Raw genomic sequence first — 57,091 nt, 5'->3', positions numbered from 1 at the left:
TCATCGCGACTCCCCCGCCGCACGTACTCCCCCGTATACCCCGCGCCATGCCCCGTCCCCTCCCGCGGCGCCGCTTCCCCCGGGCGCCGCCCGCCCGGCGTCAGCAGCGTAGAGGGCCGCGGTGAAGCATGCGAGGCAGGACATTTCAGGGCCCAGTCTGAGCCCCCGGTTAGCCCTTCCTTAAAGCGACCATAAGGATCTCCATCACCCGCCCTCAGCAGGCGATTTCGCGGATTTCAGGGGCTAGTTTTCTGGTCGCCCTGAACCGCCGTTTGAGGAGAACCACCCATGACTGCTCGTCGCAAGGTCGCCGCGCTCGCCGCCGCAGGTGTCGCCCCGCTGGCCCTGACCGCCCTCTCGGCCGCGCCCGCCGCCGCGCACGGGTCGATGACGGATCCGGTCAGCCGGGTCTCCGCCTGCTTCCAGGAGGGTCCTGAGGCGCCGAAGTCGGCCGCCTGCAAGGCCGCCGTCGCCGCCAGCGGTGCCCAGGCGTTCTACGACTGGAACGCCGTGAACATCGCCAACGCCGCGGGCAAGTCGAAGGAGATCATCCCCGACGGCAAGCTGTGCAGCGCGGGCAACGACAAGTACCGGGGCCTCGACCTGCCGCGCGCCGACTGGCCCTCGACCAAGCTCTCGGCGGGCGGCCACACCTTCCGCTACAAGGGCACCGCCCCGCACAAGGGCTCCTTCGAGCTGTACATCACGAAGGACTCGTACGACCCCTCGAAGCCCCTGAAGTGGTCGGACCTGGAGGCGAAGCCCTTCGTGGACGTCACCGACCCGAAGATGGAGAACGGCGACTACGTCTTCGACGGGAAGATCCCGGCCAGGTCGGGCCGCCACCTGATCTACTCGATCTGGCAGCGCTCGGATTCCCCCGAGGCCTTCTACACCTGCTCCGACGTCGTCTTCGGCAAGGACAGCGGCGGCTCGGGCGCCCCCGCGCCGACCGCGTCGGCGCCCTCCGAGAAGGACATCGCGGCGGGCGCCGAGAAGTCCACGGTCGAGCACCACGGCCACGGCGACGCGGACGCGAAGACCGGCGCCGATGCCGCCGCCCCCGCGGACGCGCCGTCCGGCAACGAACCCGAGGTGAACGGCGGCGCCGAGAAGCCGGTCAGCACCGCGGGTGACAACCTCGCCGAGACCGGTGGCGACAGCACCACGCCGTACATCGCGATGGGCGGTGCCGCCGCCCTCGCCGTCGGCGCCGCGGCGATGTTCGCCACGGCCCGCCGTCGCGCGGCGGGCCGTCACGGCCGCTGAGTCGGATGCGATGCCGGGCACGTGCTACGACAGGCACGTGCTCGGCGTCGCGTGCGCCGGGTCGAGCGCGTTGGCCACCTCGTGGTGGGCGACGCGGTCGAGGATGCCGATCGCGACGTGCTCCGACAGGTCGACGGGGCACAGGTCCTGAAGGGTCACGTTGTGGACGTTCGGACCGGACAGGAACTGGCTGCGGTACGGGGTGACCACCTCGTCGTACTTCGTGGCGATGACGGTGTAGCGCACGCCGGGCACCGTGTCGCCGCCCTCGTTGAGCTTGGTCAGGAACGCCGATCCCGCCACCTGGTCGGCGAGTCCCGGGGTCTTCATGGTGAGCAGGTCCTCGATGCCGGGGAAGTACGGGAGCAGCTTGGTGAGGCCGAGCAGGGTGGTGCCGTGGTTGTCGGGGGCGAGCCCGATCAGCGCGTTCACCTTGTCGGCGCCGCCGAGGAACTTGAGGTACTGGCGGGGCATCATGCCGCCCTGCGAGTGGCCGACGAGGTCCGCCTTCTTCGCGCCCGTGGCGGCGAGCACCTTGTCGACGAAGGCGTCGAGCTGCTCGGCCGACTTGTCGATCGGGCCGAGCCCGTTGAAGAAGGGCACGCCGGGCAACTGGCCGTAGTCCAGGGAGTAGACGCAGTAGCCGCGCTTGACCAGGTAGGGCGCGAGGACCAGCCAGTTGTCGATGGAGTTCCCGAAGGTTCCGTGGACGAGGACGACCGGGCGCGGGTGGGCGGCGGACGGCTTGCAGCCGTAGTCGTTCCAGCCGCTCGACGAGGCGGCCTTCTCGGGTGAGGCGGCCGCCGTGGCGGCAGGAGTGAGGGTGACCGCGCCCATGACGAGCAGGGTCGCGGCGAGCGCGCGCAGCGCTCGTCTCCAGGGCAGCATCGTGTGATCTCCTTGCGGCTCAAGGGAGTTGCGGGGGTGGCGTGAGCCCTGTGATCCGGATCACCAGGATGTGCCGTGCGCATGCCAAGCTAGGGGCCGGTAGGCGAAGAGTGAAGTTACGCGTCAGTAAAAAGTTCCAGTGACCACTGGCGCGATCCCCCGTGACCTTCACCGGGACGGCGCCACCAGGCCCATCTCGTAGGCGATGATGACCAGTTGGACCCGGTCGCGGGCGTCGAGCTTGGTGAAGAGGCGCGCGACGTGCGCCTTGACGGTGGCCACGGTGATGACGAGTTCGGCGGCGATCTCCGCGTTGGCCAGGCCACGGCCGACGAGCGTGAGCACCTCGCGCTCCCGTCCTGTGATGCCCTCCACCGCGCGGGGCGCCGAAGGGCGTGCGGGTTCGGGACGGGCCGCGAACTCCTCGATCAGCCGCCGCGTGACGCTCGGCGCGATCAGCCCGTCCCCCGCCGCGACCACGTGGACCGCGGCGAGGATGTCCTCGAGGGCCATGTCCTTGACGAGGAACCCGCCGGCGCCCGCCCGCAGCGCGCCGTAGACGTACTCGTCGTCGTCGAAGGTGGTCAGGACGAGCACGCGCGCCCCCGCCGGATCCTCCTTGATCAGGCGGGTGGCCTCGATGCCGTCCATGCCGGGCATGCGGATGTCCATGACGACGACGTCGGGACGCACCTCGCGGGCCAGGCGCACCGCTTCGGCGCCCGTGCCCGCCTCCCCGACGACCTCGATGTCCGGGGTGTCGGCCATCAGCACGCGCAGGCCCGCGCGGACCAGCGGCTGGTCGTCGGCGAGGACGACGCGGACCGCGGTCATCCGGTCTCCCCCAGGGGCACGGGCAGCCGCGCCGCCACCCGGAAGCCGCCCTCGGGGCGCGGCCCCGCGGTGAAGCGTCCGTGCAGCAGGCCCACGCGTTCCCGCATGCCGACGATGCCGTAGCCATGGCCGCCGGAGAGCCCGCCGCCACCGTCGTCCTCGACCTCGACACGCACCTCGTCCGCCGCGTACGCGATGGCCACCCGGCACTCGTCCGTTCCCGCGTGCCGTACGACGTTGGTGAGCGCCTCCTGGAGGATCCGGAACGCGGCCAGGTCGATGTCGGCGGGCAACGACCGCCGTTCGCCGCTCAGCCGTACGTCGGCGCGGACGCCCGCGTCCAGGGCCGACGCGACGAGGCGGTCCAGGCCCGCGAGGCCGGGGGCCGGGTCGAGCGGCGCGTCCCGCTCGGCCGAGGTGCGCAGCGCGACGAGCGTGCGGCGCAGCCCCGCGAGGGTCTCCCTGCTGGTCACCTCGATGGTGCTGAGCGCGTTGCGCGCCTCGGCGGGCTGGGTGTCGATGACACGGCTGCCGACGCCCGCCTGGATGGCGATGACGCCGATGCTGTGCGCGATCATGTCGTGCAACTCCCGCGCGATGCGCAGCCGTTCGGCGGTGACGGCCTGAGTGGCGGCGCGGGCGCTCAGCTCCTCGGCGTGCCTCCTGCGCTCTCGCGCGGAGTCGCCCGCCAGCCAGGCGGCGCCCGCCGCGAGGGCGAGGAACGCGGTCAGCTGGACGGCCCGCTCCGGATTGCCGATCATGGACGGCAGGATGGTGCCGAACTCCGCGCCGAACGCGAGGACGGCGGCGGGGATCGAGGTGCGGCGCGGCCGGGTTCCCGCGATCCAGCCGACGGCCAGATCGCCGAGGACCACCTGGAGGTACAGGATCTCCTGGTTCTGCATCTGCGTCCGTGCGACGGCCCAGCCGATGAGCAGCATCGCGAGCGCGGGCAGCGGACGGCTGCGCAGCAGCAGCCCGGTCAGGGCGGTGAGGGCGATCAGCGAGGCGACCATCAAGAAGGTGAAGCCGCCGCGCCCCGCGATCATCGCGAAGTAGAGGGCCACGGGGTAGCCGAGCGCCCCGCACCAAGCCACCGCCGTCCACACGCGCGACAGTCGGCGCAGGGGATGCGGGGTCTTCGCACTGGTGTCGGCATGCATGCCCCAGATCGTAGGCGCCCGCCTCTGACCTGGGTATTGGCCCGGAGACCTACTCCCGTGGGCTACCTCGACGCCCTCGGTTGTGGTCGGCGGGCCGATGCCCGCGCCGCCCGGTGCGGGGCACCGTGGGCCGGGTGATCGAAATCGACGAACTGACCAAGCGCTACGGCGACACCACCGCCGTGGACGGCCTGAGCTTCACCGTGCGCCCGGGCCGGGTGACCGGATTCCTCGGGCCGAACGGCGCGGGCAAGACGACCACGTTGCGGATACTGCTCGGCCTGGTCGCTCCCACCGGCGGGAGCGCCACCGTCGACGGGGCGCCGTTCGGGGAGCACCCGCGCGGCCTGCGCCACGTCGGCGCGCTGCTCGACGCGGGCGACGTGCACGGCGGGCGCACCGCCCGGGCGCATCTGTCGGCGCTGGCCCGCACGAACGGCATCCCGCGCCGCCGGGCGGACGAGGTCCTCGCGGAGGTGGGGCTCGCCGAGGCCGCGGGCAAGCGGGTCGGCGGCTACTCGCTCGGCATGCGGCAGCGGCTCGGCATCGCCACCGCGCTGCTCGGCGAGCCGCCGGTGCTGCTCTTCGACGAGCCGCTCAACGGGCTCGACCCGGAAGGGGTGTTGTGGGTGCGCGGACTCTTCCGGCGCCTCGCCGACGAGGGACGCACCGTCTTCGTCTCCAGCCACCTGATGTCCGAGATGGAGAACACCGCCGATGACCTCGTCGTCATCGGCCGGGGCCGTCTCATCGCCGCGGAGGGCGTCGTGGCGTTCGCCGCGCGCGGCGCGCGGCTGAGCGTGACCGTGCGCACGCCGGACGCGGCGGGTCTCACCGCGGCGCTGACCGCCGAGGGCGCCGCGGTGCGGCCGGTCCAGGACGGGGCGCTCTCGGTGACCGGGCTGCCCGCCGCCCGCATCGGCGAACTCGCCTGCCGCGGCGGGGTGCCGCTGCACGAACTGAGCCCGCGAACGGCCTCGTTGGAGGAGGCGTTCATGGAACTCACCGCCGACAGCGTGGAGTACACCGCGAAGGAGACCCCATGACGACGACCGCGCACCGCGCCCGCTTCACCGATCTCCTGGCCGCCGAGTGGATCAAACTGTGGTCGCTGCGGTCGACGTTCTGGGTGCTCGGGGGCGGCGCGCTGGCCGTCATCGGCATCAACGCGAACTCCGCCTGGAGCAACGCCCGCAGGCTCGCGGACCTGCCACCGCCCCCTGCCGACGCCGACGAGGCCTTCCTGTTCGACCCGCTGGGCACCGCCTTCGTCGCCCCGGCCTGGCAACTGCTCATGATCGTCGCGGCCACGGTGGGCGCCCTTTCGGTCTTCGGCGAGTACACCAGCGGCCTGATCCGTACGACGTTCACGGCCGTGCCCGACCGCCGCGCGGTGATCGCGGCGAAGACGGCCGTGGTCGCGGCGGTGCTGTGCGCGCTCGGCGCGGCCGTCGCGGGAGTGTCGTTCGGTGTGACGCAGGCGCTGCTGCGCGACGAGGGCGGCCTGTCGCTCGGCGATCCCGGGGCGCTGCGGGCCGTCGTGGCGTCCGCGCTGCTCGCGCCGGTGTGCGCGCTGGTCGGCATGGCGCTCGGCGCGCTCGTGCGGCACGCCGCGGGCAGTGTCGTCGCGGTGGTCGGCACGCTCCTGCTGCTCCCCGCGCTCTTCCGGGGCGAGACCTACCGCTGGGTCAAGGAGATCGGCAACGCGATGCCGTACACCGCGTGGGAGCGGCTCGTGACGAACCCCGCGCGTCCAGGACCGCCGGAGAAGTACCCGTTGTCGGTCGCCGAGGCGTGGCCGGTCCTCGCGGCGTGGCCGCTGGTCGCGGTGGTGGTGACGGTGGTCGTGGTGCGCCGCCGCGACACGTGAAGGACCGTGGCGACGTCACGCGGCCAGCGTCCCCGGCACGATCGCGCCGGGGCCGAACCTCTCCCTGGCCCGGTCGGCCACCTCCTCGATCCTGCGGGTCCTCTCGTCCACCGGGTCGAACGTCAGCTGGTGGGCGGCGTGTTCGGCGGGGCCGAGGTCCTCGGCGCGCAGGGCGACGGCGCGCACCCGGGCCCGTTGCAGGCCGAGCGCCTCGTACATGCGGTACGCGGCGGTGGTCAGCGCGACCGAGTGCGCGGTCGGCTCGGGCAGCGTCCGTGTCCTGGTCGTGGTGGTGCGGTCCGCGTACCGCACGGTGAGGGTCAGCGCGCGGCACACCTGGCCGTCGCCGCGCATCCCCGCGCCCAGCTCCTCGGCGATCGAGAGCAGCGCGCGGCGGTGCCGGAAGGGGTCCAGTTCGTCGCGCGGGAAGGGGCGTTCGGCGGACAGGGAGCGCGCGGCGGCGTTCGGCGCGACCCGGGTGCGGTCGATGCCCCGCGCCTTCTCGCGCAGCTCGCGTCCCGCCCTGGCGCCGACGAGCCGTTGCAGGGTGGACAGGGGCGCGGCGGCGACCTTGCCGAGGGAGTCGAGGCCGTACTCGCACAGGGTGCGGGCGGTGGCGCGGCCGATGCCCGGCAGCTCGCCGACGGGCCGCTCGGCGAGGAACTCCCGTACGCCGTCCGCCCCTTCGGGCACCGCGCGGGTCACCCCGGGGGCGGCCCCGCGCGCGGCCATCCGGGCCAGCATCGGGCCGGGACCCGCGCCGATCGCGCACTCCACTCCGTACAGCGCGAGCGCTCGCACCCTGATCAGCGCGGCGAGCTCGACGGCACCGCGTCCGAAGTAGCGCCGCGCGCCGCGCACGTCGACGAGCGCGGCGTCGGGCGGCAGCGCCTCGACCTCGGGGGTGAACTCGCCGAGCAGGGAGAGGAGTCGGGGCAGGGCGGCTTCGTACATGGGGGGAAGCAGGAAGCGTACGTAGAGGGTGCTCGCGCCGCCGTGGCAGGTGTTCATCCCGCGCTCCCCGGACTTTGGTGCCACAGCTTCCGCGTCCCCGCCGCGCCTTCGCCCGCCGGGCGCAGATCCGCCCAGGGGTGCATCTCGTACCCCGTGGCCATGCGGATGCGGCGCCCCTCCCCCGCCTCGGGGGCGGGTTCCGGCTCCGGGCCCGGTTCCGCCAGGCGCCGCGCCACCGCGTCCAGGCCGCCGCTGCCGCGCACCTCCACCAGTTCGGCCAGGTTCCACGCGGCCGAGCCGACCACGCTGAGGCTGCGCGGGCCCCTGCGCTGCACCACGCCGCGTACGAGCAGCAGCCAGGAGTGGAAGACGGTGTGCGCGCACCGTTCGTGCGCGTCGTCGAAGAAGGCCAGGTCGACCAGGCCCGTGCCGTCGTCGAGGGTGGTGAAGATGACCCGCTTGCCGGAGCGGATCGGCGGGGTCTGGGTGGCGGCCTTGGCGCCCGCGACCAGGACGGTCGCGCCGTGCTCGGCCTCGCGAAGGCGCCGCGCGGAGAGGGCGCCGAGCTCCCGCAGGAACTCCTCGTGGTCGCCCATGAGGTGGCGGGAGGAGTCCATGCCGAGGACGCCGAGTTCGGCGCTGAGCCGTTCGGCGTCGTCCAGGTCGGGCAGCCCGGCGGGCGCGGTCGCCCGCCCGCCCGCCAGCGGCAGCTGGCCGCCCGCCGCGCCGCGCGAGCCCCGCCGCAGTTCGGCCAGGTGCAGTTGCAGATCACGGCGGTTGGCGCCGAACGCGTCGAGCGCGCCGACCCGCGCGAGCCGCTGCGCGACCGGCTTCGACGGCCTGGCCCGCTCCCAGAAGTCGACGAGCGAGGCGTAGGGCTGCCCTTCGGCGATCCGCGCGGACTCGGCCTCGCTGATGCCGTGCACGTCGCAGAGCCCGAGGCGCAGCCCCCAGCTCTCCCGGGAACCAGCCTTATCAGACACCAGTTCGATACGGTGGGCGACCGCGGACCGGTTCACGTCCAGCGGAAGGATCGGCACCCCGCGCCGCCGCGCGTCCGCGAGCAGCAGCCGCTTCGGGTACATCCCGGGGTCGTGCGTGAGCAACCCGGCGTAGAACGCGGCCGGATGATGGGCCTTCAGCCACGCCGACTGGTACGTCGGCACGGCGAAGGCCACCGCGTGCGCCTTGCAGAAGCCGTACGAACCGAAGGCCTCGACGATCTCCCAGGTGCGGCCGATCGTCTCCGCGTCGTAGCCCCTGGCCGCCGCGTGCTGCGCGAACCAGAAGCGGATCCGGCCCTGCGACTCGGGGTCGGAGAGCCCGCGCCGCACCCGGTCCGCCTCGTCGCGCCCGCAGCCGGTCATGATGTCCACGATCTCGATGATCTGCTCGTGGAAGACGACGACTCCGTAGGTGTCCTTCAGCGGCTCGGCGAGGTCCGGGTGCGGATAGCGGACGGGCGCGCGGCCGTGCCTGGCCTCGATGAAGGGCCGCACCATGTCGGCGGCGACGGGCCCGGGACGGAACAGCGAGATGTCGACCACCAGGTCGTGGAAGGTCGCGGGCTGTAGGCGTCCGACCAGGTCGCGCTGGCCCGGCGACTCGATCTGGAAGCAGCCCAGCGTCTCGGCGGACTGGATGAGCCGGTACGTCGCCGGGTCACCCGGCGGCACCGAGTCGATGTCCACCCGGTCGCCCGTGGCCCGCTCGACCTCACCCACCGCGTGCGCCATCGCCGACTGCATCCGCACACCGAGCACGTCCAGCTTGAGCAGGCCTAGCTCCTCCACGTCCTCCTTGTCGAACTGCGCCATGGGCAGGCCCTCGCCGCTGGTCGGCACGACGGGCGTGCGCGCGAGCAGCGAGGCGTCGGAGAGCAGCACCCCGCACGGGTGCATGGCGACACCGCGCGGCAGCGCGTCGAGCGCCTCGACGAGATCCCACAGCCGGTCCCTGTCCCCCAACTCCTCGGCGATCCCGCGCAGTTCGGGCAGCTCTTCCATCGCCGCGCGGGCGTCGCGGGCGCGGATGTGCGGGAACGCCTTGGCGATCCGGTCGATGTCGGCCGGGTCCATGGACAGGGCGGCTCCGACGTCGCGCACGGCGTGGCGCACCCGGTAGGTCTCGGGCATCGCGACCGTCGCGACCCGCTCGGTGCCGAAGCGGCCGATGATCGCGCGGTAGACCTCGATCCTGCGGGCCGACTCGACGTCGATGTCGATGTCGGGGAGCACGGACCGCCGCTTGGAGAGGAACCGCTCCATGAGCAGGCCGTGCTCGACGGGGTCGGCGTGCGCGATGCCGATGAGGTGGTTGACGAGGGACCCCGCGCCGGATCCGCGCGCCGCGACCCGGATGCCCAAGTCGCGTACGTCGTCGACCACTTGGGCCACGGTCAGGAAGTAGGACGCGAAGCCGTGGTGCGCGATGATGTCCAGCTCGCGGTGCATCCGCTCCCAGTACCCGCGGGCCCCCGTGGCACGGTCGTAGCCGCGCAACACCATGCCCGCCGCCGCCCGTGAGGCGAGGACGCGCTGCGCGGTGCGGTGCCCGGCGCCGACCAGGCGCGGCTCGGGGAAGTGCACGGTCCCGACACCGATGTCGTCCTCCGCGTCGACGAGGCACTCGGCGGCGGCCGCCCGGGTCTGTTCGATCAGCCGGTGGGCGGTGTCGCGGCGGAATCCGGCCGCCTCGACGATCCGTTCGGCGATGCCGAGCATGGCGTCCGCGTCCTTCAACCACCGCTCGCCGCCGTCGAGTTCCTTGGTCGGGTCGACGGGGACGAGGCGGCGCGCGGCGTCGAGCACGTCGGCGACGGGGCCCTGCCCCGGGTCGGCGTAGCGCACGGCGTTGCTCAGGACGGGGCGTACGCCCTGCTCGGCGGCGAAGCCCACGGTGCGCGCGGCGAGCCTGAGCGATCCGGGCCCGGTGCCCTCGCGGCCGTGCCAGACGGACTCCAGGCGCAGTGCGTCGCCGTAGCGCTCGCGCCACGGGAGAAGGAGGCGGGCGGCCCGGTCGGGGCGTCCGGCGGCGAGCGCGCGTCCCACGTCGGACGCGGGGCCGAGCAGCACGGTAAGGCCTTCGCCGTGGTTGTCCCGCCAGGGCAGCACGGGCTGCCCCTCCGGGGCGCGGTGCGCGGCGGTGACGAGGCGGCAGAGCGCGGCCCAGCCGGTGGCGCCGTCGCGGGCGAGGAAGGTCGCGCGCGGGGTCGATTCGTCGATGAAGGCACCGCCGCGCACGGGGGCCCTTCGTCGCCCGCCCCCGGCGGGGGCGGGCCCGCCCACCGCGAGCTCGGCGCCGAACAGCGGCCGCACGCCCGCTTTCGCGCAGGCCTTGGCGAACCGGACGGCGCCCGCGAGGGTGTCCCTGTCGGTGAGCGCGAGGGCGTCCATGCCCCGCTCGGCGGCGCGCTCGGCCAGCCGCTCCGGGTGCGATGCGCCGTACCGCAGGGAGAACCCGGAGACGGTGTGCAGATGCGTGAACCCCGGCACACGCACCTCCTGTAACCCTGAACCGATCCGACCTCGCATCCCCCTCCCTCCACCATAGACCAGTTTCGAACTTACGTACGACACGAATGTTCGATTAACTGAGCGGGGGCACTCCTGCCCCGCTCCTGTCGTCCGTTCGGCCCATCCCACCTGCGGAAACGCTCGAAGCCCCGGAGCGTGGAGGCATGAGGTTCGCCGACGAATTGAAGAGCGCCGTCACTCCGCGAGCAGCCTTGCTCGTCATCGGCGTACTCGCCCTGCAGCTGCTGTTCATCGCCTCCTACGTAGGGGCCCTGCACAACCCGAAACCCAAGGACGTGGCCTTCGGAGTGGTCGCCCCGGGCCCCGCGGCCCAGCAGACCGCCGACCGGCTGAAGAAGCTCCCCGGCGAACCGCTCGACCCCCGGGTGGTCGAGAACGAGGGCCTCGCCCGCCACAAGATCATGAACAGGGACATCGACGGCGCGCTGATCGTCGACCCGCGCGGCACCACCGACACCCTCCTGGTCGCCTCCGGCGGCGGCACCGCCCTCTCCAGGACCCTGACCGAGCTCACCGCCAAGGTCGAAGGCGCCGAGAAGCGCGCGGTGAAGACCGTCGACGTGGCCCCCGCGTCGAAGCAGGACTTCAACGGGCTCTCCTCCTTCTACCTGGTCGTCGGCTGGTGCGTCGGCGGCTATCTGTGCGCCTCGATCCTCGCCATCAGCGCGGGCTCCCGGGCCGCCAACGTGCCGCGCGCGGTGATCAGGCTCGGCACCATGGCGCTCTACTCGATCGTCGGCGGACTCGGCGGCGCGATCATCATCGGGCCGATCCTCGGCGCCCTGCCCGGCAGCATCATGGGCCTGTGGGGCCTCGGCGCCCTGGTGATCTTCGGGGTCGGCGCGATCACGCTCGCCCTGCAGTCGCTCACCGGCATCGTGGGCATCGGCCTGGCCGTCCTGCTCGTCGTCATCGCGGGCAACCCGAGCGCGGGCGGCGCCTTCCCGCTGCCGATGCTGCCGCCCTTCTGGGAGGCGATCGGGCCCTGGCTGCCGCCGGGCGCGGGCACCTGGGTGGCGCGCTCCATCGCGTACTTCGAGGGGAACGCGGTCACCGGACCGCTCCTCGTCCTGACCGCCTGGGCGGTCCTCGGCGTCGCCGTCACCATCGCCCTGTCCGCCCGGCGCAGGACCAAGCACAACACCGGCTCGATCGACCTGACCGCCAGCGGGTTCGGCAAAGGCACCGGGTGAACTTCCCGCACCGCTCGGGGCCCGCGGCCCAGGCGGTCTCCGTCAAGCGCATGGAGCCCACCGCGCAGGCCCAGCTGGGCCCGCTCGGGCTGACCGGCTTCATCGTCGTCACGATGATCGCCACCGGCATCGACGCGGGCGTCTTCCCCGAGAAGCTCCTGCACTCGGTGGTGCCCCTGGTCGGCTTCTTCATCGGCGGGCTCGCGCAGCTGCTCGCCGGGCTCTTCCAGGCGCAGCGCGGCGACACCTGGCACGCCACGGTCTTCGGCGGCTTCGGGCTCTTCTGGATGGCGAAGTCGCTGATGCTGCTCTGGGTGCTTCCCGGCCTCGACCCGTCGCTGCGCGGCGACACGATGGGGCTGTTCACCCTGCCCTGGGTGTTCGTGGTCTTCGTGCTGTGGCTGGCGAGCTTCCGCATCCATCTGGCACTGCTGCTCACCTTCACCTGCGTCCTCGTCGTCTTCGTCGCGATGACCTGCAACGGCTTCACGGGCGCGGTCGGCTGGAACCGGGTCGCGGGCTGGTTCGGGCTCGGTGCCACCGCTGGAGCGCTCTACCTGCTCGCCGGTCAGGTGATGGCGTCCACCTGGGGCCGCCCCGTCCTGCCGATGGGCCGCTTCCTCGCGCCGGACGCGCCGGACGTCGTGCCCGAGACGTGATCGGGCTGCTTCCCGAGGTGAATTGTCAGACCCGGGTGCGAGGCTGACACGCATGATCCGCACACTCGCCGTCGAGAACTACCGCTCCCTGCGCAAGCTGATCGTCCCGCTGGACCGGCTGAACGTGATCACCGGCGCCAACGGCACGGGAAAGTCCAGCCTGTACCGCTCCCTTCGGCTGCTCGCCGACTCCGCCACGGGCGGCGCGGTCGCGGCGCTGGCCCGCGAGGGCGGCCTGCCGTCCGCCATGTGGGCGGGCGAGCGCAAGGCGGAACCGGCCGGGCTCAAGCTGGGCTTCGCCGGGGACGAGTTCGGGTACGCGGTCGACTTCGGCGTCCCCCAGCCAGGACCCGGCGCCGGCGGCGCCCGCTCCATGTTCGCCCTCGACCCCGAGATCAAGCGCGAGTCCACCTGGGCCGGGCCCGTGCTGCGGACCGCCGCGCTGCTCTGCGACCGCGCGGGCCCCGCCGTGCGCACCCGCACGGCCGACGGCGGCTGGCACCGCTCCCAGGGCATCAAGCCGTACGACAGCATGCTCAGCGAGTTCGCCGACCCCCAGCTCGCCCCCGACCTGCTGCGGCTGCGCGAGCTGATCCGCTCCTGGCGGTTCTACGACCACGTGCGCACCGACGCCGACGCGCCCGCCCGCGCCGCCCGCATCGGCACCCGCACCCCGGTCCTCACCCACGACGGCGCGGACCTGGCGGCGGCGCTGCAGACCATCCGCGAGATCGGCGACGAAGAGGCGCTCGACGAGGCGGTGGCGGACGCCTTCCCCGGCAGCCAGGTCCGCGTCGTCGACAACGGAGGACGCTTCGAACTCCAGCTGCACCAGCGCGGACTGCTGCGCCCCCTGGGCCCCGCCGAGCTGTCCGACGGCACCCTGCGCTACCTCCTGTGGACCGCCGCGCTCCTCACCCCCCGCCCGCCGTCCCTCCTCGTCCTGAACGAACCGGAGACGAGCCTGCACCCCGACCTGCTCCGCCCGCTCGCCGACCTGATCGTCGCGGCGACCAAGGACACCCAGGTCGTCCTGGTGACCCACGCCCAGGAACTGGCGGACGCGGTGGCGAAGGGAGCGGCCCGCCACCGCTTCGACATCAACTCCATAGAACTGGTGAAGGAGTCGGGCCGGACAACGGTGGCGGGCCGGGAAAGCATGCTGGACGAGCCGCTCTGGTACTGGCCGAAGCGCTGAGTTCGAAACCTGCGGCTCGTCAGTGGCTGGTCGCGCCGTTCCCCGCGCCCCTTCGGGGCTCGCCGTAGTACGCCTGCCGCATGAGCTGCTGCATCTCATCGATCATCGGCATACGGGGGTTGGCGGGCGCGCACTGATCCGCGTACGCGTTCATCGCCTGCTGCGGCAGAGCCGCCAGGAAGGCCGCCTCGTCCACACCCTCCTCCTGGAAGGACGCGGGGATACCGCACTTGGCACGCAGTTCCTCGACCGCACGGGCATAGGACTCCACTCCCTCCTCGGGGGTTGAGGCAGGCAGCCCCAACATCCGCGCGATCTCCTGGAAGCGCTCGGGCGCCCGGTAGACCTCGGCCTTCGGCCACGGCGTCGCCTTGCCGGACACCGTGCCGTTGTGCCGGATGACGTGCGGAAGCAGCAGCGCGTTGGTGCGCCCGTGGGCGACGTGGAACGTGTTGCCGAGGGTGTGCGCCATCGCGTGCACGAGCCCGAGGAAGGCGTTGGCGAAGGCCATCCCCGCGACCGTCGAGGCGTTGTGCATCTTCTCGCGCGCCTCGGGATCCTTGGGGCCGTTGACGACGCACCGCTCCAGGTTCTCGAAGATGAGCTTGATCGCCTGGAGGCAGAGCCCGTCGGTGTAGTCGTTCGAGTAGGCGGAGACGTACGCCTCGGTGGCGTGGGTCAGCGCGTCGAAGCCGGAGTCGGCGGTGACGGTGGCGGGCAGCCCCATCGGCAGGACCGGGTCGACGATCGCGACGTTCGGGGTGAGCGCGTAGTCGGCGAGCGGGTACTTCTGCGCCGCCTCCGGGTCGGAGATGACCGCGAAGGGAGTGACCTCCGAGCCCGTGCCCGAGGTGGTCGGGACGGCCACCATCTGCGCCTTCTTGCCGAGCCCCGGGAACTTGAAGGCCCGCTTGCGGATGTCGAAGAACTTCTCCTTGGTGTCCGCGAACTCGATCTCCGGGTGCTCGTACATCAGCCACATGATCTTGGCGGCGTCCATCGGCGAGCCGCCGCCGAGGCCGATGATCGTGTCCGGCTGGAAGTCCCGCATCAGCGCGGCACCGGCCCGCACGGTCGCCAGCTCAGGGTTGGGCTCGACGTTGTCGATGATCTGGACGGTGACCGCGTCGGGCCGCGCCGCGAGGATGTCGGTCACCCGGGCGACGAACCCGAGCGTCGACATCGTCTTGTCGGTGACGATCGAGACGCGCCTGATGCCCTCCATCTCACCGAGGTAGCGCAGCGAGTTGCGCTCGAAGTAGATCTTCGGCGGGACCTTGAACCACTGCATGTTGTTGTTGCGCCGTCCGATCCGCTTGACGTTGACGAGGTTGACCGCGGAGACGTTGTTGGACACCGAGTTGTGCCCGTAGGAGCCGCAGCCGAGGGTGAGCGAGGGGAGGAAGGAGTTGTAGACGTCGCCGATGCCGCCGAAGGTGGAGGGCGCGTTGACGATGACGCGGACCGCCTTGACGCGCTTGCCGAACTCCTCGGCGAGCTCCTCGTCCTCGGTGTGGATGGCGGCGCTGTGCCCGAGTCCGTGGAACTCGACCATCCGGGCGGAGAGTTCGAGCCCGTGCTCGGTGTCCTCGGCCTTCAGTGCGGCCAGGATCGGGGAGAGCTTCTCGCGGGTGAGCGGCTCGCCCTCGCCGACCTCCGCGCACTCGGCGACGATCACCGAGGTGCCCTCCGGCACGGAGAACCCGGCCTGTTCGGCGATCCACTGCGGGGACCTGCCGACGACGGCCGCGTTCAGCTTGGCGCCCGAGCAGTTGTTGGCGAAGGCGGTGGTGCCGAAGACGAACTCCTCCAGCTTGGTCTTCTCGGCCGCCGTGAGGACGTACGCGCCGAGCCGCCGGAACTCCGCGAGCCCCTCCTCGTAGATCTCCTGGTCGAGGATGACGGCCTGCTCGGAGGCGCAGATCATGCCGTGGTCGAAGGACTTGGAGAGCACGATGTCGTGCACGGCGCGGCGCAGCTTGCCGCTGCGCGTGACGTAGGCGGGTACGTTGCCCGCGCCGACGCCGAGCGCGGGCTTGCCGCAGGAGTAGGCGGCCTTGACCATCGCGTTGCCGCCGGTGGCGAGGATGGTGGAGACACCCTCGTGGTTCATGAGAAGGCCGGTGGCCTCCATCGAGGGCTCCTCGACCCACTGCACGCAGTTCTCGGGCGCGCCCGCCTCGATCGCCGCGTCGCGCACGATCCGGGCGGCCTCGGCGGAGCAGCGCTGGGCGCTGGGGTGGAAGGCGAAGACGATCGGGTTGCGGGTCTTCAGGGCGATGAGCGCCTTGAAGAGCGTCGTCGAGGTCGGGTTGGTCACCGGGGTCATCGCGCAGACGACGCCGACCGGTTCGGCGATCTCGGTGATGCCGTTCAGCTCGTCGCGGGCGATGACGCCCGCGGTCTTCAGTCCGCGCAGCGAGTTGACGACGTGCTCGCACGCGAAGAGGTTCTTGACGGCCTTGTCCTCGAAGAGGCCGCGGCCGGTCTCCTCGACCGCCTGCCGCGCCAGCTCCCCGTGCTGGCTCAGCGCGGCGAGGGAGGCCTTCTTGACGATGTGGTCGACCTGCTCCTGGTCGTACGACTCGAACCGGTCGAGCGCGGCGAGCGCCCTCTCGACGAGTCCGTCCACCATCTCCTTGGCCTGCATGGCGGGTACTCCTTCGTTGAGACCTTTTCGCTACGCCTCCAATTCCACACCTTTGCGTTCCGCCGGGGACGCCGGAAAAGGCCCCACTCGGCAGGCAGAAAGTCCCTCGGAAACATCAGAGAGGCCACCAAAACCCGCCATGACCTGCACAAACACCAAGGGTCTTTAGACCCTCACGCGCTCGTGAAACTTTTCACAAGGAATCGGAAAAAAGCCCCGCCCCGTTTTCCGGGGCGGGGCTCATTCCGCTGAGATCAGCCGATTTCCGCGCCGTAGGCCGACAGGGCCTCCGGCACCGGCTGGAAGAAGGTCTCGCCACCGGACGAGCAGTCACCGCTGCCGCCCGACGTGAGACCCAGCGCGGTGTCACCGGCGAAGAGCGCGCCGCCGCTGTCACCGGGCTCGGCACAGACCGTGGTCTGGATCAGACCGTCGACCTGGCCCTCCTGGTAGTTGACCGTGGCGTCGAGCGCGGTGACGTCACCGTCGTGGACCTGGGTGGTGCTGCCGCTGCGCTGCACCTTCTGGCCGACCGTGGCGTCCCCGGCCTTGCTGATCGCCTGGGTGCCGCCGTAGAGGTTGACCTCGCTGGGGTGCGGGGTGTCGCCCGTGTACTTCACGATGGCGTAGTCGTTGCCCGGGAAGCTCGACTCCTCGGTGGTGCCGATCTCCGAGCCGCCCTGCGAGTCCGACCAGCTCTTGACCGCGTTGCCGCAGTGGCCCGCCGTCAGGAAGTAGGGCTGGCCGCCCTTGACGACGTTGAAGCCGAGCGAGCAGCGCGAACCGCTCCCCCAGATCGCGTCGCCACCGGCGATGAGGGCCTTGTACTCGCCCTTGCTGTGCTTGAGCTGGGCCTTGCCGCCGAGGCTCTTCACGATGGCGGAGACCTTGTCGAGCTCGGCGCCCTTGACCGTGCGGTCGGCCGTGACGACGACCTTGTTGGAGGCCGGGTCCATCGCCCACGAGGTGCCGGGCACGGCCGCCTTGTCGTTCAGCGTCGCACGGGCGCTCTTCAGCTCCGCGAGGGAGTTCTCGACGATTCTGGCCTTGCCGCCCGCCGACTCGACCGCGTCCGCCGCGCTCTTGTTCAGGACGTTGACGACGAGGGACTTGGCCTGGGCGTCGTAGTACGTGCCCGCGGCCTGGGTGCCGAGCTCCTTGCCCAGGGACGAGGCGAGCTTTCCGGCCTTCGCCACCGAGAGGGTGTCCGGCGTGGGCTCCGGGGAGTTCTCGCTCGCGTTCGCAGTCTGGAAGGTGATTCCCGCGGCAACCAGCGCGGCGATGCCCGCGCCTGCCACGGCGGCACGCCGCTTGGGTATGCGTCGGTGCTTCAAAAGTCACGACCTCCTGTGGGGGGAACGACCCGTCAGGCGTGGGGGCCCGACGGACCGCAGGGCGTACGCGGCACGGAGTCTCCACGCTAAAGAAGCCGCGTCCATGCCAATTTGGCCTCGCCCACTATCCCGATGCCCTCCGGTCGCACACAAGGTCTACTTCAGGACGCGCGCACGACAACGGTCGCGCGCCCCCGACCGGTTGGACGACCTCGGTCTCGCCACGTCGGTTCCCGTTGCAAACACCGCGTGCGAGGGGACGATCGCCAGCCTGTGAGGACTAGTCCTGTCCGGTTCTCGACCCCGCGGCGCGGTCGGGCTCTCCGAATTCCGTCATTTCCGCTCCGGATTCCGGCAGCTTCGCCGGGTTCGCCGGAACCTGCGGCCGCGCTTGCTGCTGCTCCTGCTGCTGCGGCGGCAGGGCCTGCTGCGCCCGTTCCAGGAAGCGGAGCAGCTCGACGGGGAAGGGCAGGACGAGGGTCGAGTTCTTCTCGGCGGCGACCGCCACCACGGTCTGCAGCAGCCGCAGTTGCAGGGCCGCGGGCTCCTCGGACATCTCGTGCGCGGCCTCGGCGAGCTTCTTGGACGCCTGGAGTTCGGCGTCGGCGTTGATGACCCTGGCCCGCCGCTCCCGGTCCGCCTCCGCCTGCCGGGCCATGGAGCGCTTCATCGTCTCCGGCAGGGACACGTCCTTGATCTCGACGCGGTCGATCTGCACGCCCCAGCCGACCGCCGGGGAGTCGATCATCAACTCAAGCCCCTGGTTGAGCTTTTCGCGGTTGGACAGCAGGTCGTCCAGGTCGCTCTTGCCGATGATGGAGCGCAGCGAGGTCTGCGCCATCTGCGAGACCGCGAAGCGGTAGTCCTCCACCTGCACGACCGCTTCGGCCGCGTCGATGACCTTGAAGTAGATGACGGCGTCCACGCGGACCGTGACGTTGTCACGGGTGATGCCGTCCTGCGCGGGCACCGGCATCGTCACGATCTGCATGTTGACCTTACGGAGCCGGTCCACGCCGGGCACGATCATGGTGAACCCGGGGCCGCGCACCGACCGTTGCAGCTTGCCCAGACGCAGCACCACGCCGCGTTCGTACTGCTTGATGACGCGCGCCGCCGCCATCACGTAGACCGCGCCAAGAGACCCGACGGTCACCGCCGCCACCACCAGCTCCTCGACCATGCCGGCCCCCCAGGGTCCGAATTGGGCGTGTTGGGCGTCCTCTTCGAAGGTAACCCCGTGCCGGACACAAAGGGAGAGGGTGACGGGTCACAAGGGTGGGCCCCCGCCCGGAGTACCGGACGGGGGCCCACTCGCTGCTGGCTGCGGACTCGGTGGCCGCTCAGTGCACCGGAGTCAGTAGACGCTGACGTTGTACGCGCGCAGCGCCTCGGTGACCGGCTGGAAGAAGGTCGTGCCGCCCGACGAGCAGTTGCCGCTGCCGCCGGAGGTGAGCCCCAGTGCCGTCGAACCCGCGTACAGCGGGCCGCCGCTGTCGCCGGGCTCGGCGCAGACCGTGGTCTTGATCATGCCGTAGACGACGTCGCCGCCGCCGTAGTTGACGGTCTGGTTGAGCGCGGTGACCCGGCCGGTGTGGACCCCGGTCGTGGAGCCGCGCCGGGTGACGTTCTGCCCGACCGTCGCGTCGGCGGCGCGCGTGATGTCCTGGCTGCCCACGGTGCCGGACTTGGTGACCGAGTTATTGGTGTACTTGACGATTCCGTAGTCGTTCGTCGGGAAACTGGAGCCCGACGTGGTGCCGAGCACGGTGGTCTTCGCCGAGTTGGACCACCAGGTGCCCGCGCCGTCGGTGCAGTGCCCGGCCGTCAGGAAGTAATAGGTGCTGCCGTTGCGGACGTTGAAGCCGAGCGAACAGCGCCAGCTGGACGCGTAGATGGCGTCCCCGCCGGAGATGTACTTCTGGAACTTGCCCGGTGTGCGCTCGATCTTCAGGGCGCCCGCGTTGCTGCCCGCCGCCGTCCTCAGCTCGGCGATCTCCGCTCTGGAGACCGTGCTGTCGGCGGTGACGACGACCTGCCCGGTCGCGGGGTCGACGCCCCAGGAGGTGCCCGCGACATCGGCGTCGAGCACGGCGTCGCTGGCCTGTTCCAACTGCGCGGCGCTGAACGTCGCCGTGCCGTCGTGGGCGCTGGCGGCGGGAACGGCGAGCGCGCCCGCGGCGACGAGGCCGGTGGCCACGGCAAGCATCGAGACGCGTCTCACCGGACCGCTGCGGGGAATGGTGCGCTTGATCCTCACGTTTTCCTCCCGAGGGAAGCCAGTGGGTCCTTGTGGGTTGAGGACCCGTGAGGCGCAGCCAAAGAGCAAGCCCTGATTCCGGATACGCCGTGCTCCTGACAAGCGCTGCTCGGGAGTATTGGGGGGCGGGACAGGCCGCACAAGGGCGTCTTTCGGCCGCCGACCGATACACGCCGACCGGCCCCGGTGGGTTCCGTACCTGTCGTACGCCACCGGGGCTCGGGTCATCGGCCGTGGTTCAGGAGCCGTCTTCAGGGCGTCCCGGCAGTCAGACGTCTCAGCGGTCGAGAAGGTTCCGCTCCCCCGCCGCGATCTCGGTGGCGAGGGTGTTGCCGGGCGGCGGGAAGGGGCACAGGAAGTGGTCGGCGAAGGCGCACGGCGGCAGCAGCGTCCGGTTGAAGTCCACGGTGGTGCGGCCTTCGGCGTCCGGCGCGGCGGGCCGCAGGAAACGGAAGCGGTAGCTGGAGGTGCCGCTGGTGGCGTCCGCGAAGACGGCCCACAGCGACCCGTCCCCCTCCACGGTCACCTGAAGGGTGTGCTCGACTCCCCCGATACGGAAGGCGAGTTCACCTCCGAGACCGAGGCCGCGCTCCTTGCCGTCCGCGTTGCCGACCGTGACGGTGCGGTCCTCGCCGTACGGCGTGAAGCGCCCCGGCACGGCCCAGCGCGCGTCGTACGCGGTGGCGTCGATGCCCGTGAAGGCCCGGCGCGCGGGGGCGCCGGGGTCGAAGTCGCGTACCGCCCAGAGCCCTTCGCGGTGGATGACGACGAGACGGCGCCCGCCGTGCGCCACGCGCGCGTCGGCGACGGGGCCGCTGTCGGCGGTCAGCCGCACCTCTCCGGTGACGGGCCGCCCGTCCAGGGTGAGGCCGTCGCCGGGGCCCGCGGTCAGGACGACCGCGTCCGGCGTCTCGGCCCACCGCCCCGGCAGCTCGGGGAGCTCGCCTTCCGGATGGTCGGCGAGCCAGTGCGTGCCCTTGAGGGAGAGCGGCCCGTAGGGGGCCGAGACGCTCTCGGTGCGCCGCTCGTGCCAGTGCTTCCAGTCCCGTACGGCGTCGGCGTTGGCCTCGGCGGCCGCGACGGTGTCGTGTTCGGTGCTCATGGTGATCAATCCTTCCCTACGGGCTCGCGCAGCCCGAGATGGGAGCGCAGCGTCGCGCCCCGGTATTCCGTGCGGTACACACCGCGCTCCTGGAGCAGGGGCACCACCCGGTCGACGAAGTCGTCGAGCCCGCCGGGGGTGAGGTGCGGGACGAGGATGAAGCCGTCGGCGGCGTCGCGCGCCACGAACTCCGCGAGGTCGGCGGCGACCGCGTCCGGCGTGCCGATGAAGGACTGGCGGGCGGTGGTCTCGATGACGGTCTGCCGGATGGACAGGCCCTTGGCCTCGGACAGGGCACGCCACTTCGCGGCCACCGCGAACGGGTCGGCGATCTTCACCCGTCCCTGCACGAGCTCCGAGCCCGGGTCCGGGTCGATGTCGGGCAGCGGCCCGTCCGGGTCGTACGCGGAGAGGTCCACACCCCAGACCTGTTCCAGGGCGAGGATCGCGTTCTGCGGGGAGACCTGTTTGCGGCGGATCTCGGCGGCCTTCTCCTGCGCCTCGGCGGCGGTGTCGCCGAGGACGTAGCTGACCCCCGGCATGATCAGCAGGTCGTCGGGTTCCCGTCCGTACGCGGCGAGGCGCCTCTTCACGTCGGCGTAGAACTCCCGCCCGGCCTCCAGCGTGCCGTGCCGGGTGAAGATGATGTCGGCGGCCGACGCGGCGAATTCGCGTCCCTCTGCCGAGTCCCCCGCCTGGATGACCACCGGGTGGCCCTGCGGGGAGCGCGGAACGGTGAACTCGCCCTCGATCGCGAAGTGTTGGCCGCGGTGCGCGAACGGTCGCTGCCTGCCGTCGGGCGTCCAGGAATCCCACAGTTCGCGCGCCGTCGCGAGGAACTCGGCGGCGCGGGTGTAGCGCTCCGCCCGGTCGAGGTAACCGCCGCGCCGGAAGTTCTCGCCGGTGAAGGCGTCCGAGGTGGTGACCACGTTCCAGGCGGCGCGGCCCGCGCTGAGGTGGTCGAGGGAGGCGAGTCTGCGGGCGAGTTCGTAGGGTTCGTTGAAGGTCGCGTTGACGGTGCCCGCGAGGCCGAGCCGCTCGGTGACGGCGGCGAGCGCGGTGAGCACGGTCAGCGCCTCGGGCCGCCCGACGACGTCCAGGTCGTGGATGCGCCCCTTGTGCTCGCGCAGGCGCAGCCCCTCGGCGAGGAAGAAGAAGTCGAAGAGGCCGCGCTCGGCGGTGCGGGCGAGGTGCTGGAAGGACGAGAAGTCGATGTGCGAGCGGGACCTGGGATCGGACCAGACGGTGGTGCTGTTGACACCGGGGAAGTGAGCGGCCAGATGGATCTGCTTGCTGGGCGTACGTTCGGTCATGAGGGCTCCCCCGCGAGCGCGGCGTAACGGTTGGCGGGCCTGGCGAGGCCCAGGTGCTCCCGGAGCGTGCTGCCCGGGTAGAAGGTACGGAACAGGCCGCGGTGCTGGAGCAGCGCGACGGTGCCGTTGACGAGCCGCTCCAGGTCACGGCGCGGCTCGACGGGCGTGAGGTGGAAGCCGTCGACGGCGCCCGCCCGGTGCCAGTCGGCGATCAGCTCGGCGAGGTCGACGGGCCCGCCCCGGTAGGCGGGGCCCTCGGCGGTGGGCAGCGGCCCGCCCCCGTGGCCAGGCTCCGCGGCGTACTCGCCGCCGCCGAGGTCGACGACGAGGGCGGCGAACACCCGCAGGGAGTCCGGGGCGCGCCCGAACCGCGCCGCGAGCCCGCGCAGTTCGGCCCGGGCGGCGTCGGCCTGGGCGACGGAGGCGGCCCGCACCAGGGCGACGTCGGCATGCCGGGCCGCGGTTTCGCGGGCCCGCGGATCTGTGGCGTCGACGACGGTCACCGGGTGGCCCTGCGGCGGCCGCGGCACGATGGACGGGCCCCGTACGGAGAAGGCGCGGCCCTCGAAGTCCACGTAGTGCAGCTTGTCGCGGTCGATGAAGCGGCCGGTGGGCACGTCCCGTATCTCCGCGTCGTCCTCCCAGCTGTCCCACAACCGCGCCGCCACGTCGGCGAACTCGGCCGCCTCCTCCCACAGTTCCTCGCGCGGCGCGGCCCGGCGCCGCCCGAACAGCCGGGCCTGCGCCTCGGTCGCCGACACCTCGACCGCCCAACCGGCCCGCCCGTGACTGACCCAGTCCAGCGTGGCGACGGCGGCCTGCACGTGGAACGGCTCGGTGTGCGTGGTCGTGACGGTCGGCACGAGCCCGATCCGCCCGGTGGCGGGCGCGAGCCGCGCGGCCACGGCGAGGGCGTCGAGCCCGGGCCGCGCGAAGGAGTCCCCGACCGTCACGAAGTCGAGCGCCCCGCCCTCGGCGAGGAGCGCCAACTCGGCGTAGGGACCTGCTTCGTAGGCTCCGGGGAGATCGATGGCGGCGGCGAGATGAAGGGTGGTCATCAGCTGAACCTTTCCGAGTAAAAGAGCGCCCCTTTAGAGGCGCGGGGAACTGCGCGCCCGGCCACAGCGCACCCGCAGGTAGATCACCTACGGCTTCGGCAACCCCCGCGGGTTGACCCGCGACTTGGAGACGGCCTCCCCGGAAAGCCCCCACCGCTTCAGAACCTTCGAGTAACTCCCGTCCGCGATCACGTGGTTGAGCGCGGCGGCATACGCGTCGACGAGCCCGCTCCCCTTCGCCGTGGTCGCGGCGATCTCCCCCTGGACCGAGGCGCCCCCGCCGGACAACGACCCGACGACCTTCGTCTGACCCGCGGACGCCACGTGGTACGACACCGAAGGACTGGGCCCGAGGTAGGCGTCGATGCGCCCGGACTGGAGGGCCAGGTAGTAGTCGGAGTCCTTCTGGAAGTACTTGATGTCGACGGGCTCGCGCCCGGCCTTCTCGTTCTTCCCGCTCCAGTCGACGAGGATCTTCTCCTGGTTGGTGCCGGAGGAGACCGCGACGGATTTGCCCGCCACGTCGGCGGGCCCCCGCACCTTCCAGGCCGCGTCCTTCTTCGCCTCGAAGGCGATGTTGTCGAGGCGGTAGGTGGCGAAGTCGTACTTCTCCTTGCGCTCCTCGGTCACCGTGACGTTGCCGAAGACGCCGTCGAACTTCCCGCTGTCCAGGCCGACGAAGAGGTTCTCCCAGGAGACCTGCTCGAACGTCGGCTTCAGGCCCAGCGTGTCGGCGACGAGGATCGCGAGGTCGACCTCGGAGCCGATGCGGGTCTTGTCGTCGGTGGCGTAGAAGCCGAGCGGCGCGGTCGAGTCGGCACCGCCGCCGAGCCGCAGCGTGCCGCGTTTTCGCACCTCTTCGGGGACGAGCGCGGCGATGGAGGCGACCTTCTCGCCGCGTACGCGGTTCTGGTCGGGCCCGATGTTGATGTTGCCGACCTTCTTGGTGCCGGGCTTGCCGCCACCGGTCGCGGCGTCGCTGTCCCCGCCGCAGGCACCGAGCAGGGGTGTGGCGGCGAGCAGGGCGAGGGCGGCGGCGAGGGTGGTGCGTCGGGATGGCATTCAGGGGCTCCTAGAGGACCTTGGAGAGGAAGGCACGTGTCCGCTCGTGCTGCGGCTTGTCGAGGACGTCGCCGGGCGCGCCGCGCTCGATGACCTGTCCGTCGTCCATGAAGACGACCGTGTCGGCGACCTCGCGGGCGAAGCCGATCTCGTGCGTGACGACGATCATCGTGGTGCCCCGGCGCGCCAGGTCCTTGATGACGTCGAGGACTTCGCCGACCAGCTCCGGGTCGAGCGCGGAGGTCGGCTCGTCGAAGAGGAGCAGTTTCGGCTCCAGGGCGAGCGCGCGGGCGATGGCGACGCGCTGCTGCTGCCCGCCGGAGAGCTGCTTGGGGTAGGCGTCCGCCTTGTCGGCGAGACCGACCCGGGCGAGGAGCGCCTCCGCGCTCGCGACGGCCTCCTTGCGGGGCCGCTTCAGCGCGGAGACCGGGGCCTCGACGATGTTCTCCAGGACCGTGAGGTGCGGGAAGAGGTTGAAGTTCTGGAAGACGAAGCCGATCTGGGTCCGCTGCTTGAGCACCTCGCGCTCGCGCAGCTCGTACAGCTTGTCCCCGGAGCGCCGGTAGCCGACGAGCGCCCCGTCGACGCTGACCCAGCCTCCGTCGACCTTCTCCAGGTGGTTGATGGTGCGCAGGAGCGTCGACTTGCCGGATCCGGAGGGGCCGAGGACGACGGTGACCTCACCCGCGCCGACCTCCAGGTCGACGCCCTTCAACACCTCCAACGCCCCGAAGGACTTGCGTACGGAGCGGAGTTCGACCATGGCGCTCATCGCGTGGCCCCCTTGGAGAAGTGACGTTCGACGTAGTGCTGGAGGACGGAGAGCGCGCTGGTCAGCAGGATGTACCAGGCGGTGGCGACCATCAGGAGCGGCACGACGCGGCCGTTGCGGCCGTAGATGACCTGCACCTGGTAGAAGAGTTCGCCGATCGCCATCACGGAGACGATCGAGGTGCCCTTGAAGAGCGAGATGATCTCGTTGGCCGCGTTGGGCAGGATCGACCGCATCGCCTGCGGAAGAACGATCCTGCGCACCTGGCGCAGCTTGGGGATGCCGAGCGCGGCGGCCGCCTCCAACTGCCCGCTGTCGACGGCGAGTACGCCCGCGCGCACGATCTCGGCGGCGTACGCGGCCTGGTGCAGGGCGAGGCCGAGCACGGCGGCGCTCATCGCGCCGACCAGGCCCATCGTGTCGAAGGAGAAGAAGCCGGGCCCGAAGGGGATCCCGAACTGCAACTCCTTGTACAGGTAGGCGAGGTTGAACCAGAAGAGCAGCTGCACGATGAGCGGGATGGAGCGGAACGCCCAGATGTAGCCGAAGGCCACCGACTTCAGGAAGGGGCTGGCGGAGAGCCGCATGAAGGCGAGGACGATGCCGAGCACGAAGCCGATGACAGTGCCGTAGAAGGTGAGCTGGAGGGTGACCCAGACCGCCTTGAGGATCACGTCGGCGGTGAAGAACTCGGCGAACACCTCCCATTCCCAGGCGGGGTTGGTGACGAGACCGTGCGCGAACTGGGCGATCAGGACGGCGGTCGCGGCGACGGCGGCCCACCGCCAGGGGTGGCGCACGGGCACGATCTTCAGGGCGCCGTAGTCGTCGCCCGGCGGGCTCGCGGCGGCCTTGTCGACAGGTGGATCAGCGGTCAGGGACATGGGTTCCTCAGAGGGATCAGTCGGAGGGCTCAGTCGGAGGGCTCAGAGCGTGCGGAGCAAGTCGAGTACGGCGCGTGCGGTGGCGTCGTTCTGCCGGAACGAGGGGCTGTTGGTGCGCGGCCTGGTGAAGGCGCCCGCGCCGCGCGCGTCGGTGTGCGGGCCGAGCGCGAAGCGGCGCGGATGCGGCGCGCCCGCGCGGTCGAGCACACGGCCGTCGGCGGAGTCGACGGCGAGCAGTCCCGCGGCGGTCACCGCGACCCCCTCGGTGTGCAGCGCGCGCAGCAGCGGGTCGCGGGTGCGGGCGAGGGTGGGCTGCGGAAGCCGCGCCTCGACGAGCGCGCGGGCCTCGGTGACCTGCCCCGGCAGGGTGGGGCTCTGCGCGCGGAACACCCCGTCGTCGGCGGTGACGCGGACGTCGGCGCCGAGGAACCGCACGACACCGGCACGGGAGAGGGCGAGCAGCTGGCGCAGCCGGGGCCCCGGCGGCCCGGACGCGAGGTAGCTGAAGAAGCCGTGCCACCACTCCCCCACGTCGCCGAGCCGCATCAACTGCCCGTAGACGGAGAGGAGTCCGAGGAAGACGGCGAGGTCGGGGCTGTGCCCGGGGTCGTGTCGGCGCGCGAGGTCGTCGGTGATGTAGCCGCGCAGGCCGTCCTGGAGTGCTTCGTACGAGGTGTGGCGCACGCCCGAGAGCGGGTGGTCGAGCGCGGTGAGGGCGAGCCGGTCGGCGGGGTCCGGCACGGCGGAGGCGACGAGGGCGTCCAGTTCGGGGCTGCCCGGCGGGCAGGCCGCGTACTTCTCGTCGAAGTCCGTCCAGGCGGCGCGGGTGCGCTCGGGGTGGGCGGTGAAGAGCCGGTGGTAGTGGGCGAAGCCGAGTTCCTTCTCGATGAGCGGCCAGACGTCGCGCCGGAAGTCGTAGCCGTCGGGCCTCGCGAGCAGCTCGTCGATCTCACCCGGCCCCAAGTAGCGCGGCAGCGGCGGCCGTTCGCCCGACCAGTCGTAGCCGATCTTGGAGTGGTAGGGCACGCCGCGCCGCGAGCCGACGTACAGGACGGGCTCGCGCCCCGACGGGAGGTAGGTCTCCCCGTCGTAGCGCCCGCCGCGCCCCTCGGTGAGCAGCACCATCAGGTCGACGAAGGCGAGGCCGAAGCCGCGTACGAGGACGGGCTCGCCGGGGGCGAGGCGGGACAGGTCGGTGTCGGCGGTGAAGTCGGGCGGCAGGTGCACGAGCCCGTTCCGCTCGGCGTAGCGCGCCAACTCGGTCTGTTCGTCGTCGAGTTCGGCGTCGAGATGGCCCTGGGTGAGGATGACGGCGTCGGCGACGAGCGGCGCATCGACGCCCTCCAGCCACACCTCCTGGCGGCCGGTGGGCTCGCCGGTGAGGCGGACCGCCCTGCGCCGGTGGTGCCGGACGACGGCGTCCCGCGGCAGGCCCGCCACGGCCCTCTCGTACACCCAGCCCATGTACCGGCTCTGCTCGCGGCGGCTGGCGAAGGTGCGTCCGTCGAGCCCGGACCACTCGTCGAGCGTGGGTCCCGGCAGGACGGGGCCCGCCACCTCCACCGTCTCGTCGGTGAACATGGTGACGTCCTGGGCCTGCGAGTTCATCCAGAGCAGCGGCGACTGGTCGTGCCGCCAGATGCGGCCGCCGCCCGGCGGATACGGGTCGACGAGATGGATGTCGAGCCCCGAACCCCCGTACAGGGACGGCGCGTTGGCGCCGATGCGCTCCAGGATCCCGGTGCCGCGCGGCCCCGCCCCCACGATCACGAGCGAGCGCCTCATCGGACACGCTCCGAGCCGCGCGCGTAGTGCCGCTCGACGTAGTACTGGCCGACGCCGAGCACCGAGGTGACCACGACGTACCAGAGGGTGGCGACCATCAGGAGCGGGATGACCTGGTAGGTGCGGTGGTAGACGAGCTGCACGGAGTAGAGCAGGTCCTGCACCGCGATGACGCTGACGATCGAGGTGCCCTTGAGCGTCCCGATCAGCATGTTCCCCGCGGGCGGCACGATGGACCGCATGGCCTGCGGCAGCACGATCCGCCGCCAGCGCCGCCACCGGCCGAGCCCGAGCGACTGCGCGGCCTCGATCTGTCCCCGGTCCACGGAGAGGATCCCGCCGCGCACCACCTCGGCGGCGTACGCGGCCTCGTGCAGGGTCAGCCCGACGACGGCGATGGTGACGGGCCCCATCAGGTTCACCGTCCGCACCCCGAAGACCTCCGGGTACAGGGCGCCGATGTTGAACCAGAAGAGCAGCTGCACCAGGATCGGCATCGACCTGAAGAACCAGACGTACCCCCAACTGACCGTACGGAGCACGGGGTTGCCGGAGAGTCTGCCCATGGCGAGCAGCGTGCCGAGCCCGAAGCCGAGCACCATGACGACGGCGGTCAGCCAGAGGGTGAGCCAGAGCCCGCGCAGTACGGACGCCGAGGTGAAGTAGTCGGCGACGAGGCCCCATTGGAACGCCTCGTTGCGGATCACCGAGTTGGCGGCGAGCGCCAGCAGGATCAGGACGAGTGCGGCGGCCGCCCACTGGCCCGCGCGGGGCCGGGGCACGATGCGCGGGGTGTCGGGGAGTGCGGCGGGATCGTCGGGCGGAGGGGCGGTTGCCACTTTGGCGAGGGTGTCGGAAGACATGCGGAAGGCTCCGTGGATGCACGAGCTCGAACACGGGTGGTGCCTTCACACGGACCGAGCCCCTCAGCACGATCCGCCCCTGAGACTACGGTGCGTTTTCCGTCCGCTGTCAAGGCTGTCCAGAATATGAGCCGTACGTCTCACGGCAGTTGACGCGGAAACGGATGCCTGTTCCACTTGGCCCATGCATCCGCAGCAGTGGCTGGTCACGCGCTCCCACATCGACTTCGGTCGAGTGTGGTCGGCGTCCTGTTGATGTCCTCCTGAGCCGACCCCCTGCGATTTCCGCGTTCTGATTCCGCCGGACCCCTGGGGCGATCGGCCGCCGCGCGCCTTCCTTCCGCGCCTCCTCTCCCGCCTTTCCTTCGCGACGCCCGCGCGGCGTCGGCCCCGCCTTCACACGCGTACGTCACCGCTCCCCCGTCGTGAGCGGCGACACCCCTCCCCTCGTACGTCCGCTTCGCCCTGCCTTGCCTCGCCCTGCCCTGCCCTGCCGAGCTGGAGAACGTCACGCCATGAGCACGTCCCCGCACTCCCGTCGCATCCCGGCGGCCTTCGCCCTGATCACCGCCGCCACCCTCACGCTGACCGCGTGCGGCTCCGGCGGTGCCGCGGACACCGCGGGCGGTGCGGCCCCCGCGGGCGGGAGCGCCAAGATCCCGACCACGGACGTGGTGTCCTCCGTCAAGAAGAACCGGGCCGCGGCGGAGCTGCTGCCCAGGGACGTCCGCGACCGCGGCACCCTCAGCCTCGCCTCCTCCGTCGGCGGCACCCCGCCGGGCGCCACCTACCTGGAGGACGGCAGGACGATCGTCGGCCAGGACATCGACTTCGCGGACGCCGTCGGCAAGGTCCTCGGCCTGAAGCTGAAACGGGAGGCCGCGAGCTTCGAGGCGATCCTGCCCGCCCTGGACAGCGGCAAGTACGACCTGGGCACGGGCAACTTCGGCGTGACGGAGGAGCGCCGCAAGACCATCGACTTCGTGACGTACATCAACGACGGCCAGGGCTTCGCCGTCCGCAAGGACAGCAAGCTGGCCAAGGTCACCGACTTCGCACAGCTCTGCGGCCTGAACGTGGCGACCGGCGCGGGCACCACCTTCGAGGTGACCCTGGAGGACAACAAGCACGTCTGCGCCGACGCGGGCAAGAAGCCGTACAGCGTGAAGACCTACGCCGAGCAGGGCGCGATCTGGCCCGCCCTCCAGCAGGGCCGCGCCGACGTGGTGATGTCCACCATCAACGGCCTGCGGTACGCCGTGCGGCAGCAGGAGGGCCTGAAGTTCCTCGGCGAGTACCACCGGCTCGACGTCGGCTTCGCCTTCAAGAAGGGCACGAAACTGGCGCCCGCGTTCCGGGCCGCGGTCGACCAGCTGATCAAGGACGGGACGTACGACCGCATCCTGAAGAAGTGGGGTACGCGGGGCTCGGCGATCGGCAAGTCGCGGATCTCCCCGCCGGAGATCAAGGGCTGACGCCCCCTCACGTACGCCCCACTCGGAGTCGAGCCCGCCCTAGCACCCGCAGTCGCAGCACGCGCAGCACTCGCAGCACGAGCAGCAGCCCGCGTCGCCGCTGCCGCAGGCGTTGCAGCAGCCCTCGCGCTTCTTGCGGGACCAGGGGCCCTCGAAGTGGTCGGCGCAGCACACCTTGCAGGTGCAGCACAGTCCGATGGCGACGGCGCAACCCGCCCAGAAGCCGCGCTTGCCCGGCTTCGGCGGCCCCGGCTCGAAGCTCCCGGGCCCCTCGGGACCACCGCCGAAGCCGCCCGGGCCACCCGGCCCGCCGGGCGCACCGGGTGCGCCGCCGTACGGGTTGCCGCCCCCGTACGGATTCTGCGAGCCGTAGGGACCACCGGCAGCAGGCCCATACGGCCCGCCGCCCTGCGGCGGCCCGAAGGACCCGCCCTGATGGGCCGTCACCTCATGGGTGTGCCCGCACGCGTCGGTCCCGAAGGCCCGGTCGATCGACCTGCCCAGCTCGTGCGCGAGCAGCCGGTGCGCGAGCTTGCCGTCGGTGAACTCGGCGTCCCGCAGCGCGAGGCGTATGCCGTGCAGCGCGTCGTCGGCGAGACGGCGCGCCTCGGCCCGCGTGGTGCCGGTCGCCGTCAGCGGGTTCCACGCACCCGACGCGGCGTCAGCTTCCTGGTCCTCGACGGCATCCAGGAGGTGCGCGAGCCTGCCGAAGAGCCGCCCCGCCTCGGCGAGCGGTGTCACGTTGCCCGGCCGCCCGGCGAGCACGGCGGTGTGCGCGAAGGCTGCGGCGGTGGCCGTCTCGGTCGGCTCGGTCACGGTGAGCAGGGAGGTGCCGGGACCGGCCAAGGACTCGATCCCGGCCTGCCGTTCGACGGCATCCAGCAGGACCGCCGTGTCGAATCCCACCGCGGCGCCGCCGCGCGCACCGGCCTTGTCCCAGCCCTTGGCCACGCGGCGGGCCGCGACGGCCACCGGCCGCCGCGCGAGCAGCCCGTCCCCGTCGACGACGTGGTCACGGACCTTGGCGGAGGCGAGCACCAGCGAGACGGCGGCGGCGAGCCGCGCGCCCTCGCCCCGCGCGACGGAGGCCGTCCGCATGCCGCGCAGCGGACAGGGCCCCGCCGTGCGCCGCCAGCCGGTGGCGTGCTCGGCCTGAGCCTCCGTCAGAACCGAGATGATGAGCCCGTCGTAGTTGGTGACGACGCGGGCGAACTGCCCGTGGTCGCCGCGCAGCGCGAGGCAGAGCCCGCACAGGTGCGCCATCCACTGGGTCTTGAGTCCCTCGCCGAGCCGATGACTGCAGGGCCTGACAATTCCGAACAAGACGACTCCCCCGAGAGCCCGGAAACTGATCAACTCCGGCATCGTAGCGAGAGTCCCGTTCACCCGGACGCACCGCCCGTCACCCATACGCCGTGAAGAATCATATTTCACTCACTGTCAGCAGCCGTACACGGCAAGACCCTTGGAGGACAACGCGCGTCGGCGTGTTGACTCTGCACCAGTACCGTCACGAAACCCCCGCGCGGCGACTATCCACTTGGCGCATCATCCGCATCATGGACGAACATGGGGATGCGGAACGCAGGGAAACCGCTGTGAGAGGAGGCGTCCATGGGATCGGTGCGCAAGGCGAGTGCCTGGCTTGGCCTCGTCGACGACAACAATGACGAGCGTTACTACGACGACGGCTACGAGGACGACCGGGCCGAAGGGCCCGACAAGCCGGAGGCGTGGGTCACCGACCCGCGCGTGCGGGTGGCGGCGGAGGCGGCCGAGGAGGAGGAACGTCGCATCGGGACCGTGACCCCGGACAGCTTCCGGGACGCGCGTGCCATCGGCGAGCTCTTCCGCGACGGCGTCCCGGTGATCATGAACCTCACGGCCATGGAGGCCACCGACGCCAAGCGCGTGGTGGACTTCGCGGCCGGCCTCACCTTCGGTCTGCGCGGCTCGATCGAGCGCGTGGCGACGCGGGTCTTCCTGCTCACCCCCGCGCACACCCAGATCGTGAACGGCGAGGCCGCGGGCCGCCCCGCGGACGGCTTCTTCAACCAGAGCTAGGGGCAGGGCCGCTCACCGCGACCACGTACCGGCGCCGGACTACCGGAAGGCGTCGAGTCCGGTGAGCGCCTTGCCCAGTACCAGCTGATGCATCTCGACGGTGCCCTCGTAGGTGAGGACCGACTCGAGGTTCGTCGCGTGCCGCATGACGGGGTACTCGAGCGAGATCCCGTTGGCGCCCAGGATGGTCCTTGACGTGCGGCAGATCTCGATCGCTTCTCGCACGTTGTTCAGCTTGCCGAAGCTGACCTGCTCGGGCCTGAGCCTGCCCGCGTCCATCCGCCGCCCGAGGTGGTGGGCGAGCAGGACGCCCTTGTGCAGCTCGACCGCCATGTCGGCGAGCTTGGCCTGGGTGAGCTGGAAGCCGCCGATCGGCCGGCCGAACTGCTCGCGGGTCTTGGCGTACTCGATGGCCGCGTCGAGGGAGGAGCGGGCCGCGCCCATGGCTCCCCAGACGATGCCGTAGCGGGCGTGGGACAGACAGCTGAGCGGGCCCTTGAGGCCGACGACGTCGGGCAGCACGGCGTCCGCGGGCAGCCGCACCTCGTCCATCACCAGTTCGCTGGTGACGCTGGCGCGCAGCGACCACTTGTGCTTGATCTCCGGGGCCGAGAAGCCCGCCGCGTCGGTCGGTACGACGAATCCCCTGATGCCCTCGTCGGTCTGCGCCCACACCACGGCGACGCCCGCCACCGACCCGTTGGTGATCCACATCTTGCGTCCGGTGAGCACCCAGTCGGTGCCGTCCTTCTTCGCGTGCGTACGCATGGACGCCGGGTCGGAGCCGTGGTCGGGCTCGGTGAGGCCGAAGCAGCCGATGATCTCGCCCGCGGCCATGCCGGGCAGCCACCGCTGCTTCTGCTCCTCGGAGCCGAACCGCCAGATCGCGTACATGGCGAGGGAGCCCTGCACGGAGACCAGGGAGCGGATGCCGGAGTCGGCGGCCTCCAGCTCCAGGCAGGCCAGCCCGTACTGGACGGCGCTCGCGCCCGCGCAGCCGTAGCCCTCCAGGGACATGCCGAGCGCCCCGATGGAGCCGAGCTCACGGGCGAGCTCGCGGATGCCGGGCAGCTCGCCCTTCTCGTACCACTCGGCGATGTGCGGAAGCACCCGGTCGGCCGCCCAGCCACGGACCGTGTCGCGGATCGCGAGGTCCTCCGGTTCGAGCAGATCGTCGATGCCGAGCGGATCGGCGGGGTCGAAGGGCGGGAGCGGCGTGCGGGCGCGTGCGGACATGCGGACCTCCGGCGACAAAAACTAGCAGCGGTAGTTAGCTACGACTCGCGCTGACGTTACGACGCAGTGTCGCGCACGTCCAGGGTGTCCCGGCCCCGTAAGGGGCGCGGGGCTGCCGGGCCCCGTAAGGGGCGCGGGGCTGCCGGGCCCCGTAAGGGGCGCGGGGCTGCCGGGCCCCGTAAGGGGCGCGGGGAACTGCGCGACAAGCCACAACCCACCCGCACGGGAAGAAACGGCCCCCGGAAGGCTAGGCGTCCACGGCCGACGTGGCACCGACGGCCGCCGCCGGATCCCGAGGAGCCGGAACCCCCTTCTCAGCCCGCGCCGCAGGCACCGCCCCACACTCCATGACCCGCGGCAACCGCAGAGCGGCAAGCGCGCCGAGCAACAGCAACCCGGCGCTGACCAGCAGCGTCACATGCAGCCCGTGCACGAAGGAGTCGCGCGCCGCGGCCCGCAGGGCCGCCCCCGGACCGCCGCCGAGCCGCGCAGCGACGTCGTACGCCTCGCCGAGCGAGTGACTCGCCGCCGCACTGTCCGCCGCCGGAACCCCCCGCACCGAGGAGAGCCCCGGCGCGTACGCCGCGTTCATCACGCTGCCGAGCAGCGCGATGCCGATGCCCGCGCCCAGCTGGTAGGAGGTCTCGCCGATCGCCGCCGCGCCGCCCGCCTGGGACGGCGGCGCCTCGCTCAGCATCGACTCGTACGCACCGAACAGCGTGGTCTCCAGGCCGAGGCCGAGCAGCACGAAGCCGGTGACCAGCAGCGCGTCGTTGGCGTGGTCGCCCATGCCGGTGAGGAGCACCACGGCGAGCGCGGTCAGCGCGAAGCCTGAGCAGACCATCACCCGCGGCCCGAAGCGGCGCAGCAGCTGCGATCCGGCGAGCCCGGCGGCCATCGCGGCGATGGTGAGCGGCAGCAGCCTGAGCCCGGTCTCCAGCGGGGAGAGGCCGAGCACCAGTTGCAGATACTGCGCGGCGATCAGTTCGAGGCCCACCAGGGCGAGCATGGCGAGCACGATGCAGCCGACCGACGTACTGAACGCGGGCCGCGCGAACATCGACAGGTCGACGAGCGGATGCGTGCGCCGCCGCTGCCTGCGCACGAAGCCGACGAGCAGCGCGATGCCAACGGCGAGCGAGACCAGGGTGGTGGCGCCGAGCGGCGACTCGCCGCCGCCGAGCCGCTTCACGCCGAGCACGACGCCGAAGAGTCCCGCCGCGGCCATCAGCGCGCCGACCACGTCCCACGGCCCGTTCCCGCTCCCGGTGGACTCGGGCAGGAGCCAGCGCCCGATGGGCAGGCTGATCAGCATCAGCGGGATGTTTATGAGGAAGACCGAGCCCCACCAGAAGTGCTCGAGCAGGAACCCGCCGAGCAGCGGTCCGACGGCCGCGCCCACGGCGGCCACCGCGCTCCAGATGCCGATGGCGACGGCCCGCTCGCGCCGGTCGGGGAAGACCTGGCGCAGGATCGACAGGGTCGCCGGCATGATCATCGCGCCGCCGACGCCGAGCAGCGCCCGGGCGGCGATCAGGACCTGCGCGTTGTCGGCGAGCGCGGCGATCGCCGAGGCCACGCCGAAGAGGGCGTAGCCGAGGAGGAGGACGCGTCTGCGGCCGACGCGGTCGCCGAGCGTGCCGAAGAGGATCAGGAGCGAGGCGCAGACCAGCGGGTAGATGTCGACGATCCACAGCAGCTCGATCGCGCCGGGCCGCAGGTCCTCGGTGACGGCGGGCACGGCCACGTGCAGCACGGTGGCGTCGACGGCGACGAGCAGCAGGCTGACGCAGAGGACGACGAGCACGAGCCAGCGGTTCGCCCCGGCACCCTCCGCCCCGGGTCCCCGACGGCCGAACGGTGCTGCGGCCGTGGACGTCCCGGACATGTGCCTACCTCCCAGTGATCCCTCGCATCGGCGGCCTGCGGGAGGTGAACTCCCTGCTCCGGCGGCGCAGACAAAGGCGAGTGAGCCGTCAGAGTACGCGAGTCCACGCCTGGGGCGCGTGGCGGACCTCTCATGGTTGTGCGGATGCCGTGTGGCGTACGCCACGCCCCCGCCCATCGACCACGCCCCGGGCGGGCGTCCGGTTCCCCCTTCGGCCGATAATCGAGCCCGTGACTGATCTTGATCAACGCCTCACGCCGCCCCGCGCGGGCCACGCGCTGCGCCGCGCGGCGCCCGCGCTCCTCGTGTACGCGGGGGTGCGCGCGCTGGGCCTCGCGGTGCTCGCGATCTGGGGCGCCGCCGCGGGCAAGAGCCCGCACACGCTGCTCACCGCCCGCTGGGACTCGCTCTGGTACACCCGCGTCGCCGAGCACGGCTACGGCTGGGAGGTGACGCTCCCGGACGGCAGCGTCCACTCGAACCTTGCGTTCTTCCCGCTCCTGCCGTGGCTGGAACGGCTCGTCTCGGCGATCAGCCCGTTGTCGTACGCGGACGCGGGTCTGGTGGTGAGCTGGGTCGCCTCGCTGTTCGCCGCGGCGGGGATCTTCGCGGTCGCCGACCACGTGTACGGCCGCCGGGCCGGGATCTGCGCGGCCGGGATCTGGGCGGTGCTGCCCGTCGGCATCGTGCAGTCGATGGCGTACAGCGAGTCCCTGTTCACGGCGCTCGCCGCCTGGTCGCTGTACGCGGTGCTCAGGGGCCGCTGGGTGACGGCGGGCCTGCTCGCGTCCTGCGCGGGCCTGACCCGCCCGGTGGGCGCGGCGGTGGTCGCCGCGATCTGGGTGGCGGCGGCCGTCCAGGTGTACCGGGAGCGGCGGGCCTCCCCTCGCCTGGTCCTCGGCGTGCTCCTGGCCCCGCTCGGCGCCGCGGGCTACGTGCTCTGGGTCGGCCACCGCACCGGCGACGGCCTCTTCGGCTATCTCGACGTGCAGGCGGGCTGGGGCAACGGCTTCGACTTCGGCTACGCGTTCGCGCGGTTCGTCGGGGAGAAGTTCACCTCGGTGCCCGGCGCCCTCGCGGGCCTCGGGCTCATCGTCGGGGTCGCGCTCGTCATCTGGCTGTACGTCGTCGGCGTCCGGCAGAAGCAGCCGCTGCCGTTGCTCGTCTACACCGGCATCGTCGTGGCGCTCGCGCTGTGCGCGGCCGGCTACTTCGGCTCGAAGCCACGGCTCCTGCTGCCCGCCTTCCCGCTGCTCCTGCCGCTCGCCGTGGCGCTGGCCAGGCTGCGTACGTCCAGGTCGGCGCTGATCCTGGGGGGTGTGGCGCTTGCGAGCGCGGTGTACGGGGCGTTCTGGCTGCACGGCTCGGGCCCACCGTGATCACGTCATGATCGTTTTCGCCGCCCGGCGCCGCCTCCCGATGATCGAACGGGAAATTCCGCACCAGGACCCGGTGAACGAATTCATAAGGGCGATAAAACTGCGCCGGAAATGATCAACGAATTAGGTAAGGGGCTCTCCGGGGATTAATAAACCCCCGGGAATAAACCTCCTCCTGAGATCAATCCCACATCACATCGTCATCACAAAGCCACTGATTCGGCCTAGTGCCGCACTCACCCGCTGTAACGTCGATTGGGTGCGTACCGAACGAAACCTCACCCGTCTTGACCGGGTCTTCGCCCGGCTAGACCGTGAGCCGGAACGACCGACCCACCTCGATGTGCCGAGGATGAGCCGGCACAGGGTCGTGCTCTTCAGCGCGACCCTGGCCTTCTACCTGGCCATCGTCGTCGCCGTGCTGACCACCTCGTGGCTGGTGCGGTTCGACTGGCAGGTCATGTTCTTCCGGCCCTACCAGCAGTGGCCCGAGATCCACGCCTTCCTCGACTACTGGGTGGTCCTCGGCCAGCGCGGCCCGACCGCCGTGATGGTCGCGGCCTGGCTGGGCTGGCGCTCCTGGCGCCAGCACACGCTGCGCCCGCTGCTCACGTTCGGCGCCGCGCTGCTCCTGCTCAACGTCACCGTCGGCGCCGCCAAGCTCGGCATGGGCCGCCTCGGCCCGCACTACGCCACCACCATCGGCTCGAACGAGATGGGACTCGGCGGCGATATATTTCCTTCAGGGCACACCGCCAATGCCGTGGTGACCTGGGGAATCCTGGCCTACCTCGCCTCGACCCCGCGCACCCGCCGCTATCTGTCGGCGCTCTCCGCCGTGGTCTCCCTCAGCGTCGGCCTCACCACCGTCTACCTCGGCACGCACTGGATCAGCGACGTCTTCCTCGGCTGGGCCGCGGGCCTGCTCATCCTCCTGGCGCTGCCCTGGTTCGAGCCGCTGATCACTCGCGTCGAGGCCCTGCTCTTCACCCTCCGCGACGCCTGGCGGGCCCGCCGCTTCGGCATCGCGCCCGCCCAGGCCCCGGCCGGCGTCACCGCGATGATCCCGCAGCGCGCCGCCCTGGACGAGGAGCCGCCGCTGCGCGAGACCATCGGCGCGGCCCGCTCGGCCAGGGCCCCCGCCTACCTCGCCCCTGGCCCGCACACGGCGCGCTCGGAGCGGACCCCGGTCACCCCGGCGGGCAGCCGACGTCCGCCGGGCGCCGACCGCGTGCCGCGCGGCACCGCGGCGGCCCGCCCGGTGGCGGGCGGCTGACCCCAAGGACAGCGGGGGCGGTACGCACAGCCCATCCCCCGCACCGCGAAGGCCCCGGTTCCGAGAGGAACCGGGGCCTTCGTCGTGGGCGTCGCTCAGCCCTTCCAGCAGCGCGCCACGACGCCGTCCTTGACCTCGAAGTTGAGCCGCCCCGCGAGGTACTCCATCGTGATCATCGCCCCCGGCGGCAGCGACCTGACGGTGGACCAGCCGCGCTCGCGCGCCTGCCGCTCGGCGCCTTCGGCCGCCAGGCCGACATACGCGTCCGGGCTGTCCTGGGGCTGTGCGGGAGGAGTCGGAATAGGTGCCATGTCCGCCACGTTAGGCGGCCGGGTCGCACCGGGGAAGTCCGGGGCCGCCGGGGAGCGCCCGGGAACCGCGCACCATGCGTCACCGGTACCTCTCCGGTCACGCTTATGTCACAGGATCACCACGTGCGTTTCGGCTGAACTCCGTCACACGTACGGGCGGTTCCGTACTTGTCGCGACGTAATTCGGGGGCCTCTTCCGGTCACTCTCCGGTCGACCGAAAGACCCTCGGAAGGCAGCCCGAAGATCGCCGGAATACCGCGCGGGAAATACCGCGGAGCCGTCTTTGCGAACCCTCCGCATTTCTTAATCCCGGCCTCTTGCCGGGATGTGACGGCGCATAGGGAATTCACGGTTCCTGCACAGAAACCATCCTGCCGCCCGGGCGGCAGCCGATCAGCGGCTCGCACCCGGGCGGGTACGCCCTCTGTCGCAGTGGGTGTGACGCGAGCATCATGGCGTGAGCTTCGAGCAGGCCCAGGGCGCGATGGCGAAGGGGCGGGCGATGGGGACCCAGACGGCGCAGGCGACCGGAGGGCCGGTGCGGGAGCGGCGCCCCGGCCGGGTGATCGTGGACTGGCTGACCACCACGGACCACAAGAAGATCGGCCACCTCTACCTGATCACCTCGTTCGTCTTCTTCCTGATCGCCGGGCTCCTCGCCCTGATGATGCGGGCCGAACTCGCCAGGCCCGGACTGCAGCTGATGACCAACGAGCAGTTCAACCAGGCGTTCACCATGCACGGCACGATCATGCTGCTGCTCTTCGCGACGCCGACGTTCGCGGGCTTCGCCAACGAGATCATGCCGCTGCAGATCGGCTCGCCCGACGTCGCCTTCCCGCGCCTGAACATGCTCTCGTACTGGCTGTTCCTCTTCGGCGGCCTGATGGTGCTCGGCTCGCTGCTCGTGCCGGGCGGGCCCGCGGCCTTCGGCTGGTTCGCCTACGCCCCGCTCAACAGCATGCAGCGCTCGCCCGGCATCGGCGCCGACCTGTGGATCATGGGGCTCGCGCTCTCCGGCTTCGGCACGATCCTCGGCTCGGTGAACTTCCTGACGACCATCATCGGGATGCGGGCGCCCGGCATGACGATGTTCCGCATGCCCATCTTCACCTGGAACGTCCTGTTCACCTCGATCCTGGTGCTGATCGCGTTCCCCGTGCTCGCCGCCGCGCTGCTCGTCCTTGAGGCGGACCGGCGGTTCGGCTCGGTGGTCTTCGAGGCGGAGTTCGGCGGGGCGCTGCTGTGGCAGCACCTGTTCTGGTTCTTCGGGCATCCCGAGGTCTACATCATCGCGCTGCCGTTCTTCGGCATCATCACGGAGATCATCCCGGTCTTCAGCAGGAAGCCGATCTTCGGCTATCTGCCGCTCGTCGGCGCGACGACGGCCATCACCGGTCTGTCCATCGTCGTCTGGGCGCACCACATGTTCGCCACCGGCGCGGTCCTGTTGCCCTTCTTCTCCTTCATGTCCTTCCTCATCGCGGTCCCCACAGGCGTGAAGTTCTTCAACTGGACCGGCACGATGCTCAAGGGCTCGCTGTCCTTCGAGACACCCATGCTGTGGGCGATCGGCTTCCTGGTGAGCTTCCTGTTCGGCGGCCTCACCGGCGTGCTCCTCGCCTCGCCGCCCATCGACTTCCACGTCACCGACACGTACTTCGTCGTCGCGCACTTCCACTACGTGGTGTTCGGCACCGTCGTCTTCGCGACCTTCGGCGGCTTCTACTTCTGGTGGCCGAAGCTGACCGGCAAGATGCTCGACGAGCGGCTCGGGAAGATCCACTTCTGGGCGCTCTTCGTGGGCTTCCACACCACGTTCCTGGTCCAGCACTGGCTGGGCGCCGAGGGCATGCCGCGGCGGTACGCGGACTATCTGGCCACGGACGGCTTCACGGTGCTCAACACCATCTCCTCCATCGGGGCGTTCCTGCTCGGCCTGTCCACGCTGCCGTTCCTCTACAACATCTGGAAGACGGCCAAGTACGGTGAGAAGGTCGACGTCGACGACCCCTGGGGCTTCGGCCGCTCCCTGGAGTGGGCGACCTCCTGCCCGCCGCCCCGGCACAACTTCGTCACGCTGCCCCGGATCCGCTCGGAGTCCCCGGCGTTCGATCTGCACCATCCCGAGTACGCGGCGTTCGCGGCGCGGGACGTGCGGCAGGACCCCGAGGAACCGCGGCCCGATCCCCAGACGGAGCACCCCGGTCCAGGGCCCGGCTGAGCAGGTCCCTGGCCGCCGTGATCCGCCCGGTGAGCTCGGCGGGTTCGACGACCTCGAACTCCATGCCCATGAACAGGACGTGGAAGACCATCACGTCGAGGTTGGCCGCGCCCGTGCGCAGCAGACAGGTGTGCTCGGTCTCGGCCTCCAGGGTGCCGTCCGACGGCGTGATCCGCTGGGCCGCCTCCGCCAGCGGCACCAGAAGCCTGACCACCGCCTGTGCGGCGTACGCGCGCGTGGAGACGCCCCGGGAGACGTACGCGGCCAGGTCGTCGGCCGGTGGTTCGCGGGGTGCGAAGCGCGGGCCGTGCGGCGGTCTCGGGGTGATCCGGTCCGCGCGGAAGGTCCGCCAGTCGGCCCGGTCGAGGTCCCAGGCGACGAGGTACCAGCGGCGCTCGGTGCACACCAGGCGGTGCGGTTCGACGGTACGGCGGCTCGAACTGGACTGGTGGTCGCGGTAGTCGAAGCGCAGCCGCTCCGAGTCCCGGCAGAGATGGGCCAGTTCGGTGAGGACCGCGGGGTCCACGCCCTGTGCCTGCGGGGCGCGCAGCATCGGCACGGTGAACGCGTTCAGGGCGCCCACCCGGCGGCGCAGCCGGTCCGGCAGGACCTGTTCCAGCTTGGCGAGCGCCCGGACCGAGGTCTCGCCGATGCCCTCGATGCCCTGGCCCGCTGCCGTGCGCAGGCCGACGGCGACCGCGACCGCCTCCTCGTCGTCCAGGAGCAGCGGCGGCAGTTCCGCGCCCGCGCCGAGCTGGTAGCCGCCGCCGGTGCCGGGGCTCGCGTTGACGGGATAGCCGAGCTCACGCAGCCGGTCCACGTCGCGGCGGACCGTGCGCGAGGTGACGCCGAGCCGGTCGGCGAGGTCCGCGCCGGACCATTCGCGGTGGGCCTGCAGCAGGGAGAGCAGGCGGAGCAGTCGTGCCGATGTCTCCAACATGGACGTGATTGTGCCCGCAGTTCAGGACAGCCACGGTCCGCGAGTCCGCACGGATGCGATCACCTCGCGGATGCGATCACCTCATGGATGCGATCGCCTCGCGGTGGGGCCGGTCCCGCCGCTCAGTCCCGCGTACCGCCCGCGCCCTGGGCGCTCGCCTCCCTGATCCGCACCGACAGGTCGTTGTCGTTGGTGTAGTAGAGCCCCGAATCGACCGCGCCGTCCGCCGTCCCGACGCGCACCCACGGGTAGGTGAAGATCGCCTTCTTGTCCGGCACGTCGTCGAGGAGCCGGGCGAGGCGGATCCGCGGACCGCTCTCCCCCTCGGGACGCAGCCACAGGTCCCAGGGTCCCGGGCCGCTGTCCGCGAGCGGTCCGTGGCCGAGCGTGAAGGTGAATCCCGGCCCTTCCGCGGCCACCTCGGCCCGCCGGACCAGGTCGGGTTCGGTGCGCCTGACGGCCTCCGCGTACGCGGCGCCGGTCAGCGCCGTGCCGTACACCCGGCCCTGCACGGACACGTCCGCGTCGGATATCTGGATCTCGCCGACCTCGGCGTGCGGCGCGCGCAGCCAGCTGCGCACCGAGAGGTTGCCCTGCTTCGTCGCGTACGGAATGCGAACCGCGACGTGGCCGCGGGCGCCGCTGGGCGCGCGGTCCACCAGCGAGCGCAGGTCGTTCACGCCGGGCATGAGGCGGCGCGGCTCGCCGCCCGCGACCTGGGCGTAGGCGTTCCAGCGGCCCTCGGCGAGCTCGACGCTGCTGGGCAGCGCGGCCCGCAGCCTGCCGTCCGCCGACGGGGACAGCGGCAGGCGCACCTCGTCGTCCGACTCCCGGCGGCGCAGCAGCAGGTACGCCGCGTCCCGCATGCCGGGCTCGCCGGAGTCCGTCACGTCGAAGGTGAGGCCGCCCGCGGAGTCGGCGATGCAGTCGGCGCGCGGCGCCGTCGCCACCTCCTGGTCGTCCCCGGCGTACGCCTGCCCCTGCGAGGTGGCCGAGGCCGTCATGCGGTGGATCCCTTCATCTGTGCGACGCGTCGTAGTCCTGTGAGGTCCCGCACCGCGTACGCGCCCCCGAGCAGCGTGCCGCGGGTGCGGTGCAGGGAGCCGCGCATCCGGCCCCCGAACGAGCTTCCGCGGGCGAGCATCCCGGAGAACATCACGTCGTAGCGCTCGGCGATGCGGGCCGGGTCGAAGCGCTCGGAGTCCTGGAGCGCGGCGCCCGCCATCGCGCGCCGCAGCGTGTCGTTGTTGATCAGTTCGAGCAGGCCGCCCGCTATCGCGTCGGGGTTGCCGACCTCGACGAGCCGCCCGTCGACACCGTTGTCGATGATTTCGCCGGGGCCGTGCGGGCAGTCGGTGGCCACCACGGGCAGTCCGCAGCGCATCGCCTCGACGATCGTCATGCCGAACGACTCCAGGCTGGAGGTGACGGCGGCGATGGAGCCCTTGGCCCACTCGGGCTCGATGGGGTGGGCCGGGCCCATCAGGAACACGTGGTTGTAGAGGCCGAGCTCGTCGATCAGGGCGCGCAGCTTCTCCTTCTGCTTGCCGCCGCCGTAGATCCGCAGGCGCCAGTCCGGACGCTCGCGCCGGACCTTGTCGAAGGCCCTGATCAGCAGGTCGTACCGCTTGACGGGGGCGAGCCGACCGGCCGCGACGACCCACTTGTGGGAGCCGTCCGCGGGCTCTATGCCGGGCGCGGGCACGGGGTTCGGAACGGCCTGGACGTGTACGCCGGGCAGCCGCATCTTGCGGCTGTAGGCGCGGGCGTCGGCCTCGGTCGTCGTGGTCAGGACGTCGAGGCGCGGGTAGACGCTGCGCAGCTGGCGGCGGAGTTCCTTGGAGTGGCTGTCGAGCGTGAGGTGCTCCTGCCCGACGCGCAGCGGGCCGCGCGCGGTCTGCCGGGCGATGTGCACGTTGATCCCGGGGCGGGTGCCCACGACGACGTCCGCGTCGAGCCGGGCGAGGTGGTCGGCGATGCGCCGGTCGGTGAGCGCGCTGTACTGGTCGTAGCGGCCCTCGGCGCTGGGGAACGTCCGTGCGGGGAGCAGGTGTTGGGGGTCGTCGCCCTCGTATCCCGAGGTTCCCTTGCGCAGGTCGACGAGGTGCCGGAGCCGCACGCGCTGGTCAGGCGCGAAGACGGGCTCGTCACGGTGCCGGAAGACGGATACGACCTCGACGTCATGCTGCTGCGCCAGCGTGTTCGCGAGGTTGTACGTCGTCCGGATGGTCCCTCCGATTCCGTACGCGTTGTGAATCAGGAAAGAGATGTGCATGCGTCCCCGTATCCCGCGTTTCCATGCGGACAGTCCCCCTCATCCGCCTACCGCAGGGTTAGACCAGGATTCCTGGCCAAGGGTTGGGTTTCCTCATCACTTTGTTTCCCAACAGATGCGCGATCGGTAGCCGAGAACGGGAACTTTCCGGCGATCCGTCCGATCACGGCTGGTAGGAGAGCTGTGGGACATCGAAGCAGTTGTCGTTCATGTCACCGCCCTGGGTCACCCAGCCCTTCCCGTCCTGCCAGCGGGCGACGGACACACACGTCCTGCGGGTCTTCGGGGGCTCGGCCCGGTGCTCGAAGGTGACCGGAAGGAGCAGCCCGCGCGCGGTGTACGGCCGGTCCCGGTTCATGAAGCGGTCGACGCACGCGCGTGTGACGTCGCCGCCCGCGCAGGACTTCGCCGCGTCGGTGAACCACATGGCGGCGGCCCAGCCCTCCAGCTGCCACTGGGAGAGCGCGTCCCCCTTGCCCGCCGCCTTCATCCCGGCCCGGAACTCGCGTACGGCCGGGTGGCCGGTGTCCTCGTAGTTCCGGCTCGAACCGGTCGCCCACAGGGCGTTGCGGCAGCGCGGCGCGTCCTTGTAGTCCTCGGCCACCGATGACGTCCAGTTCTGCACGTTGGTGACCTTCGCGGTGACCTTCGCCCCCACCTCGTCCATCGCCTCGCACAGCTGCGCGTTGCCGTGCGTGTCCATCGCGTCGAAGACGAGGTCGGCGCCCTGCTCCTTCAAGTCGGCGGCCGCCGCGCGGAAGTTGGGCAGCGCGAAGTCGACCTGTTCGGTGACCACCTTGTAGCCCTCGGCCCGCAGACCGCGGGTGACGAGCCGGGCGTACGCGGCGGACGCGGCCTGGTTGTAGGAGACGACGGCCGCGGTCCGCGCGCCCTGCTCCCGCTTGAAGTAGCGGTAGACCTCCGTGCCGCCGTACAGCTTCCCGTCCCACCCCGGCTTCCCGTTCCGCGGGGCGAGGCTGCCGTAGATCCCGTACAGATGCGGATACGTGTCGTACGCGGAGCCGATCGGCTGCCCGCCGACGTCGGGCACGCGCGCGTGGGACACCCGCGAGGCGCCCGCGTAGTCCAGCGACGTGGTGGCCACGAGCGCGACGACCTGCTGCTCCTCGACGAGCTTGTGCACACAGTCGTTGTTGCCGACGCCGCTGCCGCCGTCGTCGCAGGCGCGCACCTCGACCTTGCGGCCGCCGATGCCGCCGCGCGCGTTGATCCTGTCGAAGTAGGCCTTGGCGCCGTCGCGCGGCCCGGTGAACGCGGAGCCGCCGACCGGGCTCGTCGCGCTGGTGATGACGCCGACCCTGAGGGGCGCGCCGCCCACCGGCGCGGGCGCCGTGCCCCGCCGCTCGAAGTCGCTCTCCGGCAGGCGGCTGCCGCAGGCCGCGCTCCCCACCAGGAGCGCGACGGCGAGCAGCACCTCAGCAGCCGGGACCCGGCGACGCATTCCCGCTCAGCTTCACCAGCGCGCAGAGGGTCTTGACGGACACCTTCCAGGTGTCGTCCTGGTTCACCGACGTTCCGGAGGCGGTGGGCAGCGCGGTGGCGCCCTTCAGCGTCAGCGCGTACGTCACGTCGGCGTCCTTCGGCGAGGTGAACTCGACCTTGCCGACCTTCGCGGCGACCTGCTTGCCGCGCTCGTCGCCGCTGAAGCCCTCCAGGACCTGCCGCATCTCGGACCCGTTCTCCAGGACGGCTTCCTTGTCCTTCATGGACACCTTGGGGTCGAAGAACTTCTCCCAGTTGGTGCGGACCTCTTTCTCCGCGGCCGCCTTGTCGGCGGGCGCGCTCGCGCTCTCCCGAGGCGCCTCGGTCGTCTTCTCCACGGACGGCTCCGGCGGGTCGCTGCCGTCCCCGCCCCCGCTGTCGTCGCCACAGGCCACGGCGGCGGATGCGATCAGCAGGACCGCGGCGGCCGCCGACACCGCGCCGCGCACCCTCCCCCGCCCGCGCTCCGTCCCCCGCCTGGGGCTGCTCCCGAGAACCATCTGGCTCACCACCGGGTATCGGTCCGGGCCATCAGCGCCCGGAGCTTTCAGGGTCAGCTTCCAGAAGGCATAGTGCAATCCATCGGCTGACATGGACAGCCCATCGACGTTACTGACGCGTTCCAGGGGGCCTCGATGCGGGCGGCTCGGACAGATCAGACGGCCAGTGCGGCCCGTTCGGCCCGGCTGCGCGGGGTGCGTCCCGAACTCTGGGCGGCCTTCGCGGCACTCGCCGCCGGTGCCGTGCTCTGTGTGATCGGCTGGTACGGCATCTCCGGAGAGCGGTTCGCGGAACGGCAGTTGCCCTATCTCGCCTCGTGCACGGTGCCGGGCGCGGCGCTGATCATCGCGGGCACCATGCTGCTCACCCACGGCAGGAGCACGCTGGCCGCGGCGCGCGTGGAGGAGCTGTACGGCCTCCTGGTGGCGGCGGAACCCAGCACTCCCCTCGCGCACCGGCCACCGCCCGCCACGGCGACCAGCGACGACCTCCTGATGGTCCCCGGCGGCACGCTGTGGCACCGCGCGGACTGCCCCCTGGTCGCGGACAAACCGGAGGCGGTCCCCGCGGACGCCACGATCCTCGCGCGGGGCGATCTGGGCCCCTGCCCGATCTGCGAACCCCCCGCCGACGCCGCCCCGGAGCGATGACGCGGTGGCGTCCCTGAGCTACGACCTCACGCTGGCCGGGCTCTCGGTCGGCAGCGCGGCCGCCCTCACCGGCATCGGACTGATCGTCACGTACCGCGCGACCGGCGTCCTCAACTTCGCGCACGGCGCGATCGCGATGGTGTGCGCGTACGTCCTCCGCCAGTTCACGGCCGAGTGGCACTGGCCGCTCCCCCTGGCGGCCGCGGTCACCCTGCTCCTCGTCGCCCCCGCCATCGGCCTGCTCCTGGAGCGCGCGGTCTTCCGCCCGCTCGCGGTGCGCGGCGGCGCCCAGGCACAGACCCTGGTCGCGTCCATCGGCGTCTTCATCCTGCTCGTCGGGGCGGCGGCCCTGCTCTGGGGCCCGGGAGCCCGCGCGGACGCGCCGACCCTGCTCTCCGCCGACCCCTGGGCCCAGTTGGCGACGGCGGTGGCGCTCGCCGTCGCGGTGGGCGCGGTCACCCGCTGGACCCGCTTCGGCGGCGAACTGCGCGCCGTGGTCGACAACCGCCGCCTGGCCGTACTCTCCGGCATCGACGCGGACCGGGTGGCCGCGGCGGGCTGGGCGTTCGGCTCCTTCACTGCGGGCCTCACCGGGGTGCTCCTCGCCCCCTACCTCCGCCTCGACCCGTACGGCATGCCGCTCCTGGTGATGGAGGTCCTCGCCGTGGCGGTGGCCGCGGGGATGCGCAGCCTGCCCGTCGCCGTCCTGGTGGCGCTCGGCCTCGGCGTGGCCCAGAGCCAGCTGACCCGCCTGCACCCTTCGGGCTGGCAGGAGGAGCTCCTCCAGACGGCAGGCGCGAACCTCTTCGTCATCGCCCTCCTGATCGCGGCCCTGATCCTGCCGGGCATCGGCTCCCAGGACGCCCTGCCGCGCACGGCGACGGCCCGCGTCCCGACACCTCCGGGCGCCTGGATCGTCACCACGGTCCTCTTCCTGCTCCCGCTCGGCTTCGCGGGCTCGGACCTCACCACGTCCGTCCAGGTCCCGGCCCTTGCGGTGATCCTGCTCTCGCTGGTGATCGTCACGGGCCGAGGAGGCCAGATCTCCCTGGGCCAGGCCGCGTACGCGGGTCTGGGCGCGCTGTTCACCGCACTCCTCACGGCGGGCCGCTTCCCCGGCCTCCCCGAACTCCCGCACCTCCCCGCCCTCGCGGTGGCGGTACTCCTCGTGGCCCCGCTCGGCCTCCTCACCGGGTGGCCCGCGATCAGCAGACGCGGCCTCGCGCTGGCCCTCGCGACGTTCGCCGTGGGCGTGGGCGTCAGCCGCTTCGTCTTCGCCCAGCCGTACGCGACATCGGGCCTGACCCTGGACCGCCCCGCGGGCTTCGGCGGCGACCGCGCGTACTACGTGCTCGAACTCGCCCTCCTGACCGGCGCGTTGCTCCTGGTCACCGCGTTGCGCCGAGGCCGCACGGGCCGCGCGCTCGCGGCGATGCGGGACCACGAGGAGGGCGCGGCGGCGGCCGGAGTCCGGGTCCCCGCGCTCAAACTCGCGGCCTTCGTCACCGGCGCGGCGCTGGCCGCCCTGGGCGGCGGCATGCTCGCCATGGGCCAACGGGCCTTCGACGCCGGAGCGTACGACCCCGTACGCGGTCTGCTCTGGTTCGCGGCGGTCCTGGTCCTCGGCTCGGACAGCGTCCTGGGCGCCCTGGCGGCCGCGGCGCTCCTGGTCGGCCTGGACGCGGGCACCCGCGGCGGCGTGGCCGCGGCCCTCATCGGCCTCCTGGCCATCCTGATCGGCCGCTTCCCCGGCGGCCCCTACGAGGCGCTGCGCAAGGCCACGCACTACTTCCACCGCACACCACGCCTCACGCCCCGGGGCACCCACCTGCGCGACACGCTGCGCCCCGAGTCCGTACGGGGCCCGGTGCCCGCCACCACCCCGGAGCAACGTCCGCCGCGCCGACGCACGGGGACGCGGGGCGGGCACGCGGATACCCTCGCGGCCCCGCACCCACGAGGCAAGGGGAGCGAAGCCCCCACACTCGCCGCCCACCACATCACGCTCGCCTACGGCGGCTTCACGGCCCTGGACGACGTCTCCCTCACGGTCCCCCGCGGCCGTGTCACCGCGGTCATAGGCCCCAACGGCGCGGGCAAGAGCACCCTCTTCCACTGCCTGGCCGGAACCCTCCGCCCCCGATCCGGCAGCATCACCCTGGGCGCCAGGGACATCACCGCGCTCCCGCCCCACGCCCGCACCCGACTCGGCCTGGCCCGCACGTTCCAACAGCTCGCGGTCTTCCCGTCGTTGACGATCGAGGAGAACATCCGGGTCGCCACAGAACAGACCCGCCCCCGAGCCGCCACCCGCCGGCCCCTCCGCCTCCTGTCCCTGGAGCCCCTGGCCGCCCACCCCGCGGGGGCCCTCCCCACCGGCATCCTCAGACGTACGGAACTGGCGCGGGCCCTGGCGAGCACCCCCCACACCCTCCTCCTGGACGAGCCGGCCGCGGGCCTGGACACGGCCGAAGTGGCCGCGCTGGCAGCCCTGTTGCGGGCGCTGGCGGCCGACGGCACCGCGATCCTGGTGGTGGAGCACGACCTCGACCTGGTGGCGGACCTGGCCGACACCGTGCACGTGATGACGGCGGGCCGCATCGTCACCACGGGCCCGGCGGACCACGTACTGGCGATCCCATGAGGAGGGGCATCGGGCTGCACGGCGCCCACGTCCACTACGGCCCCCTGGAGGCCCTGCACGGCGTGAGCATCGCCGCCCCCTCCCCCGCCCTCACCGTCCTCCTGGGCCGCAACGGCTCGGGCCGCACCACGGCCCTGCGCGCCCTCGCGGGCACCCTCCCCCTCACCGAGGGCAGCGTCGTCAGGGACGGCAGGGACATCACGTCCCAACCGGCCCACGCCCGAGCCGCCGACGGCCTCTGCTTCATCCCGGACCGGCAGGCCGTGTTCGCCTCCCTCACCGTGCGGGAGAACCTCGAACTGGCCCACCCCACGGGCGACTTCACCGGGGCCCTGGAGGTCTACCCCGAGCTGCGCGCCCTGCTGCCGCGCCGCGCGGGCACGCTCTCCGGCGGCGAGCAGCGCATCCTCGCCCTGTCCAGGGCTCCCCTGTCGGGCGCCGGGGTGGTCCTCGCGGACGAGCCGACCCAGGGCATGTCGCCCGCGCTGGCGGCCCGTACGTACGAACTGCTCGACGCCCTGGACGCCTGCGTGGTCGTGGCGGAACAACGGCTGCCGCCCGCCCTGCGCCCCGGTGGGGGCGCGGGCCGGACGGCAGTGGTGCACGAACTGCGGCGCGGCACCGTGGTGTTCAGCGGCGAGCCGGGCGAACTCAGCTCCGCTTGCCGCCCGCGGCCCCCGAGCCGCCCGGAATGACCAGCAGCGTGCCCACGTTGAGCCGGTCCGGGGCCCGCCCGATCATGTCGCGATTGGCCTTGTAGAGGGCCTGCCACCCGCCCTTGACCCGGTAGCGCCGCGCGATGGAGCTCAGCGTCTCCCCGGCCTTGACGGTGTGCACGCGCCGATCGGCGGACCCCGTGCCACCGGGTCGGTCGAACCGCTCGATCCGCACCTTCTTGGAACAGACGGGCCAGGCTTCCCAGCCTTGCGTACGCAGCACCGCCTCGGCGACCTTGATCTGCTCCTCCCTGGTGGCGAGGTCGGCGCGCGGCGCGTACTTGAGCCCGCCGTGCTCCTCCCAGGTGGGCTGCCAGAACTGCAGCCCGCCGTAGTAGTCGTTGCCCGTGTTCACATGCCATCGCCCACTGCTCTCGCACTCGGCGAGGCAGCTCCACGGACCCTTGGTCAGCGAACAGTCGTACATCGCGGAAGCGGCCCCCGGCAGCGGCGGCGGAGCCGCGTTCGCGGAGGGGTGCGGCAGGACCACTGCCGCCAGGAGCGCGCCGAGGAGCAGGGACACGGACCGCAGACGCCTGGTCGGGTTCAGCTTCAGCTTCGGGTGCATCGGGTCACGCTAGGCGGCCGCGCGACGGCCCCAAGGCATGCCGCGCCGCCACGGTGGCGACCCCACCCGGTCGGCCGACCAGGCGCGATGCCGGATCCGCGGCGTCTCAGACCCGGATCCGCTGACCCGGCAGGATCACGTCGGGATCCCCGCCGATGACCGACTGGTTCACGGCGTACACGCGCTGCCAACTGGTGCCGTGCCGGGCCGCGATGCGGCTGAGGGTGTCGCCCTGCCGCACGGTGTAGTTGCCGGGAGCGCCCCGCGCGGCGCCCCGGTCGATACGGCCCGGTGCCCGCTCGGACCGCCGCTCCACGGCCTTGGGCGCGGGCTTGAACGCCTTGGGCGCGGGCTTGGCCGCCTTCGGCACCGGAGCCGCGGCGGACGGCGCACTGCCGTACGCGCCCGCCCGGGCAGCGCAGGTGGGCCAGGCGCCCCACCCCTGCGCGCGCTGAACCTTGGAGGCCACAGCGATCTGCTGCGCCTTGGACGCCCTGTCGGCGGTGGACGCATAGGCCCCGCCGCCGTACGCGCGCCAGGTACCGGCGGAGAACTGCAGCCCGCCGTAGTAGCCGTTGCCCGTGTTGGTCTGCCAGTTTCCGCCACTCTCACACCGTGCGATGCGGTCCCACACTCCGCCGTCTGCCGCGTCGGCCTGGCCGGTCGCGGCGAGCAGGGTCAGCGGGGCGATGAGTGCCGCCCCTGTGATCACTGCCGTCTTGCGAATGCGCTCGGGACGTGCGGACATGAATTTCCCTCTCGAAGGACCCGGGCTCCCCCCGGCCGTGCGGGCCCCTCGCGCATCCGGCGCCCGGGGTCCCGTCCGGCCCCGACCGCCGGTGTCGGTGCTTGAGCTGGCTGGTGCGACCGGCGGACGTACCCGAGCGGTGCTCGCTGCACACGGCGGTGGAATCTAGGAGCCCTCTTGCCCCGGCATCAACCAACTCCTTGTCATTCCAGGCCAGTTGACCGTTACCCGGAGTATCGGCGAATTTCGGCCACCCACTACATCCATTGATTTCAGGATTTATCGACCGGCAGGCCCGACGATCTGTGACCCACCTCACCGACCCAAGTTTCGTGCACCCAGCACGTGTTGGCGCGGAGTGACAGATTCCGGTGCCTGACTCACCCTCCGCTGCGGATGGTTCGATTCCGTTCGCTTCCACGCGTGACTTGCGCCACTGATCCACCGTTGTCTTCTTATGAGCCGGGCACCGCCCGGCCGCCACATCCACCCCACGCACCCCCATGTGACGATCGCGAGGAGCCACCGTGCCGCGCATGCTCGACGTCAGCGACGACGTACGCGCCGAGATCGGCGACGAAGAGGCCGACCGGCTGCTCGCCGGAGACAACACCCCCGGCAGTTACGACTGCACGTCCTGCCGCACCCCCGGAGACGCGGAACAGGAACGCACCAGCACCGTCCTGTTCGTCGGCGACGAGACCGCCGTGCTGGCCTTCGCCCACGCCACCTGCCTGCCCTCCCAGATCGTCGCGGTCTCCGAGGAGCAGCTGCAGGGCGCCGTGCGGTCGATCACCGGCGAGGACGGCGAAGGCGCCGCCGACGTCATCCCCGACCAGGCCGTACTCGGCGTGACCAGCGGCCTCGTCCTGATCGAGGGCGAGCTGCGGCCCGCCCTCGTCGTCGAGCCGACCGGGCCCATCGCCCGCCCCGGCAGCACGGGCGGCGGTGGCGACGACTTCCTGCCGCTCCTGATCGAGCAGGGCTTCCTGCCCGCGACCTCGCTCGACGGCGTACCGCCCGGGCTGCCCGGCTGGTCCGTGCTGCTCGCCATGGGCCAGCTGCACGCCATCCTGCAGCCCGGCAACAACGGCGGCTCCCCCGTCGCCTGGTGGCAGGCCCACCACCCGCTCCAGGTCACCGAGGCCTGGCGGGCCGCGGCCAACAAGACGCAGACCGTGCTGCTCTTCGCCGCGCCCTCCGGCGTGATCGGCCGCCAGCCGCGCGAGGACCTGCTGCGCGACGCCCTGGACAAGGCGGCGGCCCACGGCCGCCTGGTCGCCTGCACGATGCCGCTCGCCGGAACCTGACGCTCCGGCCTCCCGCGGGGGCCGCGCCGCCGACCCGAATGCGCCGGTCACACCCCCACCGGACCGGGAAAGCGGCGCGGCCCCCGCATCCGTCGGGCGGCGGTTTCGTTGGCACAGACGTGCACCCATACGACCCCTCACGCCACCGGCCCGTGTATCAGAGCCCGATCCCGTCCATGCGCACGGCGCAGGACACACCGGGCACCCACTCGGCCACGCCGATCTACGACACGCTGTACTCGGAGTACCTCAGGGCCTTCAGGGCCCTGCCGGGCGACCGGAGCGGCGAGGAGGACCTGGGGTTCTCCGCCTTCGGGGCGGGTCCTTACGGCATCCAGCACCGCGGCCACGAGCCACGGCACGACGCGCGGCACACGGCGTTCGGCCAGTTCCAGGTGGCCCGCTACGGCCAGCACGACCACCACATGGCGTACCACCACGCGACGGGCCACCACCAGTTCCCCGCCGCGCTGCCGCCGGGACCGCGCCGCGAGCACTGATTACACGCGAATGCCCGGCCTCCCCGTCGTGGGGAGGCCGGGCATTCGTGCGTACGGGAGACGGGTCGCGGCCACGCCCCGTGCGACCGCTACCGCTACTTCTACTGCTACTTCTTGCGGCCGCGCTTCTCGCGGACCCGCACCGAGACGTGGATCGGCGTGCCCTCGAAGCCGAACTCCTCGCGCAGACGGCGCTCCAGGAAGCGGCGGTAGCCCGCCTCGATGAAGCCGGAGGCGAAGAAGACGAACCGCGGCGGCTTCGTGCCCGCCTGGGTGCCGAAGAGGATGCGGGGCTGCTTGCCACCGCGCACCGGGTGCGGGTGGGAGGCGACGATCTCGCCGAGGAAGGCGTTCAGACGGCCGGTCGGCACGCGCGTCTCCCAGCCCGCGAGGGCCGTCTCGATCGCCGGGACGAGCTTCTCCATGTGGCGCCCGGTGGTCGCGGAGACGTTGACCCGCGGCGCCCAGGCGACCTGGGCGAGCTCGGTCTCGATCTCCCGCTCCAGGTAATAGCGGCGCTCCTCGTCGAGGGTGTCCCACTTGTTGTACGCCACGACGATCGCGCGGCCCGCCTCGACCGCCATCGTCACGATGCGCTGGTCCTGGACCGAGATGCTCTCGGAGGAGTCGATGAGGATCACCGCGACCTCCGCCTTCTCGACGGCGGCGGCGGTGCGCAGCGAGGCGTAGTAGTCGGCGCCCTGCTGGAGGTGGACGCGCTTGCGGATGCCCGCCGTGTCGACGAACTTCCAGGTGATGCCGCCCAGTTCGATGAGCTCGTCGACCGGGTCGCGGGTGGTGCCCGCCAGTTCGTTGACGACCACGCGGTCCTCGTTGGCCACCTTGTTCAGGAGCGAGGACTTGCCGACGTTCGGACGGCCGATGAGCGCGATGCGGCGCGGTCCGCCGATGGCCGTGCCGAAGGTCTGCGCGGGCGCCTCGGGCAGCGCGTCCAGGACGGCGTCGAGCATGTCGCCGGTGCCGCGGCCGTGCAGCGCGGAGACGGGGTGCGGCTCGCCGAGGCCGAGGGCCCACAGGGCGGTGGCGTCGGCCTCGCCGGAGGGGCCGTCGACCTTGTTGGCGCAGAGCACGACGGGCTTGCCCGCCTTGCGGAGCAGGCGCACGACGGCCGTGTCGGTGTCGGTGGCGCCGACCGTGGCGTCCACCACGAAGACCACGGCGTCCGCGGCCTCGATGGCGTACTCCGCCTGGGCGGCGACGGACGCGTCGATGCCGAGCACGTCCTGCTCCCAGCCGCCGGTGTCGACGAGCTTGAAGCGGCGGCCCGACCACTCGGCCTCGTAGGTGACACGGTCGCGGGTGACGCCGGGACGGTCCTCCACGACGGCCTCGCGGCGGCCGATGATGCGGTTCACCAGGGTCGACTTGCCGACATTGGGGCGGCCGATGACGGCGAGGACGGGCAGCGGGCCGTGGCCCGCCTCCTCGATGGCGCCCTCGACGTCCTCGACGTCGAAGCCCTCTTCGGCGGCGAGCTCCATGAACTGTGCGTACTCGGCGTCGCCGAGCGCCCCGTGGTCGTGCTCGGCGAAGCCGTCGCCCTCGGGCTGTGTCTGGTCGTTCATGAAGTCCGTACCTCGTCGTTCATCGTGGTGATCGGTGCACCGGCCTCTCGTCTCGGCCGGGGCACTACTTGATAAGTCTCGCTCAGCGCCCGGTCAGGCGCCTGGCGTTTTCCAGGTGGCAGGTGAGCCGCTCCTGGATGCGCACGGTCGCCTCGTCGAGCGCCTTGCGCGTACGCCGTCCGCTGCCGTCGCCCGCTTCGAAGGGGTCTCCGAAGACGACGTCGACCCGGCTGCGCAGCGGCGGCAGCTGCTTTATCAGCCGTCCGCGCCGCTCCGTACTGCCGAGGACGGCGACCGGCACGATCGGCGCTCCGCCGCGCACCGCGAAGTACGCGAGGCCCGCGCGCAGCGAGGCGAAGTCTCCCTCGCCCCTGGTGCCCTCGGGGAAGATCCCGAGGACGCCGCCGTCGGTCAGGACGCGAAGCGCCCTGGTGATGGCGGTGCGGTCGGCGACCGACCGGTCCACCTCGACCTGGCCGATCCCGTGCAGGAAGGAACCGAGCGGACCGATGAACGCTTCCTTCTTGATCAGGAAGTGCGTCGGCCGGGGCGCGACGCCCATGACCATCGGTCCGTCGACGTTGTGCGAGTGGTTCACGGCCAGGATCACCGGGCCGGTGGCCGGTACCTTCCAGGCGCCGAGCACCCGCGGCTTCCACAGCCCGTACATCAGGCCGACGCCGATCCGGCGGCCGACCTCCGCACCGCGCTCGGAAGCGCCCCGGTCGGCGGGAGCCTCGCTCACTTCGCCGCCCGCTTCTCCCCGACGAGGGTGACGACGCACTCGATGACCTGCTGGAGCGTGAGCTCGGTGGTGTCGACCTCGACGGCGTCGCCGGCCTTGGCCAGCGGGGACGTCTTGCGGGTGGAGTCGGCTGCGTCCCGCTTGATCAGGGCTTCCTGGGTCGCCTTGACGTCGGCGCCCTTGAGCTCGCCGGAGCGGCGGGCGGCGCGCGCCTCGGGCGACGCGGTCAGGAAGATCTTCAGGTCGGCGTCGGGCAGCACGGTCGTGCCGATGTCCCGGCCCTCGACGACGATGCCGAGCTCGGCCGATCCGGCGATGGAACGCTGCAGCTCGGTGATGCGGGTGCGCACCTCGGGGACGGCGCTGACCGCGCTGACCTTGGAGGTGACCTCCGTGGTGCGGATCGGGCCCGCGACGTCCGTGCCGTCGACCGTGATGGTCGGGGCGGCCGGGTCGGTGCCGGAGACGATCTCGGGCTTGCCCGCGACGGCCGCGATCGCGCTCGGGTCGGTGAGGTCGATGCCGTTGTGCACCATCCACCAGGTGATCGCCCGGTACTGGGCGCCGGTGTCCAGGTAGCTGAGGCCGAGCTGGGCGGCGACGGCCTTCGAGGTGCTCGACTTGCCCGTGCCGGAGGGCCCGTCGATGGCGACGATCACGGCGGCCGGGGCGGCGGTTGCTGCGGTTTCCACGGGGAGCGGACACCTTTCGCAGTACTCGGAGCGGGGAAGCGGGGCGCGAACACGCCCCGCACAAGGTTACTGGCTCGCACACCCTGCCCTTACAGCCCCCGCGTACCGGCCCCTGCCGCCCGCCCGCGGCGGCCCCGGCTCCCGGCCGCCGCCGCCCCGCGGCCGGACGACCGGCCGCTACTGCCGGATCGACCAGCCCCGCTCGCGCAGCGCCGCGCTCAGCACGGGCGCCGCCTTCGGCTCGACCATCAGCTGGATCAGGCCCGCCTGCTGCCCGGTGGCGTGCTCGATGCGCACGTCCTCGATGTTGACGCCCGCCCGGTCCGCGTCGGCGAAGATCCGGGCCAGCTGGCCCGCCTTGTCGTCGATGAGCACCGCGACGACCTCGTACGCGGCCGGCGCCGCGCCGTGCTTGCCCGGCACCCGGGTCTGGCCCGCGTTGCCGCGCCGCAGCACGTTCTCGACGCCCGTCACGCCCTCGGTCCGCTTCGCCGCGTCGGCGGACTGCAGCGCCCGCAGCGCCGCCACCGTCTCGTCCAGGTCGGTGGCGAGGGCGGCGAGCAGGTCGGCGACCGGGCCCGGGTTGGCGGAGAGGATGTCGATCCACATGCGCGGGTCCGACGCGGCGATCCGCGTCACGTCCCTGATGCCCTGGCCGCAGAGCCGCACCGCGGACTCGTCGGCGTGCTCCAGGCGGGCCGCGACCATGCTGGAGACCAGGTGCGGCATGTGCGAGACGAGGGCGACGGCGCGGTCGTGGGCGTCGGCGTCCATCACGACGGGGACGGCGCGGCAGAGCGCGACGAGCTCCAGGGCGAGGTTGAGGACCTCGGTGTCGGTGTCCCGGGTCGGCGTGAGCACCCAGGGCCGCCCCTCGAAGAGGTCGGCGGTGGCGGCGAGCGGGCCGCTGCGCTCACGCCCCGACATGGGGTGCGTGCCGATGTAGGGGGTGAGGTCGAGGCCGAGGGCCTCCAGGTCGCGGCGCGGGCCGCCCTTGACGCTGGCCACGTCGAGGTAGGCGCGCGCGGCGCCGCGCCGCATGACGTCGGCCAGGGTGGCGGCGACGTGCGCGGGCGGCACGGCGACGACGCACAGGTCGACGGGGCCCGCGGGCGCCTCGTCGGTGCCCGCGCCGAGCGCGGCCGCGGTGCGGGCCTGCGACTGGTCGTGGTCGGCGAGGTGGACGGTGACGCCGCGGGACGCGAGGGCGAG

At 71.9% G+C, this 57,091-nt stretch carries 48 protein-coding genes and 1 pseudogene (2 of these 49 running past the window's edge); 16 read left to right on the top strand and 33 right to left on the bottom strand.

Annotated features, from left to right (window positions below):
• Positions 1–4, bottom strand: partial view of a helix-turn-helix domain-containing protein gene (locus CP970_RS34505; protein ID WP_224058880.1) — the start only. The gene continues 836 nt to the left of window position 1, outside the view; only the first 4 of its 840 coding nucleotides appear in the window; the start codon lies at positions 2–4; its stop codon lies beyond the left edge, outside the window.
• A 284-nt stretch (positions 5–288) separates the two neighbouring features.
• On the opposite strand from CP970_RS34505, the gene CP970_RS34500 reads away from it, so the two are divergent.
• Positions 289–1,269 (top strand): lytic polysaccharide monooxygenase auxiliary activity family 9 protein, encoded by a 981-nt coding sequence (locus CP970_RS34500; protein ID WP_150494371.1) that lies wholly within the window; start codon positions 289–291, stop codon positions 1,267–1,269.
• 24 nt (positions 1,270–1,293) lie between these two features.
• On the opposite strand, the gene CP970_RS34495 is transcribed toward CP970_RS34500, so the two are convergent.
• From CP970_RS34495 to CP970_RS34485, 3 genes are all read right to left on the bottom strand, one after another.
• Positions 1,294–2,157, bottom strand: a complete 864-nt coding sequence (locus tag CP970_RS34495; protein WP_055552048.1) for an esterase/lipase family protein — start codon at positions 2,155–2,157, stop codon at positions 1,294–1,296.
• Positions 2,158–2,325: 168 nt separating this feature from the next.
• Positions 2,326–2,991: a response regulator gene (locus CP970_RS34490; RefSeq protein WP_055552046.1), complete on the bottom strand. Its 666-nt coding sequence runs from the start codon at positions 2,989–2,991 to the stop codon at positions 2,326–2,328.
• A complete protein-coding gene (locus CP970_RS34485) occupies positions 2,988–4,154 on the bottom strand; it encodes a sensor histidine kinase (protein WP_055552043.1) in 1,167 nt (388 codons plus the stop codon). Before CP970_RS34485 ends, CP970_RS34490 begins: the two co-directional genes overlap by 4 nt.
• A gap of 134 nt (positions 4,155–4,288) precedes the next feature.
• On the opposite strand from CP970_RS34485, the gene CP970_RS34480 reads away from it, so the two are divergent.
• Entirely contained in the window at positions 4,289–5,200 is a 912-nt protein-coding gene (locus CP970_RS34480; RefSeq protein ID WP_191094986.1) for an ABC transporter ATP-binding protein, read from the top strand.
• Positions 5,197–6,024 carry an ABC transporter permease gene (locus tag CP970_RS34475; RefSeq protein WP_055552041.1) on the top strand — a complete coding sequence of 276 codons (828 nt, stop codon included), beginning with the start codon at positions 5,197–5,199 and terminating at the stop codon, positions 6,022–6,024. Before CP970_RS34480 ends, CP970_RS34475 begins: the two co-directional genes overlap by 4 nt.
• Positions 6,025–6,039: 15 nt before the next feature.
• Here the strand turns inward: CP970_RS34475 and CP970_RS34470 are convergent, their stop codons facing one another.
• Positions 6,040–7,035 (bottom strand): DNA polymerase Y family protein, encoded by a 996-nt coding sequence (locus tag CP970_RS34470; protein ID WP_055552039.1) that lies wholly within the window; start codon positions 7,033–7,035, stop codon positions 6,040–6,042.
• A complete protein-coding gene (locus CP970_RS34465) occupies positions 7,032–10,472 on the bottom strand; it encodes a DNA polymerase III subunit alpha (protein WP_055552037.1) in 3,441 nt (1,146 codons plus the stop codon). Before CP970_RS34465 ends, CP970_RS34470 begins: the two co-directional genes overlap by 4 nt.
• 185 nt (positions 10,473–10,657) lie before the next feature.
• On the opposite strand from CP970_RS34465, the gene CP970_RS34460 reads away from it, so the two are divergent.
• From CP970_RS34460 to CP970_RS34450, 3 genes are read left to right on the top strand one after another with little or no spacing between them, the layout of a single operon-like run.
• Positions 10,658–11,707, top strand: coding sequence for a hypothetical protein (locus CP970_RS34460; protein WP_055552036.1), 1,050 nt, complete (start codon positions 10,658–10,660; stop codon positions 11,705–11,707).
• Entirely contained in the window at positions 11,704–12,366 is a 663-nt protein-coding gene (locus CP970_RS34455) for an acetate uptake transporter (RefSeq protein WP_055552034.1), read from the top strand. Before CP970_RS34460 ends, CP970_RS34455 begins: the two co-directional genes overlap by 4 nt.
• A 52-nt stretch (positions 12,367–12,418) precedes the next feature.
• Positions 12,419–13,564, top strand: a complete 1,146-nt coding sequence (locus CP970_RS34450) for an AAA family ATPase (protein WP_055552032.1) — start codon at positions 12,419–12,421, stop codon at positions 13,562–13,564.
• A gap of 19 nt (positions 13,565–13,583) precedes the next feature.
• Here the strand turns inward: CP970_RS34450 and adhE are convergent, their stop codons facing one another.
• From adhE to CP970_RS34390, 12 genes are all read right to left on the bottom strand, one after another.
• Positions 13,584–16,214: a bifunctional acetaldehyde-CoA/alcohol dehydrogenase gene (gene adhE / locus CP970_RS34445; RefSeq protein ID WP_055552030.1), complete on the bottom strand. Its 2,631-nt coding sequence runs from the start codon at positions 16,212–16,214 to the stop codon at positions 13,584–13,586.
• Between the two features lie 254 nt (positions 16,215–16,468).
• Positions 16,469–17,548, bottom strand: a complete 1,080-nt coding sequence (locus CP970_RS34440; protein ID WP_055552027.1) for a S1 family peptidase — start codon at positions 17,546–17,548, stop codon at positions 16,469–16,471.
• Between the two features lie 280 nt (positions 17,549–17,828).
• Complete coding sequence (locus CP970_RS34435) at positions 17,829–18,731, bottom strand: slipin family protein (protein WP_079043800.1); 903 nt, start codon at positions 18,729–18,731, stop codon at positions 17,829–17,831.
• Between the two features lie 174 nt (positions 18,732–18,905).
• Entirely contained in the window at positions 18,906–19,808 is a 903-nt protein-coding gene (locus CP970_RS34430; protein ID WP_055552025.1) for a S1 family peptidase, read from the bottom strand.
• 277 nt (positions 19,809–20,085) lie between these two features.
• Complete coding sequence (locus CP970_RS34425; RefSeq protein WP_055552022.1) at positions 20,086–20,910, bottom strand: DUF1684 domain-containing protein; 825 nt, start codon at positions 20,908–20,910, stop codon at positions 20,086–20,088.
• Positions 20,911–20,915: 5 nt separating this feature from the next.
• Positions 20,916–22,223 carry an NtaA/DmoA family FMN-dependent monooxygenase gene (locus CP970_RS34420; protein WP_055552020.1) on the bottom strand — a complete coding sequence of 436 codons (1,308 nt, stop codon included), beginning with the start codon at positions 22,221–22,223 and terminating at the stop codon, positions 20,916–20,918.
• Positions 22,220–23,281 carry an LLM class flavin-dependent oxidoreductase gene (locus tag CP970_RS34415; protein WP_055552017.1) on the bottom strand — a complete coding sequence of 354 codons (1,062 nt, stop codon included), beginning with the start codon at positions 23,279–23,281 and terminating at the stop codon, positions 22,220–22,222. The genes CP970_RS34420 and CP970_RS34415 overlap by 4 nt, the downstream gene beginning before the upstream one ends.
• A gap of 87 nt (positions 23,282–23,368) precedes the next feature.
• Complete coding sequence (locus CP970_RS34410; RefSeq protein WP_055552015.1) at positions 23,369–24,343, bottom strand: ABC transporter substrate-binding protein; 975 nt, start codon at positions 24,341–24,343, stop codon at positions 23,369–23,371.
• A 10-nt stretch (positions 24,344–24,353) separates the two neighbouring features.
• Positions 24,354–25,115 (bottom strand): amino acid ABC transporter ATP-binding protein, encoded by a 762-nt coding sequence (locus CP970_RS34405; protein ID WP_055552012.1) that lies wholly within the window; start codon positions 25,113–25,115, stop codon positions 24,354–24,356.
• Positions 25,112–25,999, bottom strand: a complete 888-nt coding sequence (locus CP970_RS34400; protein WP_055552010.1) for an amino acid ABC transporter permease — start codon at positions 25,997–25,999, stop codon at positions 25,112–25,114. Before CP970_RS34400 ends, CP970_RS34405 begins: the two co-directional genes overlap by 4 nt.
• Positions 26,000–26,041: 42 nt before the next feature.
• Complete coding sequence (locus CP970_RS34395; RefSeq protein WP_055552008.1) at positions 26,042–27,784, bottom strand: FAD/NAD(P)-binding protein; 1,743 nt, start codon at positions 27,782–27,784, stop codon at positions 26,042–26,044.
• Positions 27,781–28,647 carry an amino acid ABC transporter permease gene (locus CP970_RS34390; RefSeq protein ID WP_055552007.1) on the bottom strand — a complete coding sequence of 289 codons (867 nt, stop codon included), beginning with the start codon at positions 28,645–28,647 and terminating at the stop codon, positions 27,781–27,783. Before CP970_RS34390 ends, CP970_RS34395 begins: the two co-directional genes overlap by 4 nt.
• Before the next feature lie 515 nt (positions 28,648–29,162).
• Here CP970_RS34390 and CP970_RS34385 point away from each other — a divergent pair.
• Positions 29,163–30,122: an ABC transporter substrate-binding protein gene (locus CP970_RS34385; protein ID WP_055552005.1), complete on the top strand. Its 960-nt coding sequence runs from the start codon at positions 29,163–29,165 to the stop codon at positions 30,120–30,122.
• Positions 30,123–30,161: 39 nt separating this feature from the next.
• Here the strand turns inward: CP970_RS34385 and CP970_RS34380 are convergent, their stop codons facing one another.
• A complete protein-coding gene (locus tag CP970_RS34380; protein WP_191094985.1) occupies positions 30,162–31,445 on the bottom strand; it encodes a DUF5685 family protein in 1,284 nt (427 codons plus the stop codon).
• 291 nt (positions 31,446–31,736) lie between these two features.
• Between CP970_RS34380 and CP970_RS34375 the strand changes: the two genes are divergently transcribed.
• Positions 31,737–32,186, top strand: coding sequence for a cell division protein SepF (locus CP970_RS34375; protein WP_055552001.1), 450 nt, complete (start codon positions 31,737–31,739; stop codon positions 32,184–32,186).
• Positions 32,187–32,225: 39 nt separating this feature from the next.
• Here CP970_RS34375 and CP970_RS34370 read toward each other — a convergent pair whose 3' ends face one another.
• Together CP970_RS34370 and CP970_RS34365 are read right to left on the bottom strand one after the other, a co-directional pair.
• Positions 32,226–33,422, bottom strand: a complete 1,197-nt coding sequence (locus CP970_RS34370; protein WP_055551999.1) for an acyl-CoA dehydrogenase family protein — start codon at positions 33,420–33,422, stop codon at positions 32,226–32,228.
• Between the two features lie 247 nt (positions 33,423–33,669).
• Positions 33,670–35,310 carry an MFS transporter gene (locus CP970_RS34365; protein ID WP_055551996.1) on the bottom strand — a complete coding sequence of 547 codons (1,641 nt, stop codon included), beginning with the start codon at positions 35,308–35,310 and terminating at the stop codon, positions 33,670–33,672.
• Between the two features lie 230 nt (positions 35,311–35,540).
• Here CP970_RS34365 and CP970_RS34360 point away from each other — a divergent pair, with 230 nt between their 5' ends.
• Both CP970_RS34360 and CP970_RS34355 read left to right on the top strand, forming a co-directional pair.
• On the top strand, positions 35,541–36,689 hold the full coding sequence (locus CP970_RS34360; protein ID WP_055551994.1) for a mannosyltransferase family protein: 1,149 nt from the start codon (positions 35,541–35,543) through the stop codon (positions 36,687–36,689).
• 259 nt (positions 36,690–36,948) lie between these two features.
• Entirely contained in the window at positions 36,949–37,965 is a 1,017-nt protein-coding gene (locus CP970_RS34355) for a phosphatase PAP2 family protein (protein WP_055551992.1), read from the top strand.
• Positions 37,966–38,060: 95 nt separating this feature from the next.
• On the opposite strand, the gene CP970_RS34350 is transcribed toward CP970_RS34355, so the two are convergent.
• Positions 38,061–38,276, bottom strand: a complete 216-nt coding sequence (locus tag CP970_RS34350) for an I78 family peptidase inhibitor (protein ID WP_055551989.1) — start codon at positions 38,274–38,276, stop codon at positions 38,061–38,063.
• A gap of 485 nt (positions 38,277–38,761) precedes the next feature.
• Between CP970_RS34350 and ctaD the strand changes: the two are divergent.
• Positions 38,762–40,351, top strand: a pseudogene (gene ctaD / locus CP970_RS34345) (aa3-type cytochrome oxidase subunit I); the annotation flags it as partial.
• Between the two features lies 1 nt (position 40,352).
• Here the strand turns inward: ctaD and CP970_RS34340 are convergent.
• From CP970_RS34340 to CP970_RS34320, 5 genes are all read right to left on the bottom strand, one after another.
• The gene (locus tag CP970_RS34340; protein WP_055551987.1) at positions 40,353–41,441 is read right to left on the bottom strand and encodes a helix-turn-helix transcriptional regulator; all 1,089 of its coding nucleotides are present in this window, start codon (positions 41,439–41,441) and stop codon (positions 40,353–40,355) included.
• A 122-nt stretch (positions 41,442–41,563) separates the two neighbouring features.
• Positions 41,564–42,445, bottom strand: coding sequence for a hypothetical protein (locus tag CP970_RS34335; protein ID WP_107099035.1), 882 nt, complete (start codon positions 42,443–42,445; stop codon positions 41,564–41,566).
• Positions 42,442–43,716: a glycosyltransferase family 4 protein gene (locus CP970_RS34330; protein ID WP_055551984.1), complete on the bottom strand. Its 1,275-nt coding sequence runs from the start codon at positions 43,714–43,716 to the stop codon at positions 42,442–42,444. The genes CP970_RS34335 and CP970_RS34330 overlap by 4 nt, the downstream gene beginning before the upstream one ends.
• Before the next feature lie 163 nt (positions 43,717–43,879).
• On the bottom strand, positions 43,880–45,178 hold the full coding sequence (locus CP970_RS34325) for an ABC transporter substrate-binding protein (protein ID WP_055551982.1): 1,299 nt from the start codon (positions 45,176–45,178) through the stop codon (positions 43,880–43,882).
• Entirely contained in the window at positions 45,153–45,719 is a 567-nt protein-coding gene (locus tag CP970_RS34320) for a hypothetical protein (RefSeq protein WP_055551980.1), read from the bottom strand. Before CP970_RS34320 ends, CP970_RS34325 begins: the two co-directional genes overlap by 26 nt.
• Positions 45,720–45,854: 135 nt before the next feature.
• Here CP970_RS34320 and CP970_RS34315 point away from each other — a divergent pair, with 135 nt between their 5' ends.
• Genes CP970_RS34315 through CP970_RS34305 form a run of 3 tightly spaced genes read left to right on the top strand, consistent with a single transcriptional unit; the run spans position 45,855 to position 49,709 of the window.
• Positions 45,855–46,370 carry a hypothetical protein gene (locus CP970_RS34315; protein WP_079043799.1) on the top strand — a complete coding sequence of 172 codons (516 nt, stop codon included), beginning with the start codon at positions 45,855–45,857 and terminating at the stop codon, positions 46,368–46,370.
• Positions 46,371–46,374: 4 nt separating this feature from the next.
• Positions 46,375–49,014: an ABC transporter permease subunit gene (locus CP970_RS34310; RefSeq protein WP_150494369.1), complete on the top strand. Its 2,640-nt coding sequence runs from the start codon at positions 46,375–46,377 to the stop codon at positions 49,012–49,014.
• Positions 49,011–49,709 (top strand): ATP-binding cassette domain-containing protein, encoded by a 699-nt coding sequence (locus CP970_RS34305; RefSeq protein WP_150494367.1) that lies wholly within the window; start codon positions 49,011–49,013, stop codon positions 49,707–49,709. The genes CP970_RS34310 and CP970_RS34305 overlap by 4 nt, the downstream gene beginning before the upstream one ends.
• On the opposite strand, the gene CP970_RS34300 is transcribed toward CP970_RS34305, so the two are convergent.
• The gene (locus CP970_RS34300) at positions 49,666–50,298 is read right to left on the bottom strand and encodes a LysM peptidoglycan-binding domain-containing protein (RefSeq protein ID WP_055555234.1); all 633 of its coding nucleotides are present in this window, start codon (positions 50,296–50,298) and stop codon (positions 49,666–49,668) included. The two genes, CP970_RS34305 and CP970_RS34300, sit on opposite strands and share 44 nt — an antisense overlap.
• A 106-nt stretch (positions 50,299–50,404) precedes the next feature.
• On the bottom strand, positions 50,405–51,046 hold the full coding sequence (locus CP970_RS34295) for a LysM peptidoglycan-binding domain-containing protein (protein ID WP_055555237.1): 642 nt from the start codon (positions 51,044–51,046) through the stop codon (positions 50,405–50,407).
• A 527-nt stretch (positions 51,047–51,573) separates the two neighbouring features.
• On the opposite strand from CP970_RS34295, the gene CP970_RS34290 reads away from it, so the two are divergent.
• On the top strand, positions 51,574–52,356 hold the full coding sequence (locus tag CP970_RS34290; RefSeq protein WP_055555239.1) for a hypothetical protein: 783 nt from the start codon (positions 51,574–51,576) through the stop codon (positions 52,354–52,356).
• A gap of 176 nt (positions 52,357–52,532) precedes the next feature.
• Positions 52,533–52,856: a hypothetical protein gene (locus CP970_RS34285; RefSeq protein ID WP_055555241.1), complete on the top strand. Its 324-nt coding sequence runs from the start codon at positions 52,533–52,535 to the stop codon at positions 52,854–52,856.
• A 107-nt stretch (positions 52,857–52,963) separates the two neighbouring features.
• Here the strand turns inward: CP970_RS34285 and der are convergent, their stop codons facing one another.
• The 4 genes from der to CP970_RS34265 form a co-directional block, all read right to left on the bottom strand.
• Entirely contained in the window at positions 52,964–54,442 is a 1,479-nt protein-coding gene (der, locus tag CP970_RS34280; RefSeq protein ID WP_055555243.1) for a ribosome biogenesis GTPase Der, read from the bottom strand.
• 82 nt (positions 54,443–54,524) lie between these two features.
• On the bottom strand, positions 54,525–55,226 hold the full coding sequence (locus tag CP970_RS34275; RefSeq protein ID WP_191094984.1) for a lysophospholipid acyltransferase family protein: 702 nt from the start codon (positions 55,224–55,226) through the stop codon (positions 54,525–54,527).
• Positions 55,184–55,879, bottom strand: coding sequence for a (d)CMP kinase (gene cmk / locus CP970_RS34270; RefSeq protein WP_079043984.1), 696 nt, complete (start codon positions 55,877–55,879; stop codon positions 55,184–55,186). The genes CP970_RS34275 and cmk overlap by 43 nt, the downstream gene beginning before the upstream one ends.
• A 177-nt stretch (positions 55,880–56,056) precedes the next feature.
• A protein-coding gene (locus tag CP970_RS34265; RefSeq protein ID WP_055556221.1) for a prephenate dehydrogenase crosses the window boundary here: on the bottom strand, positions 56,057–57,091 show its 3' portion. 51 nt of this gene lie beyond the right edge of the window; only the last 1,035 of its 1,086 coding nucleotides appear in the window; its start codon lies beyond the right edge, outside the window — the gene reads right to left on this strand; its stop codon occupies positions 56,057–56,059.

Origin of the sequence: Streptomyces kanamyceticus, assembly GCF_008704495.1 — a bacterium.
Lineage (GTDB): Bacteria > Actinomycetota > Actinomycetes > Streptomycetales > Streptomycetaceae > Streptomyces > Streptomyces kanamyceticus.
Note: the sequence above shows the minus strand (reverse complement) of the source record. Positions and strands in the feature narration are given on the sequence as shown.

What these genes read in the sequence shown, in the direction of transcription:
- CP970_RS34375 (WP_055552001.1), top strand. Translation starts at nt 31,737, where the DNA reads ATGGGATCGGTGCGCAAGGCGAGTGCCTGGCTTGGCCTCGTCGACGAC.
- CP970_RS34285 (WP_055555241.1), top strand. Translation starts at nt 52,533, where the DNA reads ATGCGCACGGCGCAGGACACACCGGGCACCCACTCGGCCACGCCGATC.
- CP970_RS34315 (WP_079043799.1), top strand. Translation starts at nt 45,855, where the DNA reads ATGCGGGCGGCTCGGACAGATCAGACGGCCAGTGCGGCCCGTTCGGCC.
- CP970_RS34500 (WP_150494371.1), top strand. Translation starts at nt 289, where the DNA reads ATGACTGCTCGTCGCAAGGTCGCCGCGCTCGCCGCCGCAGGTGTCGCC.
- CP970_RS34470 (WP_055552039.1), bottom strand. Translation starts at nt 7,035, where the DNA reads ATGAACACCTGCCACGGCGGCGCGAGCACCCTCTACGTACGCTTCCTG.
- CP970_RS34400 (WP_055552010.1), bottom strand. Translation starts at nt 25,999, where the DNA reads ATGTCCCTGACCGCTGATCCACCTGTCGACAAGGCCGCCGCGAGCCCG.
- CP970_RS34415 (WP_055552017.1), bottom strand. Translation starts at nt 23,281, where the DNA reads ATGACCACCCTTCATCTCGCCGCCGCCATCGATCTCCCCGGAGCCTAC.
- CP970_RS34300 (WP_055555234.1), bottom strand. Translation starts at nt 50,298, where the DNA reads ATGCACCCGAAGCTGAAGCTGAACCCGACCAGGCGTCTGCGGTCCGTG.
- CP970_RS34425 (WP_055552022.1), bottom strand. Translation starts at nt 20,910, where the DNA reads ATGAGCACCGAACACGACACCGTCGCGGCCGCCGAGGCCAACGCCGAC.
- CP970_RS34390 (WP_055552007.1), bottom strand. Translation starts at nt 28,647, where the DNA reads ATGTCTTCCGACACCCTCGCCAAAGTGGCAACCGCCCCTCCGCCCGAC.
- CP970_RS34475 (WP_055552041.1), top strand. Translation starts at nt 5,197, where the DNA reads ATGACGACGACCGCGCACCGCGCCCGCTTCACCGATCTCCTGGCCGCC.
- CP970_RS34460 (WP_055552036.1), top strand. Translation starts at nt 10,658, where the DNA reads ATGAGGTTCGCCGACGAATTGAAGAGCGCCGTCACTCCGCGAGCAGCC.
- CP970_RS34335 (WP_107099035.1), bottom strand. Translation starts at nt 42,445, where the DNA reads ATGACGGCCTCGGCCACCTCGCAGGGGCAGGCGTACGCCGGGGACGAC.
- CP970_RS34370 (WP_055551999.1), bottom strand. Translation starts at nt 33,422, where the DNA reads ATGTCCGCACGCGCCCGCACGCCGCTCCCGCCCTTCGACCCCGCCGAT.
- CP970_RS34295 (WP_055555237.1), bottom strand. Translation starts at nt 51,046, where the DNA reads ATGTCCGCACGTCCCGAGCGCATTCGCAAGACGGCAGTGATCACAGGG.
- CP970_RS34490 (WP_055552046.1), bottom strand. Translation starts at nt 2,991, where the DNA reads ATGACCGCGGTCCGCGTCGTCCTCGCCGACGACCAGCCGCTGGTCCGC.
- CP970_RS34405 (WP_055552012.1), bottom strand. Translation starts at nt 25,115, where the DNA reads ATGAGCGCCATGGTCGAACTCCGCTCCGTACGCAAGTCCTTCGGGGCG.
- CP970_RS34340 (WP_055551987.1), bottom strand. Translation starts at nt 41,441, where the DNA reads ATGTTGGAGACATCGGCACGACTGCTCCGCCTGCTCTCCCTGCTGCAG.
- CP970_RS34420 (WP_055552020.1), bottom strand. Translation starts at nt 22,223, where the DNA reads ATGACCGAACGTACGCCCAGCAAGCAGATCCATCTGGCCGCTCACTTC.
- CP970_RS34395 (WP_055552008.1), bottom strand. Translation starts at nt 27,784, where the DNA reads ATGAGGCGCTCGCTCGTGATCGTGGGGGCGGGGCCGCGCGGCACCGGG.
- CP970_RS34365 (WP_055551996.1), bottom strand. Translation starts at nt 35,310, where the DNA reads ATGTCCGGGACGTCCACGGCCGCAGCACCGTTCGGCCGTCGGGGACCC.
- CP970_RS34435 (WP_079043800.1), bottom strand. Translation starts at nt 18,731, where the DNA reads ATGGTCGAGGAGCTGGTGGTGGCGGCGGTGACCGTCGGGTCTCTTGGC.
- CP970_RS34495 (WP_055552048.1), bottom strand. Translation starts at nt 2,157, where the DNA reads ATGCTGCCCTGGAGACGAGCGCTGCGCGCGCTCGCCGCGACCCTGCTC.
- CP970_RS34485 (WP_055552043.1), bottom strand. Translation starts at nt 4,154, where the DNA reads ATGCATGCCGACACCAGTGCGAAGACCCCGCATCCCCTGCGCCGACTG.
- CP970_RS34410 (WP_055552015.1), bottom strand. Translation starts at nt 24,343, where the DNA reads ATGCCATCCCGACGCACCACCCTCGCCGCCGCCCTCGCCCTGCTCGCC.
- CP970_RS34350 (WP_055551989.1), bottom strand. Translation starts at nt 38,276, where the DNA reads ATGGCACCTATTCCGACTCCTCCCGCACAGCCCCAGGACAGCCCGGAC.
- der (WP_055555243.1), bottom strand. Translation starts at nt 54,442, where the DNA reads ATGAACGACCAGACACAGCCCGAGGGCGACGGCTTCGCCGAGCACGAC.
- CP970_RS34305 (WP_150494367.1), top strand. Translation starts at nt 49,011, where the DNA reads ATGAGGAGGGGCATCGGGCTGCACGGCGCCCACGTCCACTACGGCCCC.
- CP970_RS34450 (WP_055552032.1), top strand. Translation starts at nt 12,419, where the DNA reads ATGATCCGCACACTCGCCGTCGAGAACTACCGCTCCCTGCGCAAGCTG.
- adhE (WP_055552030.1), bottom strand. Translation starts at nt 16,214, where the DNA reads ATGCAGGCCAAGGAGATGGTGGACGGACTCGTCGAGAGGGCGCTCGCC.
- CP970_RS34325 (WP_055551982.1), bottom strand. Translation starts at nt 45,178, where the DNA reads ATGCGTCGCCGGGTCCCGGCTGCTGAGGTGCTGCTCGCCGTCGCGCTC.
- CP970_RS34330 (WP_055551984.1), bottom strand. Translation starts at nt 43,716, where the DNA reads ATGCACATCTCTTTCCTGATTCACAACGCGTACGGAATCGGAGGGACC.
- CP970_RS34385 (WP_055552005.1), top strand. Translation starts at nt 29,163, where the DNA reads ATGAGCACGTCCCCGCACTCCCGTCGCATCCCGGCGGCCTTCGCCCTG.
- CP970_RS34320 (WP_055551980.1), bottom strand. Translation starts at nt 45,719, where the DNA reads ATGGTTCTCGGGAGCAGCCCCAGGCGGGGGACGGAGCGCGGGCGGGGG.